The 57,019-nt window shown below is 66.2% G+C and carries 44 protein-coding genes, 2 tRNA genes and 8 pseudogenes; 28 read left to right on the top strand and 26 right to left on the bottom strand.

Going from position 1 to position 57,019, the window contains the following annotated elements; all coding sequences use genetic code 11:
* Positions 1-158: 158 nt before the first annotated feature.
* From metZ to MBELCI_RS00235, 4 genes and pseudogenes are all read left to right on the top strand, one after another.
* Positions 159-1,333: pseudogene (gene metZ / locus MBELCI_RS00250) on the top strand (O-succinylhomoserine sulfhydrylase).
* 95 nt (positions 1,334-1,428) lie between these two features.
* The gene (gene folE2 / locus MBELCI_RS00245) at positions 1,429-2,547 is read left to right on the top strand and encodes a GTP cyclohydrolase FolE2 (RefSeq protein ID WP_021692105.1); all 1,119 of its coding nucleotides are present in this window, start codon (positions 1,429-1,431) and stop codon (positions 2,545-2,547) included.
* Positions 2,548-2,645: 98 nt separating this feature from the next.
* The gene (locus MBELCI_RS00240) at positions 2,646-4,094 is read left to right on the top strand and encodes a TrkH family potassium uptake protein (protein ID WP_021692104.1); all 1,449 of its coding nucleotides are present in this window, start codon (positions 2,646-2,648) and stop codon (positions 4,092-4,094) included.
* On the top strand, positions 4,094-5,689 hold the full coding sequence (locus MBELCI_RS00235) for a thiamine pyrophosphate-binding protein (protein ID WP_045319502.1): 1,596 nt from the start codon (positions 4,094-4,096) through the stop codon (positions 5,687-5,689). The genes MBELCI_RS00240 and MBELCI_RS00235 overlap by 1 nt, the downstream gene beginning before the upstream one ends.
* 63 nt (positions 5,690-5,752) lie before the next feature.
* On the opposite strand, the gene MBELCI_RS00230 is transcribed toward MBELCI_RS00235, so the two are convergent.
* Positions 5,753-7,525 (bottom strand): trypsin-like peptidase domain-containing protein, encoded by a 1,773-nt coding sequence (locus tag MBELCI_RS00230; protein WP_021692102.1) that lies wholly within the window; start codon positions 7,523-7,525, stop codon positions 5,753-5,755.
* Positions 7,526-7,703: 178 nt separating this feature from the next.
* Here MBELCI_RS00230 and MBELCI_RS00225 point away from each other — a divergent pair, with 178 nt between their 5' ends.
* From MBELCI_RS00225 to glmM, 8 genes and pseudogenes are all read left to right on the top strand, one after another.
* Positions 7,704-8,621 carry a glycine--tRNA ligase subunit alpha gene (locus tag MBELCI_RS00225; protein ID WP_021692101.1) on the top strand — a complete coding sequence of 306 codons (918 nt, stop codon included), beginning with the start codon at positions 7,704-7,706 and terminating at the stop codon, positions 8,619-8,621.
* A pseudogene (locus tag MBELCI_RS19695) lies at positions 8,618-9,103 on the top strand (DUF6446 family protein); the annotation flags it as partial. The gene MBELCI_RS00225 and the pseudogene MBELCI_RS19695, both read left to right, overlap by 4 nt.
* 34 nt (positions 9,104-9,137) lie before the next feature.
* Entirely contained in the window at positions 9,138-11,198 is a 2,061-nt protein-coding gene (gene glyS / locus MBELCI_RS00220; RefSeq protein WP_045319501.1) for a glycine--tRNA ligase subunit beta, read from the top strand.
* A gap of 126 nt (positions 11,199-11,324) precedes the next feature.
* Positions 11,325-13,840 (top strand): annotated as a pseudogene (locus MBELCI_RS00215) (putative PEP-binding protein).
* A 157-nt stretch (positions 13,841-13,997) separates the two neighbouring features.
* Positions 13,998-14,723, top strand: coding sequence for a cell wall hydrolase (locus MBELCI_RS00210; RefSeq protein WP_021692097.1), 726 nt, complete (start codon positions 13,998-14,000; stop codon positions 14,721-14,723).
* A 67-nt stretch (positions 14,724-14,790) separates the two neighbouring features.
* On the top strand, positions 14,791-15,693 hold the full coding sequence (locus tag MBELCI_RS00205; RefSeq protein ID WP_021692096.1) for a dihydroneopterin aldolase: 903 nt from the start codon (positions 14,791-14,793) through the stop codon (positions 15,691-15,693).
* Positions 15,690-16,685 carry a dihydropteroate synthase gene (folP, locus tag MBELCI_RS00200; protein WP_021692095.1) on the top strand — a complete coding sequence of 332 codons (996 nt, stop codon included), beginning with the start codon at positions 15,690-15,692 and terminating at the stop codon, positions 16,683-16,685. Before MBELCI_RS00205 ends, folP begins: the two co-directional genes overlap by 4 nt.
* Positions 16,682-18,024, top strand: a pseudogene (gene glmM / locus MBELCI_RS00195) (phosphoglucosamine mutase). Before folP ends, glmM begins: the two are co-directional and overlap by 4 nt.
* Positions 18,025-18,026: 2 nt before the next feature.
* On the opposite strand, the gene MBELCI_RS00190 reads toward glmM, so the two are convergent.
* Positions 18,027-18,956, bottom strand: coding sequence for a DMT family transporter (locus MBELCI_RS00190; protein WP_021692093.1), 930 nt, complete (start codon positions 18,954-18,956; stop codon positions 18,027-18,029).
* A gap of 412 nt (positions 18,957-19,368) precedes the next feature.
* Between MBELCI_RS00190 and MBELCI_RS00185 the strand changes: the two genes are divergently transcribed.
* Positions 19,369-19,710, top strand: a complete 342-nt coding sequence (locus MBELCI_RS00185) for a hypothetical protein (protein ID WP_131505489.1) — start codon at positions 19,369-19,371, stop codon at positions 19,708-19,710.
* 66 nt (positions 19,711-19,776) lie between these two features.
* Here MBELCI_RS00185 and MBELCI_RS00180 read toward each other — a convergent pair whose 3' ends face one another.
* Together MBELCI_RS00180 and ilvC are read right to left on the bottom strand one after the other, a co-directional pair.
* Complete coding sequence (locus tag MBELCI_RS00180) at positions 19,777-20,295, bottom strand: hypothetical protein (protein WP_021692091.1); 519 nt, start codon at positions 20,293-20,295, stop codon at positions 19,777-19,779.
* A gap of 184 nt (positions 20,296-20,479) precedes the next feature.
* Positions 20,480-21,502, bottom strand: coding sequence for a ketol-acid reductoisomerase (ilvC, locus tag MBELCI_RS00175; RefSeq protein ID WP_021692090.1), 1,023 nt, complete (start codon positions 21,500-21,502; stop codon positions 20,480-20,482).
* A gap of 140 nt (positions 21,503-21,642) precedes the next feature.
* On the opposite strand from ilvC, the gene MBELCI_RS00170 reads away from it, so the two are divergent.
* Positions 21,643-22,098 carry an Lrp/AsnC family transcriptional regulator gene (locus MBELCI_RS00170; RefSeq protein WP_045319525.1) on the top strand — a complete coding sequence of 152 codons (456 nt, stop codon included), beginning with the start codon at positions 21,643-21,645 and terminating at the stop codon, positions 22,096-22,098.
* A complete protein-coding gene (locus MBELCI_RS00165) occupies positions 22,095-22,550 on the top strand; it encodes an Lrp/AsnC family transcriptional regulator (protein ID WP_021692088.1) in 456 nt (151 codons plus the stop codon). The genes MBELCI_RS00170 and MBELCI_RS00165 overlap by 4 nt, the downstream gene beginning before the upstream one ends.
* Here MBELCI_RS00165 and MBELCI_RS00160 read toward each other — a convergent pair.
* Both MBELCI_RS00160 and MBELCI_RS00155 read right to left on the bottom strand, forming a co-directional pair.
* Positions 22,547-23,743: an FAD-dependent monooxygenase gene (locus MBELCI_RS00160; protein ID WP_045319524.1), complete on the bottom strand. Its 1,197-nt coding sequence runs from the start codon at positions 23,741-23,743 to the stop codon at positions 22,547-22,549. The genes MBELCI_RS00165 and MBELCI_RS00160 overlap by 4 nt on opposite strands.
* 37 nt (positions 23,744-23,780) lie before the next feature.
* Positions 23,781-24,464, bottom strand: coding sequence for a pyrimidine 5'-nucleotidase (locus tag MBELCI_RS00155; protein WP_021692086.1), 684 nt, complete (start codon positions 24,462-24,464; stop codon positions 23,781-23,783).
* Between the two features lie 102 nt (positions 24,465-24,566).
* Between MBELCI_RS00155 and MBELCI_RS00150 the strand changes: the two genes are divergently transcribed.
* Positions 24,567-25,220 carry a GntR family transcriptional regulator gene (locus tag MBELCI_RS00150; protein ID WP_021692085.1) on the top strand — a complete coding sequence of 218 codons (654 nt, stop codon included), beginning with the start codon at positions 24,567-24,569 and terminating at the stop codon, positions 25,218-25,220.
* Here the strand turns inward: MBELCI_RS00150 and MBELCI_RS21395 are convergent.
* The 3 genes from MBELCI_RS21395 to carA all read right to left on the bottom strand — a co-directional run bounded on the left by MBELCI_RS21395 (position 25,174) and on the right by carA (position 28,149).
* Positions 25,174-25,467 carry a hypothetical protein gene (locus MBELCI_RS21395; RefSeq protein ID WP_052512660.1) on the bottom strand — a complete coding sequence of 98 codons (294 nt, stop codon included), beginning with the start codon at positions 25,465-25,467 and terminating at the stop codon, positions 25,174-25,176. The genes MBELCI_RS00150 and MBELCI_RS21395 overlap by 47 nt on opposite strands.
* Positions 25,407-26,921 carry a glycosyltransferase gene (locus tag MBELCI_RS00145; protein WP_021692083.1) on the bottom strand — a complete coding sequence of 505 codons (1,515 nt, stop codon included), beginning with the start codon at positions 26,919-26,921 and terminating at the stop codon, positions 25,407-25,409. The genes MBELCI_RS21395 and MBELCI_RS00145 overlap by 61 nt, the downstream gene beginning before the upstream one ends.
* A gap of 67 nt (positions 26,922-26,988) precedes the next feature.
* A complete protein-coding gene (carA, locus tag MBELCI_RS00140) occupies positions 26,989-28,149 on the bottom strand; it encodes a glutamine-hydrolyzing carbamoyl-phosphate synthase small subunit (RefSeq protein ID WP_021692082.1) in 1,161 nt (386 codons plus the stop codon).
* A 153-nt stretch (positions 28,150-28,302) separates the two neighbouring features.
* Here carA and MBELCI_RS00135 point away from each other — a divergent pair, with 153 nt between their 5' ends.
* Both MBELCI_RS00135 and MBELCI_RS00130 read left to right on the top strand, forming a co-directional pair.
* Complete coding sequence (locus MBELCI_RS00135; protein ID WP_021692081.1) at positions 28,303-28,761, top strand: GatB/YqeY domain-containing protein; 459 nt, start codon at positions 28,303-28,305, stop codon at positions 28,759-28,761.
* A 63-nt stretch (positions 28,762-28,824) separates the two neighbouring features.
* Positions 28,825-29,007 (top strand): DUF3008 family protein, encoded by a 183-nt coding sequence (locus MBELCI_RS00130; RefSeq protein ID WP_021692080.1) that lies wholly within the window; start codon positions 28,825-28,827, stop codon positions 29,005-29,007.
* A gap of 99 nt (positions 29,008-29,106) precedes the next feature.
* Here MBELCI_RS00130 and MBELCI_RS21185 read toward each other — a convergent pair whose 3' ends face one another.
* The 4 genes from MBELCI_RS21185 to lipB form a co-directional block, all read right to left on the bottom strand.
* Positions 29,107-29,259 carry a hypothetical protein gene (locus tag MBELCI_RS21185; protein ID WP_021692079.1) on the bottom strand — a complete coding sequence of 51 codons (153 nt, stop codon included), beginning with the start codon at positions 29,257-29,259 and terminating at the stop codon, positions 29,107-29,109.
* 85 nt (positions 29,260-29,344) lie between these two features.
* Positions 29,345-29,848, bottom strand: coding sequence for a DUF2244 domain-containing protein (locus MBELCI_RS00125; protein ID WP_045319523.1), 504 nt, complete (start codon positions 29,846-29,848; stop codon positions 29,345-29,347).
* An 87-nt stretch (positions 29,849-29,935) separates the two neighbouring features.
* Positions 29,936-31,639 (bottom strand): cytochrome c oxidase subunit I, encoded by a 1,704-nt coding sequence (ctaD, locus tag MBELCI_RS00120; RefSeq protein ID WP_021692077.1) that lies wholly within the window; start codon positions 31,637-31,639, stop codon positions 29,936-29,938.
* A gap of 143 nt (positions 31,640-31,782) precedes the next feature.
* Complete coding sequence (gene lipB, locus MBELCI_RS00115; RefSeq protein WP_268744169.1) at positions 31,783-32,538, bottom strand: lipoyl(octanoyl) transferase LipB; 756 nt, start codon at positions 32,536-32,538, stop codon at positions 31,783-31,785.
* A 99-nt stretch (positions 32,539-32,637) separates the two neighbouring features.
* Between lipB and MBELCI_RS00110 the strand changes: the two genes are divergently transcribed.
* The 5 genes and pseudogenes from MBELCI_RS00110 to MBELCI_RS20300 all read left to right on the top strand — a co-directional run bounded on the left by MBELCI_RS00110 (position 32,638) and on the right by MBELCI_RS20300 (position 38,042).
* Positions 32,638-32,724: transfer RNA gene (locus MBELCI_RS00110), tRNA-Leu, on the top strand.
* A gap of 458 nt (positions 32,725-33,182) precedes the next feature.
* Positions 33,183-34,283, top strand: a complete 1,101-nt coding sequence (locus tag MBELCI_RS00105) for an ABC transporter ATP-binding protein (RefSeq protein WP_021692075.1) — start codon at positions 33,183-33,185, stop codon at positions 34,281-34,283.
* A gap of 113 nt (positions 34,284-34,396) precedes the next feature.
* Positions 34,397-35,520: pseudogene (locus MBELCI_RS00100) on the top strand (extracellular solute-binding protein).
* A 107-nt stretch (positions 35,521-35,627) separates the two neighbouring features.
* Positions 35,628-37,184: an ABC transporter permease gene (locus MBELCI_RS20305; protein ID WP_045319522.1), complete on the top strand. Its 1,557-nt coding sequence runs from the start codon at positions 35,628-35,630 to the stop codon at positions 37,182-37,184.
* 3 nt (positions 37,185-37,187) lie between these two features.
* Positions 37,188-38,042 (top strand): ABC transporter permease, encoded by an 855-nt coding sequence (locus MBELCI_RS20300; protein ID WP_021692072.1) that lies wholly within the window; start codon positions 37,188-37,190, stop codon positions 38,040-38,042.
* A gap of 73 nt (positions 38,043-38,115) precedes the next feature.
* On the opposite strand, the gene MBELCI_RS00085 is transcribed toward MBELCI_RS20300, so the two are convergent.
* From MBELCI_RS00085 to MBELCI_RS00055, 7 genes and pseudogenes are all read right to left on the bottom strand, one after another.
* Positions 38,116-39,045, bottom strand: coding sequence for an AEC family transporter (locus tag MBELCI_RS00085; protein WP_021692071.1), 930 nt, complete (start codon positions 39,043-39,045; stop codon positions 38,116-38,118).
* A 71-nt stretch (positions 39,046-39,116) separates the two neighbouring features.
* A complete protein-coding gene (locus tag MBELCI_RS00080; RefSeq protein WP_021692070.1) occupies positions 39,117-39,917 on the bottom strand; it encodes an MBL fold metallo-hydrolase in 801 nt (266 codons plus the stop codon).
* The gene (locus tag MBELCI_RS00075) at positions 39,914-40,720 is read right to left on the bottom strand and encodes a TatD family hydrolase (RefSeq protein WP_021692069.1); all 807 of its coding nucleotides are present in this window, start codon (positions 40,718-40,720) and stop codon (positions 39,914-39,916) included. Before MBELCI_RS00075 ends, MBELCI_RS00080 begins: the two co-directional genes overlap by 4 nt.
* A gap of 6 nt (positions 40,721-40,726) precedes the next feature.
* The gene (locus tag MBELCI_RS00070; RefSeq protein ID WP_021692068.1) at positions 40,727-41,818 is read right to left on the bottom strand and encodes a DNA polymerase III subunit delta'; all 1,092 of its coding nucleotides are present in this window, start codon (positions 41,816-41,818) and stop codon (positions 40,727-40,729) included.
* Positions 41,815-42,444 (bottom strand): dTMP kinase, encoded by a 630-nt coding sequence (tmk, locus tag MBELCI_RS00065; RefSeq protein WP_021692067.1) that lies wholly within the window; start codon positions 42,442-42,444, stop codon positions 41,815-41,817. The genes MBELCI_RS00070 and tmk overlap by 4 nt, the downstream gene beginning before the upstream one ends.
* Positions 42,445-42,451: 7 nt before the next feature.
* Positions 42,452-43,707 (bottom strand): annotated as a pseudogene (locus tag MBELCI_RS00060) (D-alanyl-D-alanine carboxypeptidase family protein).
* Between the two features lie 88 nt (positions 43,708-43,795).
* Positions 43,796-44,620 carry an SPOR domain-containing protein gene (locus tag MBELCI_RS00055; RefSeq protein ID WP_021692065.1) on the bottom strand — a complete coding sequence of 275 codons (825 nt, stop codon included), beginning with the start codon at positions 44,618-44,620 and terminating at the stop codon, positions 43,796-43,798.
* Between the two features lie 205 nt (positions 44,621-44,825).
* Here MBELCI_RS00055 and MBELCI_RS00050 point away from each other — a divergent pair.
* The 4 genes and pseudogenes from MBELCI_RS00050 to MBELCI_RS20295 all read left to right on the top strand — a co-directional run.
* A tRNA-Ser gene (locus tag MBELCI_RS00050) sits at positions 44,826-44,915 on the top strand.
* A 136-nt stretch (positions 44,916-45,051) separates the two neighbouring features.
* Positions 45,052-45,231, top strand: a complete 180-nt coding sequence (locus tag MBELCI_RS22880; RefSeq protein ID WP_131505488.1) for a hypothetical protein — start codon at positions 45,052-45,054, stop codon at positions 45,229-45,231.
* A 94-nt stretch (positions 45,232-45,325) separates the two neighbouring features.
* A pseudogene (locus tag MBELCI_RS00045) lies at positions 45,326-46,556 on the top strand (IS256 family transposase).
* Positions 46,557-46,566: 10 nt separating this feature from the next.
* Positions 46,567-46,680: pseudogene (locus MBELCI_RS20295) on the top strand (IS5/IS1182 family transposase); the annotation flags it as partial.
* A gap of 160 nt (positions 46,681-46,840) precedes the next feature.
* Here MBELCI_RS20295 and MBELCI_RS19685 read toward each other — a convergent pair.
* From MBELCI_RS19685 to MBELCI_RS00020, 4 genes are all read right to left on the bottom strand, one after another.
* Positions 46,841-48,046 (bottom strand): McrC family protein, encoded by a 1,206-nt coding sequence (locus tag MBELCI_RS19685; protein WP_158497361.1) that lies wholly within the window; start codon positions 48,044-48,046, stop codon positions 46,841-46,843.
* 86 nt (positions 48,047-48,132) lie between these two features.
* Positions 48,133-49,740, bottom strand: a complete 1,608-nt coding sequence (locus MBELCI_RS19680; protein WP_021692062.1) for an McrB family protein — start codon at positions 49,738-49,740, stop codon at positions 48,133-48,135.
* Between the two features lie 3 nt (positions 49,741-49,743).
* Complete coding sequence (locus MBELCI_RS19675) at positions 49,744-50,622, bottom strand: DNA-methyltransferase (protein WP_158497360.1); 879 nt, start codon at positions 50,620-50,622, stop codon at positions 49,744-49,746.
* 509 nt (positions 50,623-51,131) lie between these two features.
* A complete protein-coding gene (locus MBELCI_RS00020; RefSeq protein WP_045319496.1) occupies positions 51,132-51,917 on the bottom strand; it encodes a hypothetical protein in 786 nt (261 codons plus the stop codon).
* 826 nt (positions 51,918-52,743) lie between these two features.
* Between MBELCI_RS00020 and MBELCI_RS00015 the strand changes: the two genes are divergently transcribed.
* Positions 52,744-53,430, top strand: coding sequence for a hypothetical protein (locus tag MBELCI_RS00015; protein ID WP_131505487.1), 687 nt, complete (start codon positions 52,744-52,746; stop codon positions 53,428-53,430).
* A 46-nt stretch (positions 53,431-53,476) separates the two neighbouring features.
* On the opposite strand, the gene MBELCI_RS00010 is transcribed toward MBELCI_RS00015, so the two are convergent.
* On the bottom strand, positions 53,477-55,192 hold the full coding sequence (locus MBELCI_RS00010) for a plasmid recombination protein (RefSeq protein ID WP_045319494.1): 1,716 nt from the start codon (positions 55,190-55,192) through the stop codon (positions 53,477-53,479).
* An 804-nt stretch (positions 55,193-55,996) separates the two neighbouring features.
* The gene (locus MBELCI_RS00005) at positions 55,997-56,734 is read right to left on the bottom strand and encodes a hypothetical protein (RefSeq protein ID WP_045319493.1); all 738 of its coding nucleotides are present in this window, start codon (positions 56,732-56,734) and stop codon (positions 55,997-55,999) included.
* Positions 56,735-57,019: the final 285 nt, after the last annotated feature.

Below are 57,019 nucleotides of genomic sequence, written 5' to 3'. Positions count from 1 at the left end.
ACCGGTCGGGGGCGGAACGGGCCGCGCCGGTGCCACGCTTGACCGGGACCGGGCCGGCAGCTATCGCGACGTCAGACAGCGGCGTCCGGACCGGGGCGCGGCCTCTGTGCCGCGACCGACCGTGCCGCCCCGGAACAACTCGGCCCGGAGGCCATCACATGACCGAATATCGCAAACGCACCCGCGCGGTTCACGCCGGCACCCGCCGCAGCCAGTATGGCGAGGTGAGCGAGGCGATCTTCATGACGCAGGGCTTCGTCTATGACAGTGCCGAGGCCGCCGAGCAGCGTTTCGTCAAGATCGAGGGCGACGAGTTCATCTATGCCCGCTACGGCAACCCGACGGTCAAGATGTTCGAGGACCGGCTGGCCTCGCTCGAAGGGGCCGAGGCCGCCTTCGCCTGCGCCTCCGGCATGGCCGCCGTCAACGGCGCTCTGACCTCCATGCTCAAGGCGGGCGACCATGTCGTGTCGAGCCGGGCGCTGTTCGGCTCGTGCCTCTACATCCTAGAGGAGATCCTGCCGCGCTACGGCGTCGAGGTGAGCTTCGTCGACGGCAAGAACCTCGACGAGTGGCGCGCCGCGATCCGCCCCGACACGGCGGCGGTGTTCTTCGAGAGCGTCTCGAACCCGGCGCTCGAGGTGGTCGACATCGCCGCGGTGTCCGAGCTGGCCCACGCCGTCGGCGCCAAGGTGGTCTGCGACAACGTCTTCGCCACGCCGGTCTATTCGGAGGCGATCGCCCAGGGCGCCGATGTCGTCGTCTATTCGGCCACCAAGCATATCGACGGTCAGGGCCGGGCGCTGGGCGGCGTGATCCTCGGCACCGAGGAGCACATCCGCGGCGTGGTCGAGCCCTACATGAAGCACACCGGCGGCTCGCTTTCGCCCTTCAGCGCATGGCTCATGCTCAAGGGGCTGGAGACCATCGAGCTTCGTGTGCGCGCGCAGACCGAAAGCGCCGGGCGCGTGGCTCAGGCCCTGTCGCAGGAAAGCAAACTGGCCCAGGTGATCTACCCCGGTCTGCCCACCCATCCGCAGCACGACCTCGTCGAGCGGCAGATGGCGCCGGCGGCACTGTCGTCGTTTTCGACGCAGGTTCGCGAGAAGCTGCATTCAAGCTTCTGAATTTTCTCGACATCGTGATCATTTCGAACAACCTTGGGGATGCCAAGTCAATCGCGACCCATCCGGCATCGACCACGCATCAAAGGTTGCCGGAGTCACAAAAAGCGGCACTTGGAATCACACCGGGCCTGATCCGGTTGTCTGTCGGGCTCGAGGATGCCGAGGATCTGATCGAGGATCTGAGACACGCAATCGCGGCCATCTGAGTTCGGAAAACCGGACCGGGCAGATCGCGGCAGGCCTGAACATCACTCGCAGACCTCCTATATGGTGGGGGTCGACCGACCGGAGGATATCCCTCGTGACGCAAGCCACCCGCGATCTGCATCGCTCCAATGATTCCCACCCTGTTCCGAACCGCGACGACGCGGCTGCGGCGCTGCGCCTGCTGCGCAGCTGGGCCACGCTCGCCACGCCCGAAGAGGTCGCCACGCTCGACCCGCTGATCGGTCGGCTGGTGCCGGGGCAGGAGCTGTCGAACTACCCGGCGCTGGCGCGCGCCTACCCGGAGGATTTCGTCGTCGACGACGCCTACCGCGCGATGCTGCCCGACCTGCAGAACGGTCCTTCCAGCCTAATCCGCGGCGCCGCGCGCGCGATCCAGCATGTCGGCATCTCGAACTTCCGCCTGCCGATCAAGTTCCACACCCGCGACGGCGACGACATCGCGCTCGAGGCCAGCGTGACCGGCACGGTCAGCCTCGAGGCCGAGAAGAAGGGCATCAACATGTCGCGCATCATGCGGTCCTTCTACCGCCATGCCGACAAAACTTTCTCCTTCGACGTGATCGAGGCGGCGCTCGCCGACTACATCGCCGATCTCAAGAGCTTCGACGCGCGCATCCAGATGCGCGTGCGGTTTCCGATGCTGCGCCCTTCGCTGCGCTCGGGGCTCTCGGGCTATCAATATTATGACCTCACGCTCGAATTGGTGGAACAGGCCGGTGTGGCCAAGAAGATCATCCATCTCGATTATGTCTATTCCTCGACCTGTCCGTGTTCTCTCGAACTTTCCGAGCATGCGCGCCAGTTCCGCGGCCAGCTCGCCACGCCGCATTCGCAGCGGTCCGTCGCGCGGCTCTCGGTCGTGGCCGAGCCCGGCCCGGTGCTGTGGTTCGAGGATCTGGTCGAGATGGCCCGCGCCGCCGTGCCGACCGAGACGCAGGTGATGGTCAAGCGCGAGGACGAGCAGGCCTTCGCCGAGCTCAACGCCGCCAACCCGATCTTCGTCGAGGACGCGGCCCGGCTCTTTGCCGAGCAGCTCATGGCCGATCCGCGCATCGGCGATTTTCGCGTGATGGCCAGCCATCAGGAAAGCCTGCACAGCCACGACGCGGTGAGCCTGCTGACCGAAGGGACGACCTTCGCCAATGAAAGCCTCGATCCGCAGCTCTTCGCGAGCCTGCTTCACGCCGGCTGAAGCCGCGCGCTGCCGCCGCCGCGGCAGGCGCGCCACGTTCCGCAGCGTGCCCGCGCCCTTCGCTTGACAGGGCAAGGGGGCTGGGACAACGCTCCGGCATGATCGACCTGCGCCCCGTCGGATATGTGAACGGCCTTCTGTTGTCGGTGCTGGGTCTGACCATGCTGGGTCCGATGCTGGCCGATATCGGGGCACGCAACGGCCATTGGCCGGTGTTTCTCCAAAGCGCCGTACTGACGCTGCTCACCGGCCTTCTGACGGCGCTGTCGTGCCACAACGGGGTGAAGCCCAAGCTCACCTTGCGCCAGACCTTTCTGGTGACCGCCTCGGTGTGGATCTCGCTGCCGAGCTTCGGGGCCTTGCCCTTCATCCTCGGCGCCACCGACAGCAGCGTCACCGACGCGGTGTTCGAGGCGATGTCGGGGATCACGACCACCGGCGGCACCGTGCTCACAGGTCTCGACGATCTGCCGCAAGGCATCCTGCTATGGCGCGGCATCCTGCAATGGCTGGGCGGCATCGGCATCATCGTCGTTGCCATGGTGTTCCTGCCCGAACTCAAGGTGGGCGGCATGCAGGTGTTCCGCTCCGAAGCCTTCGAGACCATGGGCAAGATCCTGCCCCGCGCCGCCGAGATCGCGAGCGGCATCTCGGTGATCTATGTCGGGCTGACGCTGGCCTGCATCCTCGCCTACATCACCACCGGCATGGAGCCCTTCGACGCGGTGGTGCACGCGATGACCACGATTTCGACGGGCGGCTTCGCCACCACCGACGCCTCCTTCGCGGCCTATGGCGCGGGCGCGCATTACGTCGGCACGGTCTTCATGTTTCTCGCGGCCCTCCCCTTCGTGCGCTACGTGCAGCTCGCCGCCGGTCAGGCGCGGCCCCTGCTGCGCGACACGCAGGTGCGCGACTTCTTCCTGACGATCCTCGTCTGCGTGCTGCTGATCGCGCTGTCGTTGGCCGACTATACCCATGGCTTCAGCGAGGTCGCGTTCCGCGAATCGCTGTTCAACGTGGTCTCGATCATGTCGGGCACCGGCTATGCCAGCGCCGACTACATGACATGGGGCCCGTTCCCAGTGGCGATGTTCTTCTTCATCGGGCTGATCGGCGGCTGCGCCGGCTCGACCGCCTGTTCGGTCAAGATCTTCCGCTACCAGATCCTCTTCGCCTCGATCGCGGCGCAGATCCGCAAGATCCACCAGCCGCACGGTGTCTTCATGCCGCGCTATGACGGGCGGCCGGTGCCGCCGGACGTGCTGTCCTCGGTGATGTCCTTCTTCGTGGTGTTCATCGTTTCGATCGGCATCACCTCGGTGCTGCTGTCGCTGACCGGTCTCGACTTCATCACCAGCGTGTCAGGGGCCGCGACCTCCATCGCCAATGTGGGGCCGGGGCTGGGGCCGATCATCGGCCCGGCGGGCAACTTCCAGCCGCTGCCGGATGTGTCCAAGTGGATCCTCACCATCGCCATGTTCATCGGACGGCTCGAGCTTCTGGTGGTGCTGGTGGTCGTCACCCGCGAGTTCTGGAGATCGTGATGCCGCAAGACCGACGCCCTCTTGGAGTGCAGCTGGCCCATGCGCTGGCCGCGCGCGGCGTCGAGGTGGTGTTCGGCATCCCCGGCGTCCACAACCAGGAGATCTATCGCGGTCTCGATGAGGCGGGGCTGCGCCATGTGCTGGCGCGCCACGAACAGGGCGCGGGCTTCATGGCCGACGGCTATGCGCGCGCGACCGGGTGGCCCGGCGTGGCCTGCGTGATCTCGGGGCCGGGGCTGTGCAACCTGATGACGCCGCTGGGCCAGAGTTGGTCCGACAGCGTCGCGGTGTTGGCGCTCTCCTCCTGTCTTCCGAATGGCGGCCCGCCCGATCACCGCCTGCACGAGATGCGCGACCAGCGCGCCGCTGCCGCCGCCGTCACCGCGTGGTCCGAGGAGGCGCGCGACGCCGATCACGCCTATGCGCTGCTCGATCGCGCCTTCGCTGGCTTTGCCGAGCGCCGCCCGCGGCCTGCGCATATGCAGGTTCCGATCCCACTGCTCGAGGCGGCCGCGCCCGCCGCCCCTCCCGCCGTGCGGCCCCAGCCGCCCGGCCGCCCCGATCCCGGTATCGTCACCCGTGCGGCGCGGCTTCTGGCCGAGGCGCGCCGGCCGCTGCTGATCCTCGGGGGCGGCACCAGGGGGGCTGCGCCCGAGGCGCGCGCTCTGGCGGCCCGGCTCGGGGCCGCGAGCTTCGTGACCAGCGCCGGGCGCGGCGTCATCGCACCGGGCGATCCGCTACATTTCGGCAGTTTTCTTGCCCGGCCCGACAGCGCCCGCGAGATCGCCCGCGCCGATGTGGTGCTGGTGGCGGGCTGCGCGCTGTCCGAGACGGATCTGTGGCGCGAGACGCCCGGCTTCGACGACCATGCGCGGGTGATCCGGCTCGACATTGATCCCGCGATCCTCGCCGCCGACACCCGGTCCGAGCTGCGGCTTGCCGGTGATGCAGCGGCGGGGCTGGCGATGATCGGCGCGGCGCTGGGGCAGGGGGCCGCCGCTTCGGACTGGCAGCCCGACCGGATCGACGCCGCGCGGCGACGCTGGTTCGCCGAGATCGACGCCGACAGGCCGGGGCTGCTGGCGGTGATCGGCGCGCTGCGCGAGGCGCTGCCGCCGGAGGCGATGGTGTTCTCGGACATGACCCAGATCGCCTATGCGGCGGTCGAAGCTTGGCCCGCATCCGCGCCGGGGCTGTGGCATCACCCTTCTGGCTTTGGCACGCTGGGCTACGCGCTGCCCGCCGCGATCGGCGCGGCGGTGGGCCGCCCTGAGGTGCCGGTGGTAGCGCTCGCCGGGGATTACGGCGTGCAATACACGATTCAGGAGCTGGGCACGGCGGTCGAGCTGGGCCTGTCGCTGCCGCTCGTGGTGTGGGACAATGAGCGGTTGGGCGAGATCGAGGCCAGCATGGTCGCAGCTCAGATCGCGCCGCGCGCGGTGCATCAGCGCAACCCCGATTTTTGCGCGCTGGCCCGGGCTTGGGGGGCGGAGGCAGAGACGCCCGAAAGCCTCGACGCGATCGCGCCGGCGCTCGAGCGCGCGCTTGCCGCCGACGGGCCGACGCTGATCCGGCTCACGCCGGGCCTGACCTGAATCCTGGCCTGATCTACGACCCGGGATGGCGGGCAGGGACCGCCTGCCATCCCGGCCTGCGCCTTACTCCCAGCAGCTCACCAGCGCCGTCATCTCGCCCGCGCGCCGGGCCACGGCCTGCACCGTCTCTTCGATACGCGCCTCGGTGCGCTTGGCCTCGACGCCTGCAGCTTCGAGCGCCGTGAGCACGACCTCGCTTTCAAGCGCCAGCGCCACGCCGGAGGGCAGCACCCGGCCCGATTGGCGGTCGCCCGGCAGCAATAGCCCCAGCACCGCGCCGCCCATGTCGAGCACCGGCCCGCCCGCATCGCCGGGCTGTGCGTTCAGGTCGAGTCGCTTGAGATCCTCCTCGCCGCCGAGCCCGCGAATATCGGCGAGGCGGCCGAAGGTCGTCGCCGCCACCGACAGCGCGCCGCCATAGGGGAACCCGGCCACGGCGATTTTGTCGTCGATGCGCGGCACGCCGGTCTGGAACGTGGCGACCCCCCGCGGGGCCAGCGGCGTGGCAGGACGCAGCAGCGCGAGACCCGAAGCCGCGTCCTGCATCATTAGCGTCGCACCGAGCTGCCCGTCGATCGCCACGTCGCCGCAGCCCGAGACCGCCTCCGTTGTCGTGGCGACGATGCCGCGCGCATCGACGAAGACGCCGGCCCGCTCGCGCAGCGGTGTACGGATCTGCAGCCCCGAGACCAGATCAATGGCCTGCGCCTCGTCAGCGGGTACCTTGCCGCGTTCGAGCACACCCGGCAGCGCCTTGAAGCTCGCCGTCATTTCCGACAGCACCCGCGCGCGGCGGCTGTCGTCATTCGCGGGCCAGACCAGAGCAAAGCCCTTGATCGCGCCGTCGATCAGCGCCGCCTCGACATGGGTGACGCGGCTGTCATCCGCCCCTTCGATCACGAAGCGGTTCGTGTCGAGCCCGCGCGCCCCCTCGGGCGGCACGAGCTCGAGCGTCTGCAATATCTCGTAGAGCCCGGCGAGACGCCGCGCGTCGCCGGGCTGGGAGATCAGCAGCACCCGCACCGCCTCCTCGCCGCTGGCGTCGTAGCGCACTAAGGGCGGCTGCGCCTCGCCGCGCGCGACGAGAGCGGTCGGCATCACGATCTCGATCCCCGCCTGATCATCAGTCACCACCGCGAGGTCAAGCCCGTCGAGCACCGCGTCATAGGCATTGATGAGCGCCGCGCGCTGCGTCGAGGTCAGCACGCCGGTTTCCTCATGGTCATTCTGCCGCTGCCAAGCGGCCATGGCGGCGCGGGTGCCCGTGCCAAAGGCCCCGTCGATGCCTGCGTCATAGACCCCGGCCCAGCGCAGCGCGACCTGCACCTCTTCGCGCGCGGCTTGATCGAGATCGCGCTCCGAGGCGCGCGCCTCGGCCAGCGTTTCGACACGAGGGGCGGGGGCAGGGGCCTCGGGCGAGGTCGCCCCCGGCCCAGCCCCCTCGGGCAAGGGCGTCGCCGGCGCGGTGGCCGTCTCGGCCACGACCGGCGCGCGGCCTGGCGCATCGCCGCGCGCGCCTACCGGCCAGAAGCGCGAGCGATACTGCGCCCCGTCGGCCACGAAGGCGTCGCCGGGCACCGCGCCCGCCGCCTTCAACTCACCTAGAAGACGCTGCGCCTCGGCGGGGTCGTAGGGACCCAGCGCAATGCCGTACCAGCCGCTGCCGAGCGCATAGCCCGAAACCGCGTCGAAACGCCCCGCATAGGCGCGCGCGCGGTTCTCTGCGCGGTTCAGCGTCGGCAACGCCTCGACCTGCAGCCAGACGCCGCCCTCCTGCGCCCATCCCGCGCCAGAGAAGAAACCGGTGGCGAGCAGGGCTGCAAGCAGTCGTTTCATGTGAATCGCGGGTCCCGTTGTTCTGGATCTGGCCTGCGAGCATAGCATTGCCCCGGGCAGGGGCCATGCCAAAGCGCCGCACCGGAACGGGGCTGTTGCGCGCCCGCGCCATGATTGACGCTATCAGCGCCGCGCCGTAAGCAGACCCGCGATCCGTGAACCCGCGAGAGGCCCCCAGATGACCGACGCTCCCCGCTCCTTTCAGGAAATCATCCTGCGGCTGCAGTCCTACTGGGCCTCGAAGGGCTGTGCGGTGCTGCAGCCCTACGACATGGAGGTCGGCGCGGGCACTTTCCACCCGGCGACGACCCTGCGCGCGCTGGGCTCGCACCCGTGGGCCGCGGCCTATGTGCAGCCCTCGCGCCGTCCCACCGACGGGCGCTACGGCGAGAACCCGAACCGGCTGCAGCACTACTACCAGTATCAGGTCATCATCAAACCCTCACCCAAGGATCTGCAGGACCTCTATCTCGGCTCGCTGCGCGCCATCGGCATCGACACCGGCCTGCACGACATCCGCTTCGTCGAGGACGACTGGGAAAGCCCGACGCTCGGGGCCTGGGGCCTGGGCTGGGAGGTCTGGTGCGACGGCATGGAGGTGTCGCAGTTCACCTATTTCCAACAGGTTGGCGGCCATGACTGCCGCCCCGTCTCGGGCGAACTGACCTACGGGCTGGAGCGTCTGGCGATGTATGTGCTCGGCGTCGATCACGTCATGGAGATGCCGTTCAACGTCCCCGACGCGCCGATCGCGCTCAAATACGGCGACGTGTTCCGCCAAACCGAGGAAGAGTATTCGCGCCACAACTTCGACACCGCCACGCCCGAGATGCTGCTGCGGCATTTCGAGGATGCCGAGGCCGAATGCGCGAAGATCCTGTCGGCCCCCGCCGAGGACCCGCGCACCGGCAAGCGCATCGTCATGGCGCATCCCGCCTATGATCAGGCGATCAAGGCGTCGCACCTGTTCAACCTGCTCGACGCGCGCGGCGTCATTTCGGTCACCGAGCGGCAGGCCTATATCGGCCGCGTCCGGGCGCTGGCCAAGGCCTGCGCCGACGCCTTCGTGACCACGCGCGCCGGTGGCGCCGCATGATCACCCGGATCGTCATCTCGGTGCTGCTGGCCTTCGCGCTCTTCTCGGGCGTGCTGATGTGGTACCTGCAGGTCTATGCCTATTACGACGAGCTGACGCCGGCCCAAGTGGGCGAGGTCGTGGTGCTTGACGACCGGGCCGCGCCGGTCCCCGTCGCCGTGTCGAACCTGCGCGCCATCGACAGCAACAGCTCGCCGATCCGCTTTCGCGCCTGCATGACCATCGAAGACGCCAGTGCCTTCGACAACGCCGTGATCCACGAGCGCGCCGAGCCGCTGGTCGCCCCCGGCTGGTTCGACTGCTTCGACGCGCGCGAGGTGGGCGAGGCGCTCGAGAGCGGTCAGGCGCGATCCTATGTCTGGAAGCTCAACGAACCCTATGGCATCGACCGCGTGCTCGCCGTCATGCCCGACGGGCGCGCGCTCGCCTGGAACCAGATCAACGTCTGCGGCGAAATCGTCTTCGACGGCGACCCGGCCCCGCCCGGATGCCCGACCCCACCCGAAGGACCTATTGATGCCCGACCTGCTGATCGAACTGTTTTCCGAGGAAATTCCCGCCCGCATGCAGGCGAAGGCTGCCGACGACCTGAAGCGCATGGTCACCGACGGCCTCATCGAAGCCGGCCTCACCTATGCCTCCGCCGGGGCGTTTCACACGCCGCGCCGCCTTGCCCTTTCGGTCGAGGGGCTGACCGCGGCCAGCCGCGACACCGTCGAGGAGCGCAAGGGCCCGCGCACCGACGCGCCGGAAAAGGCGCTCGAGGGCTTTTTGCGTTCGACCGGCCTCACCCGTGATCAACTTGAGATCCGCGACGAGAAGAAGGGTCAGGCCTATTTCGCCCGGATCACCCATGAGGGGCGGTCGGCGCAGGCGATCGTGGCCGAGGTGCTGGACGCGGCGATCCGCAACTTTCCATGGCCCAAATCGATGCGCTGGGGCGCGGGCGATCTGCGTTGGGTGCGGCCGCTGCATTCGATCCTGTGCATCCTGACGGATGAACAGGGCGCGCAGGTCGTGCCGATGCAGATCGAGGGCATCGAGGCCGGTGCCGCCACGCGCGGCCACCGCTTCATGGGGCCGGATGCGTTCACCGTGTCCTCCTTCGAGGATTACGAGACCAAGCTGAAGCGCGCTCGCGTGATGCTGCGCGCCGAGGAGCGGGCCGAGACGATCTGGTCCGAAGCCTCGTCCCAAGCCTTCGCCCAAGGGCTCGCTCTGGTCGAGGATCGCGGGCTTCTCGACGAGGTGTCGGGCCTCGTCGAATGGCCCGTCGTGCTGATGGGCGAGATCGGCGAGGAGTTCCTCGACCTGCCGCCCGAGGTGCTGCAGACCTCGATGAAGGAGCACCAGAAGTTCTTTTCGGTGCGCGACCCCAGATCGGGCAAGATCACCCGCTTCGTCACCGTCGCCAACATCGAGACGCCGGATCACGGCGCCACCATCCTCGCGGGCAACGGCAAGGTGCTCGCCGCGCGTCTGTCGGATGCCAAGTTCTTCTGGGAGAACGACCTGCGCATCGTCGAGGCGGGGGGGCTCGAAGCCATGGTCGAGGGGCTGTCCAACGTCACCTTCCACAACAAGCTCGGCTCCCAGTCCGACCGCATCGCCCGCATCGCGGCCCTCGCCCGCGAGATCGCGCCGCAGGTCTCGGCCGAGGCCGACGCCGCCGAGAAGGCCGCGCGGGTGGCCAAGGCCGACCTGCGCTCGGAGATGGTCGGCGAGTTTCCCGAGCTTCAGGGCCTGATGGGGCGGTATTACGCGCAAGCGCAGGGCCTCTCCCCCGAGATCGCCGCCGCCGCGCAGGAGCATTACCAGCCGCTCGGTCCCTCCGATGCCGTGCCCTCCGCGCCGGTCTCGGTCGCCGTGGCATTGGCGGACAAGCTCGACACGCTGGCGGGCTTCTGGGCGATTGACGAAAAGCCCACCGGCTCCAAGGACCCTTTCGCGCTGCGCCGCGCCGCGCTGGGGGTGATCCGTCTGGTATTGTCGAACGGGCTGCGGTTGAAGCTGCGCGACCTGCTCGCCGAGGCCGACGCGCGCGCCAGCGCCGACGACCTCATGTCGTTCTTCCACGACCGTCTCAAGGTGCACCTGCGCGCCGAGGGCATCCCGCATGACGTCATCGACGCCTGCATCGCCATGCCCGGCAATGACGACCTGACGCTTCTGGTGGCCCGGGCCGAGGCGCTGGCGGCCTTCCTCAAGACCGAGGACGGCACCAACCTCACCCAAGGCTTCAGGCGCGCCAACAACATCCTGACCCAGGCCGAGGAAAAGGACGGGGTCGAGTATTCCTATGGCGCCGACGCGAAATTCGCCGAGAGCGCCGAGGAAAAGGCGCTCTTCGCGGCGCTCGACGGGGCGCAGCCCAAGATCGACGCGGCGATGGCATCCGAGGATTTCGGCGCCGCGATGGCCGCGATGGCAAGCTTGCGCGCCCCGATCGACGCCTTCTTCGAGGCGGTGCAGGTCAACGCCGACAATCAGGTGCTGCGCCGCAACCGGCTCAACCTGCTGTCGCGCATCCGCGCGACCTGCGGCGCGGTGGCGGACCTGACGAAAATCGAAGGCTGAGCGCTTAATACCAAGGCCGTGCTTGGCGGATCGCCTCGCACGGCCTATCTTGCGGCGACAAGGAGTGCCGCAGTGCAGCAATTGCCACGAGATCCGAAGATCCTGCCGATCACGCCGGAGGCCGACATGTCGGCCGTGCGCCATGGCGGTCGGGCCAAGTGTCTGCAGCGCCTCGTGCGCATGGGGTTGCCGTTGCCGACCACGGTGGCGCTGTCGTTCTCCTGCGTGCATTCCATCGCGCAGGGACGGATGCCCGACCTGTCGCAGATCATGCGCCATTTCGACGAGGCACCTCTCCTTTCGGTACGCCCGTCGAGCCAGGACCCCGACTGGGGCGGGCCGGGGGCAATCCTCAACATCGGCATGACCGATCTGCGCCACGCGCGGCTGTGCGAGGAGGTCGGCGAAGAGGCCGCGACCTCGCTCTACCTGCGCTTCATCCAATCCTGGGCCGTGCATGTCGCGCGGCTCGACCCCGACAGCTTCGACCTCCCCGACCATCCCGGCCCCGACGCGCTGCGCACCGCGCTCGCCGCCTATGAGGCCGAGGCCGAGGAGCCGTTCCCCCAGGACATTACGGTGCAGCTTTGCGAGGTGCTGCGCTCCATGGCCCGCGCCTGGGAGGGGACGACGGCGCGGCTGTTGCGGCAGGCCAAGGGCGCGCCCGCCGATGCCGGTCTCGGCCTTGTGGTGCAGCAGATGGCGCTCGGCGTGGGGCAGGGGGAATGCGGCTCGGGCGTGATCCAGTTCGTCGACAGCCAGACCGGCCAGCCGCAGGTAACGGGCCGCTATCTCAGCCAGAGCCAGGGCCGCGACGCGCTCAAGGCCGGGGCCGGGGCGATCTATCTCACCCGGGACGACCGGGGCCCCTCCTTCGAGGATCTGTGCCCCGACGCCTTCGAGCGGCTGCTGCGCATGGGGCATCTGTGCCGCGAGCGCCTGCGCGAGGAGATGCAGATCGAGTTCACGCTGCAGGAGGGCCGCCTGCATGTACTCGACGCGGTGCGGGTGAGCCGGTCCTCGCGCGCCTCCGTGCGCATCGCCGTGGCGCTGGCCGAGGACGGGATGATCCCGCGCGAGGAGGCGGTGCTCCGGGTCGAGCCTCAGGCCCTGTCCGAGCTTCTGCACCGCCATGTCGACCCCTCGGCCCCGCGCGACCTGATCGTTTCCGGCATCGCTGCCTCGCCGGGGGCCGCCACGGGGCGCATCGTGTTCTCCGCCAACGCCGCGCAGGCCTCGGCGGCGCGCGGTGAGCCTTGCATACTCGTGCGCCGCGAGACCACGCCGGAGGATATCCGCGGCATGCATGCGGCCGAAGGGGTGTTGACGATTCGCGGCGGCATCACCAGCCATGCCGCCGTGATCGGCCGCGGCCTCGGCCTGCCTTGCGTGGTCGGCGCTTCGGACCTGATCATCGACGCCAAGCGCCGCCAGATGGTGGCGCCGGGGGGGCGCAAGCTCTCCGAGGGCGAGATCATCACGCTCGACGGCACCTCGGGCGAGGTTCTGGCGGGCGAGCCCGCGATGTTCGAGGCGGTGCTCGACGGGGCGTTCCGGACGCTGCTCGACTGGGCCGACGATTTCCGCGACATCGGCGTGCGCGCCAATGCCGACACCCCCGCCGATGCCCAGACCGCGCGCAATTTCCAGGCGCAGGGGATCGGCTTGTGCCGGACCGAGCACATGTTCTTCGAAGAAGGGCGCATCGGCATGATGCGTGAGATGATCTTCGCCAAGGACGAGGCGCGCGCCGCGCGGTGCTTGAGCGGCTCCTGCCGATGCAGCGCGCCGATTTCGCGCGGCTGTTCGAGATCATGCAGGGCCAGCCCGTCTGCATCCGCCTGTTCGACCCGCCCCTGCACGAATTCCTTCCCTCGGACCGTGCCGGCATGCGCGATCTGGCAGACGGGCTCGCGGTGACGCTTTCGGACGTGGAGGCGCGGGTGACGGCGCTCACCGAATACAACCCGATGCTGGGGATGCGCGGCGTGCGGCTCGGGATCACCGTGCCCGAGATCTACGAGATGCAGGCCCGCGCCATCTTCGAGGCGACCGTGCAGGCGAGCCGCGACGGCGATCCGGTGGTGCCTGAGGTGATGATCCCGCTGGTCTCGGCGATGAAGGAGGTCGAGCTGGTCAAGGCGCGGATCGACGCCGTGGCGGCGCAGGTGCGCGCGCATTCGGGGGCCGAGTTCGACTACCGTCTCGGGGTGATGGTGGAGACGCCGCGCGCCGCGCTGCGCGCCGCTGACATCGCCCAGCATGCGGCCTTCCTGTCGTTCGGCACCAACGACCTCACGCAGATGACTTACGGTCTGTCGCGCGACGATGCGGGACGGTTCATGTCGATCTACGTCAAGAACGGCGTCTACGAGGAGGACCCGTTCCACAGCCTCGACCTTGAAGGCGTGGGCGAGTTGTTGCAGATCGGGGCCGAGCGCGGTCGGGCTGGCCGACCGGACGTCACGCTCTCGATCTGCGGCGAGCATGGTGGATCGCGCAACGCGATCGAGTTCTGCCGCAGGCAGGGCTTCGACTACGTCTCCTGTTCGCCCTTCCGGGTGCCCGTCGCGCGCCTCGCGGCGGCACAGCTGGCGCTACTCGATGGGGCAAAGGCTGACAAAAACACCACTATCGTATAGCCGCATGTGGACAGAAGCGATTTTCAGCTTGCAACTGTGGCAAGGAATCGCCGGTTCCCGACGAGTCGGGTGACGCGAAGGTAGACACTCCCGACCTGTTCCCATACCCCGCCACCTGCCAGCGCGGGGCATACCGCGAGGAACCGGGGACACTGCAATGAAGCGACTGAACTTTCTGCGCCTGCCCAGCTTTGGCGCGATGGCTTGTCTTGCGACGGTGATAGCCGCAGCACCAGCCACCGCCAGCGAAGATGGCTCCGCTGCGGCGCAGAATGGCACGGTCTCGGCCCTCGCTGCGGAAGACCGGCTCGCTCTGCTTCTGGGGCAACAACGTGGCTCGGGCGAAATTGTTCCCTTCGCCGCCAGCGCCGAGGCTACCACGCTGCCCGCCCCCGCCGAGCGCGGGCTGAGCATCGCCTCCCAGACCACGCAGGATTACGACGTCCTGATGGCATCGCTGCCCGCCGCCAAGGGCGACGCGGAATGGGAATGCCTGACCGAGGCGCTCTATTTCGAGGCGCGCGGCGAGTCGCTCAAAGGCCAGTTCGCCGTGGCCGAGGTGATCCTCAACCGCGTCGACAGCCCCGACTACCCCCGCACGGTCTGTGGCGTGGTCAATCAGGGCACAGGGCGCAAATACGCCTGTCAGTTCTCCTATACCTGCGACGGCATCCCCGACACGGTCAATGACCGCGGCTCGTGGAGCAAGCTGGGCCGCATTGCCAAGATCATGATCGGCGACGGCCCGCGCGAGCTGACCGGCGGTGCCACGCATTACCACACCACTGCGGTGAACCCCTCCTGGGCCGGGCGCATCCCACAGACCGCCGCGATCGGCGCGCATCTGTTCTACCGCGAGGCCACCCGCACCGCCTCGAACTGAGGCCCGTGCTTGCCGGGAGGGCGGGGGACGGTTAGATGCCCCATGCCCGCAAGCCCGGAGTGGCCAGATGACCGATGAGACCCGCCACGCATTCGAGCATCCGCAGGCCCGCGCCGCGGCGACGGCCTCCGGCCTGCGCGACCGCATCCTGCTGCAAGATCACATCATCGAGGTCGAGATCGGCGCCTTTCGCGCCGAGCGCGGCGCCACGCAACGGCTGGCCTTCGACATCGTGGCCGAGCTGGCACCCGCGCCTTCCGCTGGCGACGATGTGGACCGCATCCTTTCCTATGACCGGCTGACCGAGGCAGTGGCGGATTCGCTGGCGACCGAGCGGCTCGACCTGCTCGAGACGCTGGCCGAGCGCATCGCCGAACGCATCCTCGCCGAGCCGCAGGCCGAACGGGTCTTCGTGCGTATCCGCAAGCTCGATCGCGGCCCCGGCGCGCTCGGGGTCGAGATCATGCGCGCCGGGCCCAGCACACGCCCGCCCTCGACTGCACCGCGCCCGGTCGTAGTGCTGATCTCGGCCAAAGCGGCGGCGGATCCGTCGCCGTGGCGCGAGGCGCTGCTCGACGGTCCCGGTCCGCTGATCCTGTGCGTAGAGACCGAACCTGCCGTCTCCGCCGTGGCCGACGACGCGGCGATCCAGGGCCGGATCGAGCTTCTGGCGCTCGATCAGGCGGCTTGGCGGCTGTCGTCCGAATTGCCCGAGGTCGAGGTGCGCGACAACCGCACCGAGATCGACTGGGCCCAGCGCAAGGGCGCGGCGACGCTCTGGGCCCCGGCGCGCATGGCAGTAAGCGCGCTCGATGGGCCCAAGGGCACGGGAGCTGGCGATCTGGCCTTCTGGCTGGCCGACACGCTCGACGCGCGCGAGATCGTGCTGGTCGGCGCGGCAAGGCTGGAACAGCCCGTAGCGACGACCCGGCCGCTGCGCCGCATCGCTCTGCCGGGGGTGGCGTCTTGAACCCGGCCGCGCCGCTGCCGCTCTGGCCCGCCTCGCCCGAGCCGGGCCTGCCGCTGGCCGGTCAGTCGGGCCCGCGCTTCGCCCATGCCAGCCATGATGGTGCCTCGGTCGAGGCCGCAGCGCTCGACGCCGCGCTGCGCGACCGGCTGAGCGCTGCGCGGCCGCCGCTCTGCGGCCTGCCGCTCGACCGACCCCGGATCATGGGCATCCTCAACGTGACGCCAGACAGCTTTTCGGATGGCGGTGACCACGCCACGCGCGAGGCGGCGGTGGCGCGGGCGCGGCTGCTCGTGGCCCAAGGGGCCGAGATCCTCGACATCGGCGGCGAATCGACCCGGCCCGGCGCGACGGAGGTGCCCGTGGCCGAGGAGATCGCCCGCGTGGTCCCGGTGGTGGCGGCGCTGCGCGCGGCCGGCATGACGGTGCCGATCTCGATCGACACCCGCAAATCCGCGGTCGCCCGCGCGGCGCTCGCCGAAGGCGCCGACATGATCAACGACGTCTCGGCGCTTTGCTTCGATCCCGATCTCGCGGGCGTGGTGGCCGAGGCGAATGCGCCCTTGTGCCTGATGCACGCCGTGGGCACCCCCGCCGACATGCAGCGTGCGCCGCGATACGACGACGTGGTGGCCGAGGTGCACGACGCGCTCGCCGCGCGGATCGAGGCGGCGCTGTCGATGGGCCTCGCCCGTGCGCGGCTTCTGGTGGACCCGGGCATCGGCTTCGGCAAGGATCTGCACCACAACCTCGCCCTGCTGCGCGCCCTGCCTCTGTTTCACGGCTTCGGCCTGCCGCTGCTGCTGGGGGTCTCGCGTAAGCGGTTCATCGGCACGATCTCGGGGGCCGAGGCCCCCAAGGCGCGGATGCCCGGCTCGGTCGCGGTGGCGCTGATCGCGGCGCAGCAGGGGGCGCATGTGCTTCGGGTGCACGACGTCGAGGAAACGAAGCAGGCGCTGAGCCTGCTCAGAGCAGTGATGGGATGGGACGAATGACACGCAAGCTCTTTGGCACCGACGGGGTGCGCGGCACCGCCAACACCTGGCCGATGACGGCCGAGATCGCGCTCCGGATTGGCGCGGCTGCCGGTCGTTACTTCCGCAATGACGGCTCGAACGGTCACCGCGTGGTGATCGGCAAGGACACGCGGCTGTCGGGCTACATGTTCGAGAACGCGCTGGTCGCGGGGCTCACCTCCACGGGGATGAACGCGCTGCTGCTCGGCCCGGTGCCGACGCCCGCCGTTGGCCTGCTAACCCATTCGATGCGCGCCGATGTCGGCATCATGATCTCGGCCAGCCACAACCCGCACCACGACAACGGCATCAAGTTCTTCGGTCCCGATGGCTTCAAGCTCTCTGACGAGGCCGAGGCCGAGATCGAGGCCATCGTCGCGGGCGAGATCGAGCCTGCCAAGCTGCCAATATAGGCCGGGCCAAGCGTGTCGATGACGGCCGCTTCCGCTATGCCGAGCGGGTCAAGGCGACGTTTCCGCAAGGCCGCCGCCTCGACGGGCTCAAGGTGGTGATCGATTGCGCCAACGGCGCGGCCTACAGGGTCGCCCCCGAGGTGCTGTGGGAGCTTGGCGCCACGGTGATCCCGGTGGGCGTCTCTCCGGATGGCACCAACATCAACCAGAACTGCGGCTCGACCGCGCCGCGCCACGCCGCGGCCCGCGTGCTCGAGGAGGGCGCGGATCTGGGGATCTGCCTCGACGGCGACGCCGATCGGGTGATGATCATCGACGAGACCGGCCAGATCGCCGATGGCGACCAATTGATGGCGCTGATGGCGGGCCGCTGGGCCGCGGAGGACCGGCTGCGCGGCGGCACGCTGGTCGCCACGGTGATGTCCAATCTCGGGCTGGAGCGGTTCATGACCGCGCGCGGCCTCACGCTGGAACGCACGCAGGTCGGCGACCGCTACGTGGTCGAGGCGATGCGGCGCGGTGGCTGGAATCTGGGCGGCGAACAGTCGGGCCATATCGTGATGACCGATTACGCCACCACCGGGGACGGGCTGCTGGCGGGCCTGCAGTTCCTCGCCGCGATGATCGAGACGGGCAAGCCCGCCAGCGCGCTGGTGCGCCAATTCGAGCGGGTACCACAGCTTCTTCAGAACGTCCGCTATGCCCCAGGGCAGGACCCGCTCGATGCGGCCTCGGTCAAGACCGCGATTTCGGAGGCCGAAGGGCTCCTGAACGGCAAGGGACGGTTGCTGATCCGCAGGTCCGGCACCGAGCCGCTGATCCGTGTCATGGCCGAATGCGAGGATGACGCGCTACTCGCGCAGGTGGTCGAGGGCATCGTCGCCGAGGTGCAGGCGGTCGCCTGAACCTAGCGGGCCCCGCCTTGCCGGGCCGGGGCCCCGTGGGCGAGCAACCCGCGCAGGTTTCGGCCCTGGCTGATCCCGAGGCCGGTCAGGATCAGCGCCAGCGCGATGAAGAACCGCCAAGGCAGCGCCTCGCCCAGACCCAAGGCGCCGATTGCCATGGACCAGACCGGCACCTGATAGTTCACCAGCGTCATGAAGACCGAGCCGGCCGAGCGGATCACCGTCACCCGGATCAGCGCCGCAAGCGCCGTGGGCAGCAGGCCGAGGAACACCAGCGCCGCGCCCGGCACCGCGCCTGTCCAGCCCGGCACCCCTTCGGTCAGAAGCATCGCCGGGACCAGCACCATCGCCCCGACCGTCAGGCTCAGCGCCGTCAGCACGATGCCGTCGATCGGCGGGCAGCGCCGGGTCAGGATCGACGCCACCGCGTAGGACAGGGCCGCGGCAAGGCACGCCATCTGGCCCCAAGCCGAGAGCCCAGCCCCCGGCGCCAGAACGCCCGGACCGATCAGCACCAGCGCCCCGAGAAAGCCGACGCCCACCCCTATGGCGCTGCGCCAGTGGAACGGCTCGTCCGAGAACAGCGCCGCCAGCGGCAGCACGAAGAGCGGCAGCGCCGCCATCGAGATCCCCGCGAAGGCCGATGGCACGTATTGCTGCCCCCATGAGAGCAGCAGGAAGGGCAGGGCCGTCGACAGCAGCCCGATCGCCACGAGGTAGCCCGCCAGTGCTCGGGTGAGCGGCGGCACGCGGCGCCGCATCAACTGCATCAGCCCAAGCATCGCCACCGCCCCCAGCGCAGTGCGCGCGCAGGCCACCGTGACCGGACCATAGCCGTCGAGCGCCAGCCGGACCACGGCGAAGGTTCCGCCCCAGATCAGGCCGAGCAGCAGGATGGAGAGCCAGTTGGCGGGTGTCGGTTGCGCGGTCATGCGCCCGCTTCAGCACGACGACGCGGCAAAGTCCATGACCCCGGCATGTATCCACAAGGGCATTCGGTCCGCTTCAATGCTGCGCTTCGGGTGTTGCACACCGACTGTTCACGCGCATCGGACCTCCGCGTGTGACACTTTCACGGAATATAACGGCTGATCACGCATCAATCACATATCCGCGATGACACTGGCCTGCCTTATGGTTGAAATCGGTGCGGAGGGGGCAATTGAGATGTTCACGACTGCGCGAGTGGGAGGACCGGTGCGCCGGAGCCGAATTTCAAGGGGTCAAATTCTTCAAATTTTCGGATCGATCTTGTGATGTTTCAGAGGTCGCCAGATGGTCGAACGGGGCGCAGCCTGTTCCCGTGGGTCGTATGACCCGACATGTTACGGAAGGGTTCAAACCATGTATGGAAAACTCTTAGCTCTGGCAATCTTCACTACTTCGGCCACGGGCGCGTTGGCGACGACCGGGGAGAATGCGTTCCCCTCTCTGAGCCGCATCCAGGAACAGACATCGGTGATCGACGTGGGCGTGGTGCGGTCCCAAAGCAACGGTATGGTCGAGATCTATACCAAGGGACCGGACGGCACGATGAAGCTGCTCGGCACCCAGCAGGTCCATGCCGGTGCCAACCAGAACGTGCGCGTTCACATCGGCCACCCGGTGCGGCGCGACATCGTCGCGGTGCTGCGGGTCGGCGGAGAGGTGCTGGCCACGCATCGCTTCGACGTGATCGAGCGCTAGACCGGTTCGCATGAGATGCGATGCGAATCGTGGCGGGGCCGGCCTTCTAAGCCGGCCCCAGCCCTGTCAGGCGCGCAGTTCGGCGAGCGCCTTGGCCGGTGCGGCCGGGGTGTTGGCGGCGGCATAGCGCGTCGCGGCGGCCTCGGTCGAAGCCGGCTTGTCCTCCACCAAAGCGATCTTCGGCGCGCTGGAGCCGCCGTCCGAGATGGTGGCGACCAGCGTGGTCTGACGCAGCCTGTCCTGCGTCGCCAGTGCCTCGGCGCGCGAGCGGGCGAGATCGTTCGCCTGGGCGGCGGTCTCGGCGGCCGCTTCTGCACTGACGGCACGTGCCGCGGTGGAACTGCGGGCGGCCGCGTCGTCGCGCCGGGCCGTGCTGCTCTGCGCTTCGGTGTTGCCGGTGGCGCGCGATGCCGAGACGACGGTGTCTTCGGTCGAGACGGCGGTCGTCGCGCTGGCGGTCGCGCCGCTCGTCGCGGCGGTTTCGGTCGAAGAGGTGGCGCTCGTCACGGAGTTGGTGGTCGACGTCTGGTTCGAAAAGGCCGACTGCAGGCCGGACGTGACGGCGGAGGTAAGGCCGGAAAGCATGGGTGATACTCCTGTTAAGTCATACAGGAATGACGTCGCGCCAAATTGCGGCGAGACTTCATGGAAAACATGGCCTTAACACGACTCTATACGAAAGACTCGGTTCGGACATGTCCAAATGGACAGGGCGCCCGGAGGCGCCCTGTCGATGTTGCCAATTGGCAACTCCGGGTTGTGGCGACGCTCAGTTGCGCGCCTTGTCGACCATCTTGCCCTTGGAGATCCACGGCATCATCGCGCGCAGCTTCTCGCCGACCTGCTCGATCTGGTGCTCGTCGTTGAGGCGGCGGGTCGCCTTGAACGAGGGCTGGCCCACGGCGTTTTCCTGCATGAAGTCGCGCACGAACTTGCCGTTCTGGATGTCGGTGAGCACGTCCTTCATGCGCTTCTTCGTCTCCTCATAGGGGAGGATGCGCGGGCCCGAGACGTATTCGCCGTATTCGGCGGTGTTCGAGATCGAGTAGTTCATGTTGGCGATGCCGCCTTCGTAGATCAGGTCCACGATGAGCTTCACCTCGTGCAGACACTCGAAATAGGCCATCTCGGGCTCGTAGCCCGCCTCGACCAGCGTCTCGAAGCCCATGCGGATCAGCTCGACCAGACCGCCGCAGAGCACGGCCTGCTCACCGAACAGGTCGGTTTCGCATTCCTGGCGGAAGTTGGTCTCGATGATGCCCGAGCGGCCGCCGCCGATGGCGGAGCAGTAGCTGAGGCCGATTTCCATGGCCTTGCCGGACGCGTCGTGATGAACCGCGACGAGGCAGGGCACGCCGCCGCCCTTGACGTATTCGCCGCGCACGGTGTGGCCCGGACCCTTGGGCGCCATCATGATGACGTCGACGCCGGCTTTGGGTTCGATCAGGCCGAAGTGCACGTTGAGGCCATGCGCGAAGGCGATGGCTGAGCCTTCCTTGAGGTGGTCATGCACGTGCTTGCGGTAGGTCTCGGCCTGCAGCTCGTCGGGCATGGTGAACATGATTACGTCGCACCAGGCGGCGGCTTCCTCGATGCCCATGACCTGCAGGCCTTCGCCTTCGGCCTTGGCGCGCGAGGGCGAGCCGTCGCGCAGCGCCACGACGAGATTCTTGGCGCCCGAATCGCGCAGGTTCAGCGCGTGGGCGTGGCCTTGGGAGCCATAGCCGAGGATCGCGACCTTCTTGTCCTTGATGAGGTTCACGTCGCAATCGCGGTCATAATAAACGCGCATGATCTGGTCCTTTCGAAGTCCCGTTATTCGTTCTGAAGGCACCATAGGGATCGGTGGCGGGGATGCGAGGAGGAAACCGCATAAAAATCATGCCCTCGTCATGATGGTCATTCTCCAATGCCCCGGATATCATGATTTTCATGCAAGATGACACCGACCGCCGCCTCTTGCGCCTCCTGCAGGAGGCGCCCGACCTCTCCACCGCCGAGCTGGCCGACCGCGCCGGTCTCACCGCCATGCGCTGCGCGCGGCGTCTCGCGCGGCTCGAGGAGGCCGGCGTGCTGCGCGGGGTGCGCGGGGTGATCGACTGGAAGGCGCTGGGATTCGCGGTGGCGGTCAGCCTGCGGGTGACGCTCGACAAGACGCAGCCGCGCGCCTTCGACGAGTTTCTTGCCCGCGCCCGCGAGGTGGCCGAGGTGATCGAGATCCAGACATTTCTCGGCCGCGTCGACGTGCGGTTGCAGATCGTGGCGCGCGATCTGGGCCATTACCGCGACCTCTACCGCGAGAAGATCCTCGTGCTGCCGCACATCGCCGACATCGAAAGCCTGATGACGTTGAGCGTGGTGAAGTCCGACGAGGCGCTGCCGCTGTGACCGATCTCGACGCCCTCGACCGCCTCCTGCTGCGCGCCCTCGCGCAGGACGCGACCCGTCCCGCCGCCGATCTGGGGCGCGAGCTTGGCCTGTCGCAGCCCGCCACGTGGCGGCGCATCCGGCGGTTGCGCGATCTGGGCGCGCTCAAGGGGCGGCGTCTCGATCTCGATGCGGCGGCGCTGGGATTCGGCGTCACGGTGTTTCTGGGCATCAAGCTCGCCAGCCGGGGCCGCGCCAGCCTCGAGGATTTCGAACGCGCGGTCTGCGCCATCCGCGAGGTGCAGACGGTCGAGCATGTGCTGGGGCTCTATGACTACCGCCTGCGGGTCGTGGCGCGCGATCTGGAGGATTTCGAGCGGGTGCTGCGGCGCCGGATCATGACGTTGCCGGGGATCGGTCCGGTCGAGGCCAACGTTCTGTTGTCCGAGGAACGGCTGCCCGGCCCGCTCTAGCGGGACTTGCCCGCGCCGAGCCCCAGCCGCATCAACCCGAGCCGCAGCGCCGGCAGGTCGTGCATCACGCCCAAGCCAGCCCCACGCACCGCCTGCGCCAGCGGTCCGCCCGCCATGGCGATGCGGTTCAGCGCGTCGATCCCGTGTTCGCGCAGCGTGATGTCGCCCGCGCGCCTTCGGGCATAGGTCGCCAGCATCGCCGCATCTCCAAGGCCCTCTGGGCGCGCGGCCGCCAGATCGGCGAGGCAGGCGATGTCGGCCAGCGAGGTGTTGAGCCCCTGCGCGCCGATGGGCGGCATCACATGCGCGGCCTCGGCCACCAGTGCCACCCGCTGCGCGGTAAGCGCGCGCGCCGTCTGCAGGATGATCGGCCAGCTCTGCCGCCGGGTCACGAGGTGCAGCCGCCCCAGCGCCCTTTCGGAACGGGCCGTGGCCTCGATATCGAAATCGCTCACCGGCAGGGCGGAAAGACGATCGGCCTCGCGCCCCAGCTCCATCCAGATCACCGCCGAGGAGGGCGCGCCGTCGAGATCAGGGAGCGGCACCAGCGTGAAGGGCCCGCCGGAGCGGTGGATCTCGGTCGAGACGTTGTCATGCGGTCTTTCATGGGTCACGGCAAAGGCCAGCGCCTTCTGCCCGTAGCGCCGCGTGCGCACGCCGATGCCGCAGGCCTCGCGCACGGGGCTGGCGCGACCGTCGGCGGCGATCACCAGCCGGGCCGAGACGCGGCTGCCATCACTCAGCCGCACCAGCGCCCGGTCGTCGCGCGGTGTCAGCCCGGCAAAGCCGCAACCCGGCCGGAACTCGACTTGGGTCATACCTTCGATCCGCGCCGCCATCTCGCGGCGCAGGAGCCAGTTGGGCAGGTTCCAGCCAAAGGGCAGGGGGCCGAGATCGGCGGCGTCGAAATCGCGGCTCACCGCCGTGCCGCGCCCGGCCTCGACGATCCGCATCACCTGAAGCGGCGTGGCGTGTGGCGCGAGGCGGTCCCACAGGCCGGCGCTGTCGAGCAAGGCGCGCGCGGGTTGCAGGAAGGCGGTGGAGCGCAGATCGGCCCCGGCTTCGGCCATGTCCCTGACCGGGGGGGCCGGATCGACGCAGAGCACCGAGAAGCCCCGCGTGCCGAAGGCGGCGGCGGCGGAGAGGCCGGCGATGCCGCCGCCCGAGACGAGGATGTCGATGTTGCGCGTCATGCAGCAGAGATAGGCCGCCATACGGGTGCGGGAAAGCCTAACGCACCAGCTGCGACACAAAGCCCGCGAGATCGTCTGTGTGGTGATGGATGTGATCGGCGGCCAGCGCCCCGGGCGGCCCGACCAGCACCGTGCGCATGCCCATCGCGTGCGGCACCGCGAGGTTGCGCGGGTCGTCCTCGAACATCGCGCCCTGTTCAGGGGCCAGCCCGTCGAGCGCGAAGACCGCCTCGAAGGCGGCGCGCTGGGGTTTGGGTACGAGGCCCGCGTGTTCGACGCCGTAGACCGCGTCGAACACCTCCGACAGCCCGCGCGCCGCCAGCACCCGCAACGCGTAGGGCCGTGTGCCGTTGGTATAGACGATGCGGCGGCCCGGCAGCGCCGCGATGGCGCGGGCGAGGGCCGGATCGGGGTCGAGAGACCCCATGTCGATGTCGTGCACATCGAGCAGGAAATCATCGGCGGGCAGGCCGTGCTCGGCCATCAGCCCGGCCAGCGTGGTGCCATAGCGGCTCCAGTAATCGGCGCGCAGCCGGTCGGCCTCGGCGGCCTCGATGGCCAGCTCGCGCATCATCCATGCGCGCATCCGCCCCTCGATCTGGTCGAAGAGACGTGCCCGCGGCGGGTAGAGCGTGTGGTCGAGATCGAAGACCCATGCCCTGACATGCGCGAAATCGGTGGCATAGTGAGTGGCGGGATCGGAGCGGAGCGTGTCGGTCATGGCGCGACACTATGGTCGCGGGCAGGGCGCGGCAAGCCGGGCGCGGGTTGAACAGGGCCGCGCGCAGGGGCTATCGTCGTTCGACCCATGGGAAGGCCGCGCATGCAGGACACCAGACCCTCGCAGAAGGACGCCTACGGGCTGATCCTCGAATCGATCGACGGCGGCATCTACCACCCCGGCGACCGGCTCGTCGAAAGCGAGCTGGCGGATCGGTTCGGCGTGTCGCGCACCCCGGTGCGCGAGGCGCTGCAGCGGCTGGAGACCCAAGGCATGCTGACCCGCGATGGCCGCTCGCTGATCGTGGCCTCGCTCGATCACACGCAGTTGGCCGAGCTCTACGTGGTGCGCGGCGAGCTCGAGGGGTTGGCCGCGCGGCTGGCGGCGCGCCACGCCGCGCCAGAGGAGGTGCGGGTGCTGCGCGACATGCTCGATGCCGATCAGGCGCTGGTCAACGATCCCGCCGCGCTGTCGCGCGCCAACCGGCGCTTTCACAAGCAGATCCACCTCGCCAGCCACAACCGCTTTCTGGTGCGTCAGCTCGATCTCGTCCACCGCTCGATGGCGCTTCTGGCCTCGACCTCGCTCGCAGCCGAAGGGCGCGGGCGCGGCGCGCTCGAGGAGCACGCGGTGATCGTCGCGGCGATCGAGGCGGGCGATGGCGACGCCGCCGACCGGGCGCTGCGCGATCACATCAGCCACGCCTTCGTCACCCGTCTGAAGCTCGACGCGGCGAAGGTGGAGGCGGCGACCTGAGCGGCGTCGAGGGCGCGAAGATGCCGTGCCGGGTCTTTTCCCAGTGGAACGGGCGGTGCAGCACCTGCCACAGCGCACGCCAGACCGCGATGGTGGCGAGCGGGAAGTAGATCTGCAACAGCGGTGCCCAGAGCGCCAGCCGGGGCCGCCCGGCCCGATGGGCCGCCAGCGCCGCGACCGCATAGGTTACACATTCGGAGAGCAAGAAGACCACGGCCAGCGCCGTGAGGTTCTCGGGGCGCAGCATGGCGACATCGGATGCGGCATCCCGAAGATCACCAGCCAGAACGACCACAGCACCGGGGCCAGCGCGAACTGCGCCAACGTGCCGAGAAACAGCACCTGCACCCCCAGAAAGCGCCACGGCCCAAGCTCGCGCCAGAGCCGTTCGGGGTCGTGCATCGCGACGCCCCAGCTCATCGCGTAGCCTTTGAGCCAGCGCGAGCGCTGCTTGATCCAGGGCCAGATGCGGGCGTTGGCCTCTTCGAGCGTGACGCTGTCGATCAGTTCGGTGCGAAACCCGCGCCGTGCCAGACGCACGCCGAGATCGGCGTCCTCGGTGACGTTGTGCGCGTCCCAGCCGCCCACCGCCTCGATCGCGTGTCGGCGCAGGAACAGCGTCGTGCCCCCCAGCGGCACCACGAGGCCGAGCCGGTCGAGCCCCGGCAGAACGACGCGGAACCAGCTTGCGTATTCGAGGGTGAAGCATCGCGCGATCCAGTTGGAGCGGGCGTTGTAGTAGTCGAGCACACCTTGCAGGCAGCCGGTCTGCGGCCCGCAGGCCGCAAAGCGCGCCACCACGCGCAAAAGCTGGTCCGGGGCGGGGGCGTCCTCGGCATCGTAGATGCCGATGATGCTGCCACGCGTGAAGAACAACGCGTAGTTCAGCGCGCGCGGCTTGGTGCGGATGCGCCCTTCGGGCACCACCACCACCTGCGCCCAGGGGGGGAGCGCCATGCGGGCCAGCGTCTCGCGGGTTTCGGTGTCGCAGGCCTCGACGATCAGGCACAGGTCGAGCCGGTCACGCGGATAGTCGAGCCGCCCCAGCCGCTCCAGCAGCGGCGCCGCCATCGCCCCTTCGCGAAACAGCGGCACCAGAAGGGTGACGACGGGCAGCCTGTCGGCGGCGGACGAGGCGGGAGGCGGTCGTGCCGGGGCGCGGCCCAGCGTGGCGATCATGGCGGCGAGCTTGAGCGCGGTGTTGGCGCAGGAGGTCAGCGCGCAAAGGGCGCAGAGCAGCGCCAACGCCGCCCAGGGAGCAAATGCGGCCGACAGGGTGGCCGTGAGCGCGGCAGTGACGGCGAGCAGGCATAACGGCCTGCGTCCGACGCCCCGACAGCTCTGGTCGAGCGGCACCCGCGCCTCGGCCCGCATCAGGAGCACCGGCGCGACATGCGGCTCGAGCGCGGCGCGCAGGGCCTCGGACGTGCAGGTGGCGCAGCGCAGCCGGCCCAGCCCGGCGCGGGCCATCGCGTCGCGTGCCTCCTGCGAGGGCGGGACGGCGCAGAGCACGACCGTGCGCCCGCCGATCCGGCGCCACGGCATCACCCCGAACCGTAGCGCACGCGTCGCGCCGAGCCGGTGCAACAGCCGCAGGTCCGGCGGTTGCCGGAACGGATCGAAGCGGCCGGGCGTGACGGGCGGGGCGGCCTCAGGGCCAGTCACGACCTCCGCCGCGCGGGGCGGAGGAAAGGCGTTCATCGGGCGGCTTTCCTTGCGAAAGACTGCCCGATGCTCGGTGGTTTCGGGTTAACGCGTGGTTAACGCGTCAGCCGCGACGCGCTTCCATGGCCTCGGCAAAGCGTTCGAACAGGTAGTAGCTGTCCTGCGGGCCGGGGCTGGCCTCGGGGTGGTACTGCACCGAGAACACGGGCCGGTCGGTCATGCGGATGCCGCAGTTCGAGCCGTCGAACAGCGACACATGCGTCTCAATCACCCCTTCGGGGAGCGACTGGCTGTCCACGGTGAAGCCATGGTTCATCGAGGTGATCTCGACCTTGCCGGTCTCGCGGTCCTTCACGGGGTGGTTGGCGCCGTGGTGGCCATGGCTCATCTTCACTGTCTGCGCGCCGAGCGCGCGGGCCAGCATCTGGTGGCCGAGGCAGATGCCGAAGACCGGGATCTGCGACTGCTCCAGCACCGATTTGATCGCCGGGACCGCGTATTCGCCGGTGGCCGCCGGATCGCCGGGGCCGTTCGACAGGAACAGACCGTCGGGGTTCAGCGCGAGGATCTCCTCGGCGGTGGCGGTGGCGGGCAGCACCGTGACCTCGCAGCCGGTCGAGGCGAGGCTGCGCAGGATGTTGCGCTTGGCGCCGTAATCGATGGCCACGACCTTGTGACGCGGGTTCTCCTGCGTTTTGAAGCCGTCGGGCCAGGCCCAGCGCATCTCGTCCCAGCGGTAGGATTGCACGCAGCTGACCTCGCGCGCGAGATCGAGCCCCACGAGGCCCTTGAAGTCGCGCGCTGCGGCGACCAGCGCCTCGAGGTCGAAATTGCCCTCGGGGTTGTGCTCGATCGCGACATGCGGCGCACCCTGCTGGCGGATCGCGCGGGTCAGGCGGCGGGTGTCGATGCCGCCCATGCCGATGCGGCCGCGCTTGGCGAGCCATGCCGACAGGGTCTCGGTGGCGCGCCAGTTCGAAGGCTCGGTCGGGCTCCACTTGACGATCATCGCCGCGGCGACCGGATCGGCGGCCTCGTCATCCTCGTCGGTGGTGCCGGTGTTGCCGATATGCGGAAAGGTGAAGGTGACGGCCTGACCCGCATAGGAGGGATCGGTCATGATCTCCTGGTAGCCGGTCATCGCGGTGTTGAAGCACAGCTCGGCCACGGTGCGGCCCGGAGCGCCGAAGCCCTGCCCGTAGAACACGGTCCCATCCGCGAGCGCGAGGCAGGCGGTCGGCTTGCCGGAAACATTAATCGGCATGGCGTCATTGCTCCTGTAGTGAAACCCGCCGCTACCTAGGGGCAGGGCGCGGAAGAATCAAGACGCGGCGGCACCCGGCGCGGCTTGTTGTCAGGCCCCGCCGAAACGGGTAGCTTGCCCGCTTGTGTCTGCAACAATCCGGAACGGGACCAGATGACCCTGCGCGACAAGCTCAACGCTTCCCTCAAGGATGCGATGAAGGCCAAGGAGGCCGAGCGCCTCTCCACGCTGCGCCTGATCAATGCCGCCATCAAGGACCGCGACATCGCCGCGCGGGGCGAAGGTGAGGAGGGGCTGGTTTCGGACGAGGTCGTGCTCGCCATTCTGGGAAAGATGGTCAAGCAGCGCCAGGAAAGCGCGCGCGCCTATGACGAGGCCGGTCGGCTCGAGTTGGCCGAGAAGGAGCGCGCCGAGATCACGGTGATCGAGGAGTTCCTGCCGCGCCAGTTGACCGAAGTCGAGACCGAGGCCGCCGTGACCCAGGCCATCGCCGAAACCGATGCCGGGTCGATCCGCGACATGGGCAAGGTGATGGCGGCGCTCAAGGCGCGTTACATGGGGCGGATGGATTTCGGCCGGGTCGGCCCGCTGGTGCGCGATCGTCTGAGTTGAACTGACGGGAACGCGGGGCGGGCTCTTCGCGTTTTGCGGGCATCCAGTGAATGGAGGACCGACATGCCGGCACAATCCAAGGCACAGCAGAAGGCGGCGGGAGCGGCGCTTTCGGCGAAGCGGGGCGACACCAAGGTCAAGGATCTGAAAGGCGCCTCGAAAGAGATGTATGACGACATGAGCGAGAACAAGCTCGAAGACATGGCCCATACCAAGCGCAAGGACCTGCCCGACAAGAAGGGCTGAGACGGGGCTTGCGCCGTCGGGCAAGAAAGAGGCGGCTCCCCAAGCGGGGGCCGCCTTTGTCGTTCAAGGATTTCGGTGTCGCCGTCGCGAGGCAGGCCGTCAGCGGCGGCGGGGCGGCGTGACGGGAATCGGGATGGGCCGATGCTGGGGACGAGGCTGAGGCAGCAGTGCGCCGACCAGACCTTCGAGAATGGCGCGCCCGGTCTGGGCCAGCCTGCGGATCGTTTCTTTCGGCGCGGTGTGCTTGGGCATGACGAATCCTCCGTTGCCATGAAAATGCCCATATCGGGGCCGGAGTTCCATGGCGACGTAACGACGCGGCGGTATATTGCGCGGTTCAATGCCGGGAGAGGCGGGTCAGAAGCCGCCGCAACTTCTCGGCCAGCTCCCGGCGCTCATCCTCCGGTAGAAACGCGCCGAGTTCGACCTCGCGGCCCGCGCCGCGCAGCGTGAGATAGGCCGGCACCGGTCGGTCGCCCTCGTGCAGCCGCAACTCGACCCAGTAGGGATCGGCCTCCCAGACCCGGTCGGCGCGGCCTCTCTCGCGACGGGTCAGGCGAATCCGCCGCTCGTCGATCTCGAGCGTCTCGAGTACCTCGCTGTCGCGGTAGCTGCGCGACAGCGCCCACCAGACCCCGGCCACGGCAGCGGCGAGGAACGGCAGCAGGGCCCACAGCACCGGCGTTCCCAGCACCGTGACGAGCGGCAGCGCGATCAGCGCGGCGGTGCCGCCGATGAAGCCCGCAAAGCCGCGCTTGGGCAGCGACCGGTAGGGCCAGAGCTGCAGCCGGGCCCGCGTGGGGGCGTCGTCGGTAGGGCGCAGAGTCCATTCGATGGGCATCATGTGTCTCGGGCCGGTTCGGGAGGGGGGATGCGAAAAGGGCCCGGCGTTTCCGCCGGGCCCCGATCTCGTCTCGCGGGCCGTGCCTCAGTGGGCGTGGCTGCGGTCCCAGTCGCTCTGCTTGGGGAGCGTCTCGAAGGTGTGCTCCGGCGGCGGCGAGGGCAGGGTCCACTCGAGCGTGTCGGCGTATTCGTTCCACGGGTTGGCGAGGCCATGCACCTTGCCGCGGGCCAGCGTGTAGAACAGTACCACGATGAAGAACACGAAGCTCGCGAAGGCCAGGAACGCACCGAGCGACGATACGAGGTTCCAGGTGGCGAAGGCCTCCGGGTAGTCGATGTAGCGGCGCGGCATGCCCTGACGGCCCAAGAAGTGCTGCGGGAAGAAGGTGATGTTCGCACCGATGAACATCATCCAGAAGTGGATCTTGCCCGCGAGCTCGGGGAGCATCTTGCCGGTCATCTTGGGGAAGTAGAAGTAGATCCCCGCGAAGATGCCGAACACGGCGCCCAAGGACATCACGTAGTGGAAGTGCGCCACGACGTAGTAGGTGTCGTGATAGGCGCGGTCGATGCCGGCCTGGCTCAGCACGATGCCGGTGACGCCGCCCACGGTGAACAGGAACAGGAAGCCGAAGGCCCAGAGCATCGGCGTCTTGAACTCGACCGAGCCGCCCCACATCGTCGCGATCCACGAGAAGATCTTAACGCCGGTGGGCACCGCGATGACCATGGTGGCCATCATGAAGTAGGACTGCTGCGTCAGCGACATGCCCACGGTGTACATGTGGTGCGCCCAGACGACGAAACCGAGCACGCCGATCGCCACCATCGCGTAGACCATCGGCAGGTATCCGAAGATCGGCTTGCGCGAGAAGGTCGCGATGACGTGGCTGATGATGCCGAAGGCGGGGATGATGATGATGTAGACCTCGGGATGACCGAAGAACCACAGGATGTGCTGGTACAGGATCGGGTCGCCGCCGCCCGCGGGCTGGAAGAACGAGGTCCCGAAGTTGCGGTCGGTCAGCAGCATGGTGATCGCGCCGGCCAGCACCGGCAGAGCCAGAAGGATCAGCCAGGCGGTGACGAAGATCGACCACGCAAAGAGCGGCACCTTGTGCAGGGTCATGCCCGGCGCGCGCATGTTGAGGAACGTGGTGATGATGTTGATCGCGCCCAAGATCGAGCTGGCGCCCGAGACGTGGACCGCGAAGATCGCGAGGTCCATCGACATGCCCGGCTCGGAGGTCGAGAGCGGCGGGTAGAGCACCCAGCCCACGCCCGAGCCCGACTGGCCGTTGCCGCCCGGCGAGAACAGCGAGGCGACGCCCAGTGCCACACCGGCGATGAACATCCAGAAGCTGAGGTTGTTCAGCCGCGGAAAGGCCATGTCCGGCGCGCCGATCTGCAGCGGCATGAAGTAATTGCCGAAGCCGCCGAACAGCGCCGGGATGACGACGAAGAACATCATCAGCACGCCGTGATAGGTGATCGCGACGTTCCACATGTGGCCGTTGGGGGTGCAGGCCTCGGTGGCGGTGGGCACCCAGGAGCGCAGCACCGTCATGATCGGGTTGCCGCTGACGTTCTCGGTGCACATGAACTGCACGCCCGGCTGCATCAGCTCGAGTCGCATGTGAATGGTCAGCATCACCGACAGCAGGCCCACGAAGCCCGCCGCGAAGAGATACAGTATCCCGATGTCCTTGTGGTTGGTGGACATGAACCAGCGGGTGAAGAAGCCCCGCTTGTCCTCGTGTCCGTGGCCGTGGATGGCGGCGTCTGCCATGTGGCTCTCCCGAGTTTGGTTGCCTGACGGGCCCGCACGCAGCGACGCGCAGGCAATTGGCGTCCTTCTAGAAGGAGAAGCGGGGCAGGGCAACGGTCACGGTGCCGCAGGAGGCCGTCTCGTGCCGGGGTTGCCCGATGGCCTCAGAGCGACGCGGCGCGGCGCGGCGTTCCCGCGAAATGATCGGTGAAGCTGCGCTCCAGCGCCGTATCGAGATCGGCCATGGTGACCGGCAGGCCCAGATCGACGAGGCTGGTGACGCCGTGCTCGGCGATGCCGCAGGGCACGATGCCGCCGAAATGCGACAGGTCCGGCTCCACGTTGATCGCGAGGCCATGGTAGCTGACCCACTTGTGCAGGCGGATGCCCAAGGCCGCGATCTTGTCCTCGGCCACCGCCCCCGTGGCGGTGAGGGGGCGGTCGGGTCGCTGCACCCAGACGCCGACGCGGCCCTCGCGTAGCTCGCCCGTGACGTTGAACTCGGCAAGGGTGCCGATGATCCAGCCTTCGAGCGACTTGACGAAGGCGCGCACGTCGCGGCCGCGCGCGCCGACGTCGAGCATCACGTAGACCACGCGCTGTCCGGGGCCATGATAGGTGTATTGGCCGCCGCGCTTGCTGAGGTGCACGGGAAACCGGTCGGGCTCGGTCAGGTCGGTGGGCCGCGCGGAGGTGCCGGCGGTGTAGAGCGGCGGATGCTCGACCAGCCAGACCGCCTCGCGGGCCGCGCCCGCCGCGATCGCGCGGGCGCGGGTTTCCATGGCGGCGACCGCGTCCTCATAGGGCGTCAGCCCGTCGCTCACGATCCAGTCGACCATTCTTCGCGCTCCGCTTTCCGCTTCGTTCCTCGTCGCAGATGGGGTGGCGCGGGGGGGCGGAAAAGTCAAAGCCCGGGCCACCGCCCGACTTTCTTGCGCTTGACGCCGGGTCTGGCGAAATTCGCTCTTGCGCTCCCCCGAAGCCCGAGGCTATGAGGCCGCCATCCTACCTGATTACGTGCGGTCGTGGCGGAATTGGTAGACGCGCAGCGTTGAGGTCGCTGTGGGGTAACACCCGTGGAAGTTCGAGTCTTCTCGACCGCACCATTCAGGCAGGCCCGCCGGCAAGGCGGGCCGCCGGATCTCCCAAAGCAGACGAGCATCGGATCGCAGGGCCGCGGAAACGCTGGCCCTTTTTCGTTCGTCATGCAGCTGGAAGGGGCGGCTTTTAAGGGCGCGGTGGAGGCCCGTTCGGGCAACCGGGCGGAGGCAAAATCCGACAGGAGATTGTCCATCAGCGACAGCCGAGACTCGCAAAAAGTGAAAATTCTATAAAAATACATCTCATGGTTGTTCCGTTTTGGTCCCACATCGACTGCGGCATCGCGCCGCGTTGAACTCCGCCACTGCCTGCGTGGCAGGCACTTCGACGCAGCCCCTTTGAGATGTGACCCGGCGTCATGGTCACGGGTCGGCTATTCGGTTGCAATGCGGGGGGCAGCTTGTTTTAGTCTTGCTCGACAAGTGCGGAAAAAATCCGCCGGCATTACAACAGGGAGCAAGGCTTGGCCCAAGGCTCGAGTTCAGAGGCGTTCGTCGAGTTCGAACGCGTGCAGAAAAGCTATGACGGCGAGAAGCTCGTCGTGAAGGATCTCAATCTTTCGCTGCCCAAGGGCGAGTTCCTGACCATGCTCGGGCCGTCGGGCTCGGGCAAGACCACCTGCCTGATGATGCTCGCGGGCTTCGAGACCGCCACCCATGGCGAGATCCGGCTCGATGGCAAGTCGATCAACAACATCCCGCCGCACAAGCGCGGCATCGGCATGGTGTTCCAGAACTATGCGCTGTTTCCGCACATGACAGTGGGCGAAAACCTGTCCTTCCCGCTCGAGGTGCGCAAGCTGGGCAAGTCCGAGCGCGAGAAGAAGATCGCCCGCGCCCTCGACATGGTGCAGATGGGCGAGTTCAAGAACCGCCGTCCGACCCAGCTTTCGGGTGGTCAGCAGCAGCGGATCGCCCTGGCGCGCGCGCTGGTGTTCGAGCCTGAGCTGGTGCTGATGGACGAGCCTCTGGGTGCGCTCGACAAGCAGCTGCGCGAGACGCTGCAGTTCGAGATCACCGATCTGGCGCATCGCCTGGGCATCACGGTGGTCTATGTCACGCACGACCAGACCGAGGCGCTGACCATGTCGGATCGCGTCGCGGTGTTCGATGACGGGCGGATCCAGCAGCTCGCGCCGCCGGACGAGCTTTACGAAAAGCCGCAGAACAGCTTCGTCGCGCAGTTCATCGGCGAGAACAACACGCTCGAGGGCGTGGTCGAGAGGATCGACGCGACCTCCTGCCTCGTGCGGCTCGATGATGGCGAGCTGATCGACGCGCTGCCGGTCAACGTCTCGAAGGTGGGCGAACGCACCCGCGTCTCGATCCGCCCCGAACGGGTCGAATCCAACCTCGAACGTCTGCACGCGGATGCACACACGCTGCCCGCCACGGTGCAGGAGTTCATCTACATGGGCGACACCTTCCGGACGCGGCTCAAGGTCGCCGGGCGCGATGACTTCATCATGAAGACGCGCAACGCCCCCGACCAGCCGCGCCTGAAGCCGGGCGAACAGATCCGCATCGGCTGGCTCGCCGAGGATTGCCGCGCGCTCGACGCCTGAGCGTGCGTCTCCGCGCCCCCCGGCAACGGAAACGGGCGCGGCCAAGCGGGGTGCCGCCGCCCGGACAGCGCCCCCTGTGACACCAAGAACCGGGTATACAACGGGAGTTCTGAATGAACATCACTCGTCTACTGACAGCGACCACCGCGCTCGTGGCCACCGCCACCATGGCGGGCGCCGAGGCGCATACCGAGATGGCCAACGAGATGACCATCGTCAGCTGGGGCGGCGCCTATCAGGAAAGCCAGCTCAAGGCCTATGTCGAGCCCTATCTCGAGGCCAACCCTGACGTCACCGTCACCTGGGACGAAAGCTCGGCCGAGGCCGTGGCCAAGCTGCGCGCCCAGAACGAGGCGGGCAACGTCACCTGGGATCTGGTCGACGCCACCGCCGCCGACGCGATGCGCCTGTGCGACGAAGGTCTCGCGATGGAGATCGACGCGGACGAGGACCTCGCACCCGCGCCCGACGGCACCCCGGCCTCCGAGGATTTCGGCGAGGAGATGCTGGTCTCCGACTGCTTTGTCCCGCAGATCGCCTATTCCTACACCTTCGGCTATCGCAACGACGTGGCCGAATGGGACGGCAAGCAGCCCGAGAGCGTCTGCGACGTGTTCGACCTGGAGACCTTCCCGGGTCAGCGCAGCCTCGAGAAGCGCCCGCACAACAACCTCGAATGGGCGTTGATCTGTGACGGCGTCGCCTATGAGGACTCTACGACGTGCTTGAGACAGAGGAAGGCCAGGACCGCGCCTTCGCCAAGCTCGACACCATCAAGGACGAGACCATCTGGTGGTCCTCGGGCGCCGACACGCCGCAGCTTCTCGCCGATGGCGAGGTGGTCTTCGGCTCGACCTACAACGGTCGCCTGTTCAGCCTGATCGTCGAGCAGGACCAGCCGGTCAACATGATGTGGGACACCCAGTCCTACGATCTCGACGGCTGGATCATCCCCGAGGGCCTCGACGAGCCGCAGCTCGCGCGGGTCAAGGATTTCCTCTACTTCGCGACCGACACCCAGCGTCTCGCGGATCAGGCCAAGTACATCTCCTACGGCCCGGCCCGCAAATCCTCGGCGCCGCTGGTCGGCGAGCACGCCACGCTCGGCATCGACATGGCGCCGCACATGCCGACCAACCCCGAGAACTCGGAAGGCGCCTTCGTGCAGAACTACGAGTGGTGGGCCGACTACCGCGACGATCTGGACGCCAAGTTCCAAGCCTGGCTCGCGCAGTAAGGCCTCCGGCCTGACCGCATGACGGGGCGGGGCCGCCATGGCCCCGTCCCACCCCCAATCCCGGAGGCATGATGACCGACAGCGCGACGACACCCCCGAGCCAGCCGATGGCGGTGCTTCCGGGCGGCGAGGTGACCGAAAACGGCCCGATGCTGGCCGCCGACGGCCGACCTCTCAAGCACAGCCTGAACCGGGCGCTGCGGCGCGAGAAGCTGCGCGCCTTTCTGCTGATCTCGCCGCTGCTGGTCTTCATCCTCGTGGCCTTCGTGGCCCCGATCGCCGAAATGCTGTTCCGCTCAGTCGAGAACCAGATCGTCTCGGAGACGCTGCCGCGCACCGTGGCGGCGCTGCGCGAGGACCAGAACCTGCCCGAGGCGGCCCCCGGCGAGCCGGTCTACGAGGCGCTTTACACCGATCTTTTCATCGCTGCGGAATACAAGTCGCACACCCGTCTGGGCAGCCGATTGAACTACGAATCGACCGGCCTGAGTTCGCTGTTCCGCGGCACCGGCCGCGATGTCGGCCGCTTTGACACCGATATCTATACCGACCAGTTCGTCGAGGCCGCACCTGCACTCGAGGACCCCGTCGCGTGGTCGAACTGGATGGCCGACGACGAAATCCGCGAGGCGCTGCCCTTTACCGCCGACGCGTGGGACGCGTGGGTCACGCTGACCGTCGAGGCCAACGAGGACGACCCGCTCGAGGAGGATGTCGAGGATTTCGTCTATACCGCGCTCTACCGCGACTTCGCGAACGGCGCGTCGCCCTCCGGCTTTCCCGATGTCGATGTCTCGAACTTCGAAAGCGTCTCGATCAAGGCGCTGTTCGAGGAGTCGGATGAGGACTGGGTCGACCCCGACGTCTGGCAGGTCATCAAGACCTACAGCCCGAACTACACCGACGGCTATTTTCTCAACTCGGTCGACATGATGAACGGCCCCGGCGGCGAGGCCGAATGGCGCCCGGAGAGCGAGCAGATCTATCTCAAGCTGTTCTGGCGCACCATGTGGATGTCGATGGCGATCACCTTCTCCTGCATCCTGCTGGGCTACCCGATCGCCTTCCTGCTCTCGACGCTGCCGCTGCGCACGGCGAACGTGCTGATGATCCTCGTGCTGTTGCCGTTCTGGACCTCGCTTCTGGTGCGGACGAGCGCCTGGAAGGTGCTGCTGCAACAGCAGGGCGTGATCAACGACACGCTGGTCTGGCTCGGGCTGGTGGACGATCTCAACCGGCTGCAGCTGATCAACAACGCCACCGGCACGGTGATCGCGATGACGCATATCCTGCTGCCCTTCATGATCCTGCCGCTCTACTCGGTGATGAAGACGATCCCGCCCTCCTACATGCGGGCCGCCAAATCCATGGGGGCGAACGACTGGACCGCCTTCTGGCGGGTGTGGTTCCCGCTCTCGGTGCCGGGCATCGGCGCGGGCTCCATCCTCGCCTTCATCCTGTCGATCGGCTACTACATCACGCCCGAGATCGTCGGCGGCACCTCCGGCGTCTTCATCTCGAACCGGATCGCCTACCACATCTCGTCGTCGCTGAACTGGGGCCTCGCGGCCGCGCTGGGCACCATCCTGCTGGCGCTCGTGCTCACGCTCTACTGGGTCTACGACCGCATCGTCGGCATCGACAACGTCAAGCTGGGAGGCTGAGACATGGCTGGACTTCCCCCCTATGCCTCGACCGGCCAGAAGGTCTGGCATTATTCCTACCTCGTGATCTGCGCGGCGATCTTCTTCTTTCTGATCGCGCCGATCCTCATCATCATCCCACTGTCGTTCAACGCCGAGAACTTCTTCACCTTCACGCCCGAGATGCTGGCGCTCGACCCCGAGGGTTATTCGACCAAGCATTACCGCGACTTCTTCACCAACCCCGACTGGCAGGTGCCCTTGTGGAACTCGCTGAAGATCGCGCCGGTCGCGACCTTCCTGTCGGTGGCGCTCGGCACGCTCGCGGCGATCGGTCTGAGCCAGCCGCACGTGCCGTTCCGCCGGGCGATCATGGCGATCCTGATCTCGCCGATGATCGTGCCGCTGATCATCTCGGCGGCGGGCATGTATTTCTTCTACAGCCGGATCGGCCTGCAGGGGACCTATTGGGGCGTGGTGCTCGCCCACGCCGCTCTGGGCATCCCCTTCGTGATCATCACCGTCACCGCGACGCTGGTGGGCTTTGATCGTTCGCTGACGCGGGCGGCGGCGAACCTCGGGGCGGGGCCGGTGCGCACCTTCTTCAAGGTGCAGATGCCGCTGATCCTGCCGGGCGTGGTCTCGGGCGGGCTGTTCGCCTTCATCACCTCCTTCGACGAGGTGGTGGTGGTGCTCTTTGTGGGCTCCGCGGGGCAGAAGACGCTGCCTTGGCAGATGTTCACCGGCCTGCGTGAGCAGATCTCGCCCACCATCCTCGCTGCCGCGACGGTGCTGATCTCGATCTCGGTGGTGCTTCTGGTCACGCTCGAGGTGCTGCGGCGCCGCTCCGAGCGGCTGCGCGGCATGTCGCCGGGCTGAGGCCGGGCCCACCCGTGACACGGCATCGAACGCCCCGCAGGTCACCTGCGGGGCGTTTCGCGTCCGATGCGGATCAGGGCAACAGCGCCAGCCAGAGCGTCGCGGTCAGAATCGAGGCCACCGTGCCGATCAGCACCGCCGAGGCGGCCACCCGCTTGGCCGAGCCGTAGATCGAGGCGAAGAGATAGGCGTTCACCCCCGGCGCCATGGCCGCGGTGATCACTGCCGAGCGGAACGCCTCGACGCGTAGCCCTGCCAGAGAGCCCACGCCCCAGACCACCGCCGGGTGCAGCACCAGCGACACTGCGACGACATAGAGGATCACCCGCATGTCCCCCTCGGGGCGGTAGCGGTAGAGGATGCCGCCCAGCCCGAACAGCGCGGTCGGCAACCCCGCCCGCGCCATCATCTCGAGCGCCTCGATCCCCACCTCGGGCAGCCCCAGCCCCGACAGGTTGACCAGCGCCCCGAGGCCGATGCCGAGGATCAGCGCGTTGCGCCCCATGCCGCGCAGCACCTTGAGCGGCAGCTGCCGCAGGCTCTTGCCCTGCGCCCGGGCCAGCTCCATCGCGGTGATCCCCACCGCGTAGCAGAACGGCGAATGCAGCGCGATGATCGCGAAATTGGCCTGCAGCGCGTCGGCTCCGTAGGCGCGCTCGGTGATCGGCAGACCCAGCAGCAGCGAGTTCGAGAACAGCCCGACGAAGCCGATCGCCACCGCGTCCTCCCAGCTGCGACCGAAGATCAGCCGCGCTCCGAACAGCCCCGCGAAGAACCCCGCCAGCGCGCCCGCATAGAAGCTGCCCAAGAGGGTGAGATCGAATTCCTGCCCCAGATCGAGCCGGGCGATGGCCAGAAACAACAGGCAGGGGATCGCGAAGCTCTGGCTGAACTTCATCACCCCGTCGATCGCGTTTTCGCCGATCCAGCCGCGCCACGCGGCGAGATAGCCGAAGCCCAGCACCAGAAAGACCGGCAGCGTGACGGTCAGCAGCAGCAGCATGTTCGGGCCTCCGCGCGGGACGGAGCCGCGGATTTGCGTGAGGTCGGATCGAAAGGGGCGGGACCCCTTGCCTAGAGCTCGAAGACCAGCGTCATCCCGTCATGGGCAGGTGTCACGTAGTCGGGGGTTTCGGCCGCGACGGTGGCATGGTCGAGGTCGTAATGCATGTTGGTCAGCACCGCGCGCCCCGGGGCGGCGCGCTCGATCCAGTCCAGCGTCAGGGCGAGATGCGCGTGGCTCGGATGCGGGCTGCGGCGCAGCGCGTCGACGATCAGGCAGTCGAGGCCCTGCAGGTGCCGCCATGCCGCCTCTGGGATCTCGTTGACGTCCGGGAGATAGGCCAGCCCGCAGCAGCGCAGGCCCAGCGCGGTGATGTTGCCATGCACGAGGTCAAAGGGCGCGAGGCGGATCTCGCCGCCGGCACCGGTCACGACCACGTCGCCGTCGATCGGGTGCAGGTCGCAGATCGGTGGGTAGGCCGAGCCCGCGGGCGTCTCGAAGGCATAGCCGAAGCGCAGCATCAGCGCCTCTGTGGTGGGCGCGTCGGCCCAGCATTGCAGCCTACTGCGCATGTTGAAGGCGATCATCCGCAGATCATCGATGCCATGCACGTGGTCGGCATGGGCATGGGTCCAGACCACACCGTCGAGTTCGCCCACCTGGGCGTCGAGCATCTGCGCGCGCAGGTCCGGCGAGGTATCGATCAGCACCCGCGTGACGCCGCCCGGCCCGTGCCGCGTCAGCAGGAGCGAGCAGCGGGTGCGGGTGTTGCGCGGATCGGCGGGGTCGCAATCGCCCCAGAGATTGCCAAGGCGTGGCACGCCCCCCGAGGAGCCGCAGCCGAGGATGCGCGCCTCCAACCGGTCGCTCATGCGCGACTCCAGCCGGCGGCTCTGGAGAACAGCCGGTCGAAATTGGCCGAGGTACGGGCGGCGAACTCGGGCAGGGAGAGGCCGAAGACCTCGGCACCGACCTTGGCCGTATAGGCGGTATAGGCGGGTTCGTTGCGGCGGCCCCGATGGGGGGGCGGCGCGAGATAGGGGCTGTCGGTCTCGACCAGGATGCGGTCGAGCGGGGCGCTCTTGAAGATCTCGCGCAGCTCGCCCGAGCGCGGAAAGGCCGCGATGCCCGACATCGACAGGTAGAAGCCGAGATCCAGCGCCGCCCGCCCCAGCGCGGCGGAGGAGGAGAAGCAGTGCATCATGCAGGCGTATTCGCCCGCCGCGTGCTCCTCGGCGAGGATGCGCGCCATGTCGTCATCGGCGTCGCGGGCGTGAATGATGAGCGGCAGGCCGGTGCGGCGCGCCGCCTCGATGTGGATGCGCAGGCTCTCCTGCTGCACCGCGCGGCTCTCGGCGGTGTAGTGGTAGTCGAGCCCGGTCTCGCCGATGCCGACCATCTTGGGGTGCCGAGCGAGCTCCACGAGATCCTCGACCGAGGCGAGCGGCTCGTCCGCGGCGCTCATCGGATGGGTGCCCACGGCCCAGAACACCGGGTCGTGCGCCTCCGAGATGGCACGCACGGCACTCGCGTTCTTCAGCTTGGTGCAGATCGTGACCATCCGGGTCACGCCGGCCTGCAAGGCACGGGCGATCACCGCCTCGCGTTCCTCGGCGAAGTCGGGAAAGTCGAGGTGGCAATGCGCGTCGACGAGTTGGAAATCTGGAGAAGTCATCTGGCCTCAGGCTGCGGCGACACCGGTCGCCATCGCTTCGATCCTCAACAGCATATCTAGAAGCAGCGCCGAAGGGTCAAGGTTGACCGCCCGCCCATGCCGCGCCCGCGCCGACAACTCCTGTTGAAGCTCGGCCACGCGCCGCGCCGCCCGCGCATCAGGCGCCAGCGCCGTCAGAAGCCGCGCCTCGCCCGGTGCCCCCTCCAGATCCGGCGCGCCCATCAACCCGGCGCGCGCCGCGCGGGTCAGCAGGAGGTCGATCAGATCGAGCATCAGCGGAAACCGGGTTTCGGCCCCCTTGCCGGCGCAGGCATCGGCCATGGCGATGGCGCGGGGCCGGTCGATATGCGGCAGCCCCGAGAGCAGCGCCACCAGATCGGCGTAGAGCGCGCGCCCGTCGGCCTGCGCGATCCGGGCCGCCCCGCCGACCGACCCAGCCGCCAGCACCGAGAGCGCCTCGGGCGCCTCGCTCGCGACACCGGCCTGCGCCAGTGCCTCGGCCAGCGGGGCGGGTTCGAGCGGGCGTAGCCGCAGCACCCGGCAGCGCGAGCGGATCGTCGGCAGCAGGGCCGAGGGCTGGTGCGAGATCAGCATCAAGGTGGTGTTGGCGGGCGGCTCCTCGAGCTCCTTGAGAAGCGCGTTGGCTGCCGAGAGGTTCATCTCGTCGGCGGCGTCGACGATCACCGCGCGGTGGCCGCCATCGGTGGAACTGAGATGGAAAAAGCTCTTGAGCTTGCGCATCTCCTCGACCCGGATCTGCGCCGAGATCCGGTCGCCCTTGTCGTTGGGGCCGCGCTTGAGCACGAAGAGACGCGGATGCGACCCGGCGCGGATACGCCGCAGGTCGGGGTGATCGGCGGCCATCTCCAGCCCTTCGGAGGCGTCGCGCCCGGCGAGAAGATGCGCCGCGATGCGGTAAGCCAGCGTCGCCTTGCCCACCCCCATCGGCCCGGTGACGAGCCAGCCCGAATGCATCCGCCCCCCGGCCTGCGTGGCGAGGAACTCGGCCACCGCCGCGTCCTGCCCGATCAGCCGCGCCGTCTCGCGCGGGTGCGGCAGGCCGGGCAGGCCGGTCGGATCGGGCAGATCCTCGCTCATGGCGCGATCCCGGCGCGGGGCAGGGCGATGGCCGCGATCTCGGCGGCCACCTCGTCGGGCGCGCGGTCGCCGTCGATCACGCGAAACCGCTCCGGGGCCTTGGCGGCAAGATCGAGAAAGCCCGCGCGCAGCGTTTCCTGGAACCCCAGCCCCATATCCTCGAACCGGTCCTCGCCCGAACGCCGCGCGAGGCCGCGTTCGAGCGCGGTGGCGGGGTCCATGTCGATCAGGAAGGTGAGGTCCGGCTCGGTGCCGATCATCAGCGCGTGCAGCCGGTCCACCGTGTCGCGCAGGTCGCCGCGCGTGGCGCCCTGATAGACGCGGGTGCTGTCGGCGAAGCGGTCGGTGATGACGATCCTGTCGGCCTCGAGCGCCGGGCGGATGGTCCGCTCCAGATGGTCGCGCCGCGCGGCGGTGAAGAGCAGAAGCTCGGTCTCGGCGGACCAGCGCGCAGGATCGCCGGTGAGCACGAGCCGCCGGATCTCCTCGGCGCCGGGGCTGCCGCCCGGTTCGCGCGTCAGCACCGCCTCGCGCCCGGCGGCGCGCAGCGTCTCGGCCAGACGCTGCCCTTGGGTGGACTTGCCCGAGCCGTCGATGCCTTCGAAGCTTATGAAGAGGCCGGACACCGGTGGATCAGGTTTCGTCTTCGGTGGCGGGGGTGGCGGGCTCCGCCTCGGGGGTCGCGTCGGTTTCCGGGGCAGGGTCCTCGGCCAAGGGATCGAGGCCGGGCAGCGTGAGCCCCTCGGGACCGAAGCGATCGAACAGCACCGAGGCCGCGACCTTGACCCGCGGCACGAAGCCGCCCCGCGCCACGCCCGTCTCGGCCACCAGCGGTACTCGCGTCGCGGGCATCCCCTCGCGCGCGATCACCAACTCGGCCAATGCCTGGCCTTTTCGATCGGGGCCTCGACGGGGCCTTGATAGACCACCTCGGCGGCGAGATCGTCGCCCGACATGACGGGCAGCAGCACCGACACGTCCTCGGCCAGCGTCAGGCCGACCCGGTTCCGCTCACCCATCCAGACCTCGGCCTCCGAAATCCGGGTGCCGGCGGCGCCGATGTCGCGCTGCGCGAACTGGCGGAATGACCAGTTGACGATCCGCTCGGCCTCGACGCGGCGCGATTCCGTGCTGTCGAGGCCGGTGATCACAAAAATCACCCGCCGCTCGCCCTGCTTGGCCGAGCCGACGAGGCCGTAGCCCGCCTCGGAAGTATGACCGGTCTTGAGCCCGTCGGCGCCGATGCCGAGGCCGAGGATCGGGTTGCGGTTCTGGCTGTTCGACGGCACGCGGCCATCGAACTCGAATTCCTGCTCGGCGAACATCGGGTAAAAGGTCGGGAAATCCGAGATCAGGTGACTGGCGAGGATGCCCAGATCGCGCATCGACATGCGCTGACGCGGATCGGGCCAGCCGTTGGAGTTCGCGAAGGTGGAGTTCATCATGCCCATCTCGCGGGCGCGTTCGGTCATCAGCCGCGCAAAGCCCGCCTCGGTTCCGTCCGGCGACAGCGCCTCGGCCAGCACGGCGGAGGCGTCGTTGCCCGACAGCACGACCACCCCGCGCAGCAGATCCTCGACCCGCACACGGTCGGTGGTGTCGAGAAACATCGAAGAGCCGCCATAGGAGGCGGCATGTTCGGAGACGGGCAGACGCTGATCGGCCGACAGCCGCCCCGAGGCGATCGCCTCGAAGGCCATGTAGAGCGTCATCAGCTTGGACATGGAGGCGGGCGGCAGCGCCTCGTCGGCGTTCTTGGCCAGAAGCTCGGTGCCCGTGGTGTGGTCGAGCACATAGGCCGCGCGGGCCGGTGTCTCGAAGCCCTGCGCATGGGCGAGGGGCGTGAGAGCGACGAGGGTCGCGGCGGCGAGGAAGACGGCACGGATCATCAAGGTCGCTCCGGTCGGTTGGCGGGCCACGCGGCGGCGGCCGGGAAGAAGAGGTCGAGACCGGGCCATGCGTCGGCCCGGTCCCGGATCAGTTTCGCACGAAATAGGCATCCGTGAAGCCCAAAGCCTTGACGCGCACCAGCGCCGCGTCGCGGGCCTCCGCCGCCGCGGCGGGGCCGACGACGACGCGCCAGTAGCTCGAACCCTGGATCTCGGAGGTGACGACGCGCGCGGCCAGCCCCTCGACCTCCATCGCCGTGGCGGTGTCGCGGGCGTTGGCCTCGACCGAGAAGATGCCGATCTGGATGAAGGGCCGATCGAGATCGCCGCTCGGGGCGGGCGTCTCGAGGGCGGGCGTCGCAGGCGCGGGGGCGAGGGTCTCGGGTGCCGCCGCCGGAGCCCCGGCGGCGCCGTCGGTGGGCGGCAGCGGCACGGCGGCGATCGGCATGGGGTCGTCGAAATCGGTGGTGGCGCCGGGGGCCTCGGGGGCGGCGCTTTCGTCGCGGCGCAGCGCCGTGACATTGAGCCGGGCGGGCGCACCGGCGAGCATTCCCAGTGCTTCGGCGGCCTCGGAGCTGACCTGCAGCGCCGGTCCCGGCGTTTCGCGCTCGCGCCGGAACAGCGCGCCGATCACGAAGCGGCCATTGGCCTCGTTGCGGATGACGACCTGACCGATCTGTTCGACGTCGACCTCCGGATAGGCGACCCAGACGCCGCCCAGCGAGGGGCGCCCGTCCCACAGGCCGGAATCGGTGACCTGGAACACGCCCGGGGCCTCCACGTCGCGCGAGACGATCTCGGTGCGGTCGGCGCCGCCGGGGCCGGTGGCGGAGCCGGTCTCGCCGCAGGCACCGAGGGCGAGCAGCGTGCCCAGCAGCATCGCGACCGGCCGCGCAGTAATGGTGGCTGGCATGTGTCGTCCCTCGATTGCCCGCTCGGACCGTTGCCCGGTCCGCTCTTGTCTGTTCACCGCCGCCCGCGATCGGGTGGTCGGCGATGCGTGGCGAACATATCGGGGGGGCGTGCGGCTTTGAAAGCCGGTAGCGCGTCAGCTCGCGGAAAATCGCGTGATCGGACCTCTTTCCGAATCGCGCCGCAGTGCTTAGGGCGAGTGCGCCGGAGGAGTGGCAGAGTGGTCGATTGCAGCGGTCTTGAAAACCGCCGTGCGTGAGAGCGTACCGTGGGTTCGAATCCCACCTCCTCCGCCACCCGACAATCGATCTCAGTCTGCGGGTGGCGGGTAAGTCTCTGTTATATAGCTAAATTTGCGCCAAGTGGCAGTTAAGCGCCTGCGCCGAGTCACTATTTTGGGACGCAATTTGGGACACAATGTGGGGCACGCGAATGGGCGATGTTGCGCAAATCCGTCTCGAGCATGACTGCCTCTTTTTCTGCCTTTCTTCAGTGGACGGCTTCGACCTCGGCCCTGCCAAAGGTCGAGAAGCGGTTCATGATGGCGATGCAGATCTGGATTTCGGCAGTTTAGCGGTCGGGATTTCGTTACATGATCCTCTCGCCGAGTAGCTTTAGGCGGTCGTGTCGCGGAGTATGGTGTAGCTGAAGCAGCCATCGGTTTTCTCGATAGGGTCGGAGGGCGAAAGCCAACCTGAACAATGGGATGACCCCGATGACCAAACCCCTGATGGACCTGAGAGAGCTTGTGGAGAAGAGCGGTGACGCGGATCTTCTGCGCGAGATGATCGGTTTTACCGCCGAGCGCCGGATGGAGCTCGAGGTCGGCGGCCAGACCGGCGCCGCCTATGGCGAGATGAGCCTTGAGCGGCGGGCGCAGCGCAACGGCTACCGGGACTGGCAGGCGCGGTCCGGGAACGTAGAGCTGGGCACTCCCAAGCTGCGGACGGGCAGCTACTTTTCCTCGTTCCTGGAGCCCCGGCGGGACGTTGAATAGGCAGTGATGGCGGTAATCCAGAAGGCCTGCGTCCACGGTGTTGTGACGCGTGTCATGGCCGATCTGGTGCAGGCCACGGGCGGCATCGGCATCGCCAAGAGCCAGGTCAGTCGGTTGTGCGAAGAGATCGACGATCGGGTCGATGCTTTCCTGACCGGTCGATCGAGAGCGAGCGGCCCTATCTCTGGATCGATGCGACCTATCTCAAGGTCCGCCAAGGCGGCCGCATCGTGTCCGTCGCCGTCACCATCGCCGTGGGTGGGAACACCGATGGCCGTCGCGAGGTGCTTGGCATGGCCATCGGCCCTTCCGAGGCGGAGACGTTCTGGACCGATTTCCTGCGCGACCTCGTGCGCCGAGGGATGTCCGGCGTGAAGCTTGTGATCGGCGATGCTCACGAAGGCATCAAGGCTGCTACCGCCCGCGTGCTGTCCACGACCTGGCAGCGTTGCCGAGTGCATTTCCAGCGAAACGCCTTGGCCCATGCCGGCAAGAGCAGCCGCAGGGTCGTGTCAGCGTTCATTGCCACGGCCCTCGCCCAGCCCGACCACGGCGCCGCCAGAACGCAATGGCCCTCATGGCCGACCAGATGCGAGGCAAGCTGCCGAAGCTTGCTGCCCTCCTGGACGGGGCCAAGGAGGATGCCCTTGCCTACATGACCTTTCCCCAGCAATACGGGACAGAGCTGCATTCGACAAATCCGACTGAGCGCCTGAACGGTGAGATCAAACGGCGCACCGATGTTGTTGGCATCTTCCCCAATGAGGTCGCCATTCGACGCCTGGTAGGAGCGATCCTGATGGAGCAGACCGAGGAGGGACGGTGCAGCGCTCTATTACATGACGCTGGAAGTGCTCGTGCCTGCCCCGCAGACGGACTGATCAACTCGGCCCGCCGAAACCCATCAGGCCAGCCAGGAGCTACACTACCTCATGGGTGACGATCCGCTCGGGGAGCGCATCGCCGCGAGAAACCCCGACCGCCAGTCCGCTGAAGTCCACATCCGCAATGCCCTCATGAACCGCTTCTCAACCCTCGGCGCTGCCGAGAACGTTCGCGCGGCAAGACCTCGTTGGGGAAACGGAAAACTAAGGCTCAAGCTTGAGCTCTACAACAGCGCCAACTTGAGGCGCGACGGGAACGAAAAAGATCCGGCCTCCATGGGATTAGCGAAACATCGCCGTTCGCCGAAGAGGCCGTCAACGCTTGTGCGAAACAAAAGTGCTATACCGAAATGGCATCGGCATTTATACCTGCTGGTAGCAATGCAGAGATATCTTTCACCATCTGAGCCCGGGCGGAGTGGATATCGCCGCGGATATCTACACGGTAGTGATAAAATTTTGCGCCTGTTGACATGCGGCCGATGCGCTTAAGGCCCTGACTCTCACCTTCGTTGGCTGGAGAGAATAGAACCCCGAATTGCGCGCTGGCAGCTGTGACATGGCTAATAATCTGGTAGCGATCAACTTCCTTGATTTTTGGCTTGTACTTCACTTCGCCGAGGCCAAGAACTTCCTTCTTGCCTCGCCGATAAATCAAGTCGGGCTTTGTTGGGTAGGTACTGTTGTCCTCGAAAAGCCTGCCTTGATGCTTGTTACCATCGAGAACAGAAATCCGCTGGGGGCGAAGAGCCTCTACGAAGGTCTGACGGATAAATCTCTCAAACACATCTTCGAGGTTGAAGAGGAACGAGGGGAGCTCTTTTCCTCTTGGTTCGAACGTAAAGGCGATTCCGCCGCCTGTCAGTAAAAGATGATAGACGCGGAGCAAGGCCTCATAATTGCTGCGGAGCCTCAGCGAGACGCTCTCGTCGAGGGAAAAGTCATGCCCGGTCGGTTCACGCTCATTGACGCGACGCAACGTATCGAGTGCGATCTGAATGAGGCGGCGTTCCTCATCCCAGTCTTTCGTGGGTGGAATAATTCGAGCGAAGCGGAGGCACGCGGCCTTTACCACCCGATTTATTGGACTATCGAGTCCGAATTCAAATACGCTTGAAACAGTATTAATGGGGTTTCCGCGTGAAAGGTAGCGGCTTATAGTTTGGCCAAACTCGACACGTGGCTGGTAGAAGCCGTTCACGGCGCGCGGGTAATAGCTGCGCTCAAATCCTGCTGAAAGCGCCTTACGCAAATAGTGGCAAAAGCTCCGCGCAAGAAGGTGTATAGGTGTAGATTTTTCTGTGACTTGATAGCGCCTAATTGTCGGAAGAATCCGGGCGTATGTTTCGCCGCCAATCTCCAGCATTGCCCACAAATTTTCGATTGGAAATTTTGGGACAATGTTAAGAGTGATCGAGCTGGTGAGCGGCAAGAATCCAATTAATCCGAGCGCCACGAGATCTATGCCATCGGAAACGTCTTTAAGTTCAATCGCTTTTAGTTCGCGAGTTTCGGGAAGGATGAGCGAGCGCCCATGGTGGTCCACGAGTTCGCTTCGCGGAAAATAGTGTCTTCCACGTTCTGCGATTTCGATAACTCGTGCTTCAGGAGGTGGCATTGACGTCGCTCGACTCAACCTTCTATCGCCACATCGATTGCCGCGGCCGCTTCATCGCTTCCAGCCGCTTCCGCTTCTTCATCAACTTCAAGCAGTTGATCTACCTCCTCCTTTATGCTGTTGAACCTTTGGCGGTCATGGAAAAGCGTGCGCTGCAAGCCGAGCTTTACTCGTCCTTCCCATACATGAGCCAAATCTTCGACGCTGCGAACATGCAGAAAATTGGTGTGGCCAAAGCCTGCCGGAAAGGATTCGTTCAATATATCGAACAGACGCACAACGCGTGTAAGCACACGTTCTTCAACTCCCTTGTCCTTCAGGTACTTCTGAAGAAATACTTTGTCCGGCTCCATTGAGATGACAATAAAGCGACGCAGAAGTGCATCATCGAGATCAGTAACTGAGCGATCAAACGGGTTCGCAGTAGCCAAGACAATCAGATTGCGAGGTAGCTTGGTTTTCGTACCAGAAATAGCGAGCGTGAACTCCTTGTCACGGTAGTCAAGCTCCAGATACGTCAGGAGCTCACCAAAAATACGCGCCACATCACCGCGGTTCAGTTCGTCAATTACAAGAACATAATGATTGTTAGGGTCGGATTTTGCCTGATTTGCAAAGTTTAGGAAATGCCGCGAGTCAAGCCTGTAAGTGACCCCTATGTCACCTCCGTTTGCGTCCTTGGCTTCGACTGGTCTGAAACCTTCGACGAAATCATCATAGCCGAAGGCTGGATGAAACTGAAGAAAGAGGATGCGGCTCTCATCTGCGTCAGTCAGATAGTCAGCGATATCATGCGCATATTTAGTCTTTCCCGTACCTGGCGGCCCAGCAAGAAGAAACGAATGGCTGGTTTTCTTGTTGATGGCATTGAGAATAATTGCCAATACTGCATCGTCGGCGCTAATAGGATTCTTTATGGCAGCATCGGTTTCAGTCGCGGGCGGCTCAGCGAGATATGCTGCTAAGCGAGGCGCAAGTTCGTTAATAAAGTCTTCATCCGAAGGTCGAACATTCGATGTCGCAGGCCAATCGCGATCTTGCGTCAATCTGAACCTGCCCTGGTAAGGGGGCTGGAAGCTTGGGATTTCGAGTTCATTCTGCAAAAGGTAATCATATAGAGCCTGCCAGCTCATAATGTCGTCTGGAAAGCCTTTGAAGGCAAAAAGCCAGACCATGAAATCTTCAAACTCGAACGCGTCAGGAATTTCTTCTTCAAAGGCGGACTGAAAGTCTGTTGTAAGGCGAATGGTGGTTTTCTCGCCTTCAATCTGGCCTTGCATCCGCATTTCACGGTAGCCACGGCTGGAAAAGAGATTGCCCCACATCTTCGTATCTTGGCGGATCATGTAGTCGCCAGCGAAGTTGCCACTCTTCCATTTAATGCCTTTGAGGCGAGGGCGAAGCAGATTGTTCCCAGACGGGAAAGCGTCGATTCCTACCAAGTCAGCGTTGAAATATTGGTCAAGGAAGCGATCGGTGCCAGCTTGCTGGGACATGTCCACAAAGGCACTTGTGCCGATATCGTTTGCGGCGAAAACAAAAGCGGGGATCAGCCAATTTGCACTGACCTCTTGAAGCGCTTCTATCGACTGCTTAATTGTCGGAATATCGAAGTACTGCACGATTTACTCTTTCTTCGATTTTCCCGGCTTGCGGAAGTTCTGTCGGTTACCTGTCCAGTCATCCCAAAGCGGGGACGGCTTCTGAAGGCGTTCTACGAGTTCACCCCAAGACGAAGATTGGTATTCTTCAGCCTCGACTGCGCCTTGAACGTAATCGATATAGTCATCGCTCATATCGATGCCGACAACATTACGGTGATTGGCCATAGAAGTCAGGATGGATGTTCCGCTTCCAACAAAGGGATCGAGAACATGGCCGTTCGGTGGACTGGCGACCTCAATACAACGACGCACAAGCTCCGAAGGGAACGCGGCGTTGTGACTGGCGCGTCGGTTGCGTTCTATTGGGATGTTCCAGACATCTTCCTCGACCAGCTTCGAGCGGTCGAAGCTGTAAAAACGGCTTTTGGAAAACATAAAGACAAATTCGTACTGCCGATATGGCCGATCCCGCGCAGTTGGTTCGACGAAAGCGTTGCAGCGGTTCCAGATGATCGAACTACGAAGCGTCCAGCCACGCTGCTGCATTTCGAAGGCAACTTTCCACGGTATGCCAATCATGCTTTTCTTCGGAATATCCCACCCGCTCATATCGACAGGACGGACCTTCGTGCGGAGGAAGTTTCGGGAGGAACATTTCGGGTCGCTGCCGTGCGGTTGCCCATTTCCTGAATAGTAGGTATCACCGATATTCAGAAAGAAGACACCTTCAGGGTGGAGCGTCCGTTTTACTTCATCGAAAACTCCCATTAGAGCTTCGACGTAGGCGTCCACAGATTCTTCGTGGCCGAGCTGGTCGTCATAGCCATAATCTCGCACCCAAAAGTAAGGGGGTGACGTGACAGCTACATTAAAGACATTACTCGGCAGTGACTTCAGCATTGTAGCTGAGTCACCATGCATGAGGCCTGCGAAGTGTCCAGATTTCGACGTATAGGCGTACTTCGACGCAGCGGCGGAAACCGGAACTGACTGAGCGGATTTCTCGCTATCGACAGTGAGGGTGTTTGGAAAAGACGAAGAATCCATATCGTTCTTGCTTCCTTATACTGTGCGCTTGCGTGCAGTCTTGCTACACTGGATCTGAGAACATAACAAGAACGAATGGCGTTGGGGCTGAGGCTTCCTGTGGATCGGCCACCTATGCCCTACTGCTACTGCTCCGCTTCTTGGTACTTCGTGCGATGGCGGATGGCCCAACGTGTAGAGGCTGTAACTTGGACACGCAACAAGCGGTGGCGATCCGCCGATGCTTACGAACCTGGATACATAGACCCTGGTGCCAAGGTTGTATGGCAAGGATATTCCCCATGGAGTTCTCGTCAGGCCGAACCCGAGGCAAGTCTAAGTTGGCTACTCCTCGACTTGTCTCGTTTTCTTAATGGTTTGGATCATGAACCCGTCGCGCGGGTCCAGTTCCGACGAGCTATGAGTTCTGCCTTCCTCAAACTGGAGAAGCCGCTGTCATGAACCACGCTGACGGGGGGGCATGGCGGCCGTGGGAAGAGCGCTCCAGGTGACCAAAGGGAGGACGAGGTCACGACCTTGACCACGACTGCCACGACGAGGCGGTTCAGAGGGTCACGCTTGGGAATGAAGACGTAATCCTGTCCGAGCTTCTGTCCTACCCGGACGGCGATCCGTAGCCACGTCTTCTTGGTGTCATCGTTCCAAGGCTGCGAGATCGGACAGATGAAGGGCAGATTGAACATCGGCTGTTCCGCCCGATGCACCATCGCCGCCTGTGTGTAGAAGAGTACTTCGTTGGCCGAACTTATCTTCCGGACCTCCTCGCTGTCGAGCATCGCGAACGGGTCCGCTTTTTGCCGAAGCCACGCATTCCCTACCTTGGGAGCGAACTTGAAGGTCAGGTCGCGCCCAGTCGTATCCAGGCTCAGGTGAGAGAACAGGTGGCGCCAATCACCGGCGTCGATGGCGGCTTCGACCCAGGCATTGCTCTTTCCACCGGGGGAGCCGGCAATCGCCGCAATGTCCGAGCATGCAACGCTACAACCCCGAAGGCCGGTTGTCGCAATGACGCCGACCGAGAGGTGCTTCTGAGAATCGACAAAGGCATAGCAGCCGTGAAACAGCCGGAGCAGGTGCAGTGATGGTTTGGCCTTCTCCACCAGGGCGACTAATTCTTTGGGCATGAGGTATTCTGTGGGTTTGGACATGAGGTCCCTCCTGTTGTTCAGAGGGGATCTGGGTCCGAAGCGAACCGCTCGGAAAAAGAACCCGTGACAACCACCCGCAAAATTGTCTGACCCAGCCGGAAAACTGCCTGAGCCGTGCCGACGGTGGTCTGAACGGGGCCCGTTCCTGCCGAAATACTCCGTCAGCTTGTCCGCGCACTCCGAAGTTCTGCCCCGAAAGTCCGAATTTCTGCCCGGGAATGCCGGATCTCTGCCGGCCGATCCTCGTCATGTCATTGAGGCAAAAAGAAAAAGTCGGGGTGAGAACCTGCGGAACCTATGGAAGCTCAAGAACCCCCAGAAGTGCGTGAGGACGGATGCATTGAACGGGAAAAGCCAAAATTTCCTGGTCGGAAACAGCGGCCAACTTTAGCCGAATTTCGGTGGTCGGAACGTCCGCAGCGCGTCGGACCGCCGGCTTCGGCCAAGCTGCCGAAGCCCGTCGCTGCTCCGAGCGCCACCGCCATGATACAGGCCCGGCCTTCAGGTGCCGGAATTACCAGCCGTAGCGACTGATAGGTTTGGCCACCGTTGAGGGGCCAATACCTGGCAGCCATGCCTGGAGGCCCAGCACTCGAAAAAACAAGGCTCGGGCTGATGTGCTGCGAGCCAGCAATCTTTCCATACAGATGCACATCCGGGTCAGGTGATGCTGTGTCAAAGCCCCGAAATCGTGAGCTTTTCGAAAATCGTGCTTGGATCGTTTTGGGCTGGCCCATATGGACCAATGTTCTCTGTGCCACCCCCTTCGGGGCGGTAATACCCGGTAATACCGCTACCGGACGTTACATCTTACACGGAGTTCGCCATGACCGCGCCAGAGCCTTCCCCATCCCAAGACCCCAGGTCGATCAACCCGGAGCTGTTGCGACGCGTCGAAGAAGCGTATCTCGCTTTTCGCGCCGAGCACGACGGCAAGAATCCCACCCGGGTCCAGCTCAACGCGGTCATCAAAACTTCCTTCTCGCGTCTGTGCGAGGCAGCCCGCCTGGTGGAGGCACGGCTCGGTGCGATCGAGACGCGCCTTGCGTCCATGCCCGATATTCCCGAGGAACTGCGCCTCGCGAATGATCAGGGTCTCAAGGCGATTTGGGCGAAAGCCCGCGAGCTTCTGAATGGTGAACTCGTCGACACGAAGCGCATTCTGGCGATTGAGCGCGGCAACCACCGAACCGATCTGGCGCAGATGCAGGAAGTCGTCACTGTCGTCGAAGCCGATCGCGATGCCGAGCGCGACCGGGCCGATGCGGCGGAGAAGCAGGCGGAAACATTGCGTTTGCAGCTTGAGACCATTCAGGCTGAACTGGCCGCCGCGGAGTCGCGCTTGGCAGAACGTGCCGACATCCTTGCCGCCCTGCGCCAGTCCGGCGGCGCCTTGGAGGAGGGCAATGACATGAATGCGACCAAACGCGCTCGGGGGAGCCGGAAAATCGTCGGCCCCGAAACCGGGGATCTACCGATGATTTTCTCCGCTCTGCCGAGCACGGATCAGTAGCCTTGCTCGCATCGGCGGTGAGAAGGGCAGGGAGGCCTCGGAAGCCTCAGCTGCCCCGCCGCCTCTCGCGGGCGTGATTTGTCCGGATCACGTGAAGGGCCCGGGGCGGAGAGTCGGTGTGCAGAAGCGCGCGCCCGGCGTCAGTGGCTTGGCCGGGGTGGTGCTCGCGCAACTCGATGACCAAGCCACGACGTGCTGCTTCCTCGGCAAGATGATGCTGGCCAGCCCGGTAACGAACCTGGATGTCATCATGCTCTGCGAAGTCCGCTGCGTCTCGCGTCGGAGCGTAGGCGTCGCAGATATCAGTGTTAGTAAGACCTCGAAGATGTTCGTCGAGGCGCTCGACCGTAAAGTCGGTGGGCACCGCCCATGCCCCCGGGATCGGTCGCAGCTCGTCGTCGGGTCCTGCCTCGTTCAGGTTTACGATGTCGAGCATCGACTTCGGAGGCGTCTGGTTCTGGGCTTTTTCGAAGTCGATGATGGCGGCTGCGCGAGCTTGCTGCTTTGCCAGCTTGGCAGCGATGCGCTTGTGGAGGCCGAACGTAGTCCGGGCGAAGCCCACGATCCAGTCCCGCGCCGGCTGGATCTTTTCCATGAGCCATTCGCGCCGCTTCTTGCTCTTCGGCTTGTTGCGCCCCCAAGTCAGGCCCTCGGGCCGTTCTGCTGAAGGCGGCGAGTAGGTGAGCTCTTCGGCTATGACAGCTTGCGTCCCTATGCGCAGGGACTGCTCTCTGGCTGCCAGAGCCGCACTGGCAGTGGCGGCCTCTCGCCGGGCCTGTTCAGCCGCTTGTTGCTTGGCTCGGACCCCGACGAGCGTTTCCTTTGCCTCGGCTCGCTCCTGTGCAGCAGCCTTCCTGTCCTCAACCGCCGCGGCCCTTTCCTTCACTGCTTCCTTCCGGTCCTCGACGGCAGCCTCGGCCTCCATCGCGGCCAACTCACGGCCGCGAGCCGGCGAAATGTTCCTGCGCTTGCATACCGCCTCGCCACGTATCCGCTTGGCTCGTTCCTTGGCGGCACGGCGTTCGCCGCGCTGGAGGTCGAGACCCTGACGCTGGGCGAAGTCGGCAATACGATCTTGGAGGAGCTCGTAGCTCCGGCGAGTGAGCTTCGGGTCGGGCTCGTCGCCCTCGAAGAGCGGCTGCACCTCCTTCATGCCGAACAGTCGATGTCGATGATGACTCAGCTCCCGCCGCTTGGTCCTCTTGTTCTCGTGCTCGGGTGCAACGATGAACGAGATGTGCGGGGTCTTCTCGTCGCGGTCGAAGCGGGCGTAGAGCACCTCATCGCCGAACTCCTCCTCCAGATAGCCCATGACGAAGTCGCGGAAGACATCGATCTTGGCGGGGTCTTCGCTGCCCTCGCAGTCGAGGAACCATTCGTGCGAGACGGAGATCAGGCCCTCAGTGAACGGAGCGACATTCTTGAGGTCCCACGGCCAGCCGACGAGCTCCGCCAGCGCGTGCGGATCGTCCCCGGCCCCCTCGATGGCGTCTTCGAGTTCTCTGGCTTGGGAAGTATGTCGGCTGCGGCGCAGTCCCGCTGCCTTACGTACGCCGTTGTCCTTCTGCATGCGCGCAATGTGCTCGTTGGCGATGTCACGAAGATGCTCGTGCCCTACGAGATACTCGTTCAGGTGCGTGCGAGTGGGATCGACATGTTCGAGATCGTCTCCGAGGCGTTTCCCATGGGCTTCGACCCCGCCGAGGCTGTAACAGGTCACGCGCTGATATCGCTGGACGATGAGGTTCTCTGGCTCTTCCATTCCGGGGAATTGCGTCCCGGCCAAGGCCGTCGCTACCGATCGGGATCAGGACCGCCTCGGGCGGCCCTGCGGGCGCCTCCCGGGATGCGCGCAGCTCTGTACTCTGTACTCACTACTGAGCTGCGCGCACCGGCCTTCGTCTCGTTGCGCGCAGCTCTCCCGTTCGCCGAGGCGCTGCCCCGGACCCCGCGCCTCCGGCGGGGCGCCTGCGCGGCGGGCGGTCCTGCGCGGACGGCGGCAGGGCGCTCGCCACCCCTGCACTCCGGCGCCTCCTGGCGGGCCAAGGGTCATCGTTCGCCACTCCCCCTTTGGAAACCCCCTGGCGTCTCCGACGGGGTGGGGAGGTCGTTCCGCACTCCTTCCCCACCGCCCCGCCTGCTCGGGCCTCCCCGGCCCCGGCAAGGAGAGGGGGTCCTCTCCTCGACCTCTCCCCTCAAGACGCCGAACAGGTCGGCGAGTGCATCGCCGGCGGGTCGCCGGTGAGCTAATGCTCGTCGGCATACCTGTTTTCCCGCTCAACCCGGCACTTTGGGCAAGTGCCTGGTGGAGCGGGGAAATCGAATGACCGGAGCAGGGTGAGCGCACTGGCGGAGCACGTGTCCTATCCCGACGCGCGAGGCGGCGCGATTGATCAACCCCCCCCCGGCGCTTGCATGTCGGACGAAATGCGCTCACCTGTCTGCTAACCGCTTGAGATTGGTGCGCGTCTCACAGGCCAAGCTCAGGGCGCGAAGAAAAGATGGGCTGGCCGAACCCATCGCGACGGGTCACGTGCCAGCCGATCTGCCTTTTGAAGGCTGAAGCTCAGGCCCTCCAACCTTTCCAGTTGCGATACTCGATGACCGACTGATCGAGGTGAGAACGGGCCTGGAAGTCGCTGGAAACGTAGAAGGACCCGTATCGACTTTGGTCGATCTGCTCGCGACGGAAGAGCGCTCGCTCTGTTTCTGTCTCGAGGGCCTTTCGGCACTGAGCCAGAAACTCAGAATTTGCCGCGATCGCAACGAGCCGCTGATGGTTGGCCTCGGTTTCACGCAATTTGATTTCTTGCTCGAGGAGCCGCAGACGAAGTCGTTCGCTCAGGCACCCGCATCGCCATGAGGAGGTGCCGAAGATACTCCTCAGAGGTGCCAACTCATCCCAAGCAGCGCTGAGCTCATCAGCCGTCAAGCAGACGAACTCCCGCAAGTCGTTTCGTGTACGCCGCTCGATCTCTCGGTCGAGCAGGTACCTGCCACACTCACCAACAATGCGTTCGGCACCGTACCTTGCATCCTCGATGATCGGAATGTCGGCAATAAACCCGTTCTTCGACTGGGTGTGGTCAGGTCTGACAAGCCGCTTGGCGACGAAAGCCTCGACCGCTCCCGTGGCGGTGAAATCCGTGCGGACGAAGTGCGAAATCGTCGGAGCGTACCGTTCCCGCGGCGCTTTCCGTAGTTCCGCAAGTGTCATCGTGGCAGTTTGCCGCTGCACCTCCGCCACCATCTTGGCGAGCTTCGTGAGCGTGGCGGCAGGTATGTGAAGTCCCGTGCTGATCATTTTTTTCCTCGTACTGGGGTGGGTCGTAGCCAGTATTTCGGTTCGACCGGGATCGGCCGGAAACGTTCAGCGTCACAAAGTCCCTGCATGCGGCCGCCCGGGCAAAGGAGCTTCTTCTACGCTGCGCGCACCCTTTGCCGAGGAGGCGAACCACCGGACCCGCCGAGCCCAAATGATCTGCGGCACTGCTTCGAAGTCGGGCTTCGGCGGCCATCACATCAGGTCAGGTTCCGAACGGCGGGAGATATGAAGCAGATTGTCCGCGCTCCTCTTTCTGTCCCGGTC

Source organism: Limimaricola cinnabarinus LL-001, assembly GCF_000466965.1.
GTDB lineage: Bacteria > Pseudomonadota > Alphaproteobacteria > Rhodobacterales > Rhodobacteraceae > Limimaricola > Limimaricola cinnabarinus.
Note: the sequence above shows the minus strand (reverse complement) of the source record. Positions and strands in the feature narration are given on the sequence as shown.

Bases quoted from the DNA above. Each gene is read 5' to 3' on its own strand.
- MBELCI_RS21185 (WP_021692079.1), bottom strand. From the start codon at position 29,259: ATGCCCAAGCACACCGCGCCGAAAGAAACGATCCGCAGGCTGGCCCAG.
- MBELCI_RS19675 (WP_158497360.1), bottom strand. From the start codon at position 50,622: ATGCTGAAGTCACTGCCGAGTAATGTCTTTAATGTAGCTGTCACGTCA.
- MBELCI_RS00225 (WP_021692101.1), top strand. From the start codon at position 7,704: ATGACCGACGCTCCCCGCTCCTTTCAGGAAATCATCCTGCGGCTGCAG.
- MBELCI_RS00210 (WP_021692097.1), top strand. From the start codon at position 13,998: ATGAAGCGACTGAACTTTCTGCGCCTGCCCAGCTTTGGCGCGATGGCT.
- MBELCI_RS00130 (WP_021692080.1), top strand. From the start codon at position 28,825: ATGCCGGCACAATCCAAGGCACAGCAGAAGGCGGCGGGAGCGGCGCTT.
- MBELCI_RS20300 (WP_021692072.1), top strand. From the start codon at position 37,188: ATGGCTGGACTTCCCCCCTATGCCTCGACCGGCCAGAAGGTCTGGCAT.
- MBELCI_RS00075 (WP_021692069.1), bottom strand. From the start codon at position 40,720: ATGACTTCTCCAGATTTCCAACTCGTCGACGCGCATTGCCACCTCGAC.
- MBELCI_RS00005 (WP_045319493.1), bottom strand. From the start codon at position 56,734: ATGATCAGCACGGGACTTCACATACCTGCCGCCACGCTCACGAAGCTC.
- glyS (WP_045319501.1), top strand. From the start codon at position 9,138: ATGCCCGACCTGCTGATCGAACTGTTTTCCGAGGAAATTCCCGCCCGC.
- MBELCI_RS00205 (WP_021692096.1), top strand. From the start codon at position 14,791: ATGACCGATGAGACCCGCCACGCATTCGAGCATCCGCAGGCCCGCGCC.
- ctaD (WP_021692077.1), bottom strand. From the start codon at position 31,639: ATGGCAGACGCCGCCATCCACGGCCACGGACACGAGGACAAGCGGGGC.
- MBELCI_RS00230 (WP_021692102.1), bottom strand. From the start codon at position 7,525: ATGAAACGACTGCTTGCAGCCCTGCTCGCCACCGGTTTCTTCTCTGGC.
- MBELCI_RS00010 (WP_045319494.1), bottom strand. From the start codon at position 55,192: ATGGAAGAGCCAGAGAACCTCATCGTCCAGCGATATCAGCGCGTGACC.
- MBELCI_RS00170 (WP_045319525.1), top strand. From the start codon at position 21,643: ATGCAAGATGACACCGACCGCCGCCTCTTGCGCCTCCTGCAGGAGGCG.
- MBELCI_RS00070 (WP_021692068.1), bottom strand. From the start codon at position 41,818: ATGAGCGAGGATCTGCCCGATCCGACCGGCCTGCCCGGCCTGCCGCAC.
- MBELCI_RS00160 (WP_045319524.1), bottom strand. From the start codon at position 23,743: ATGACGCGCAACATCGACATCCTCGTCTCGGGCGGCGGCATCGCCGGC.
- ilvC (WP_021692090.1), bottom strand. From the start codon at position 21,502: ATGCGCGTTTATTATGACCGCGATTGCGACGTGAACCTCATCAAGGAC.
- MBELCI_RS00240 (WP_021692104.1), top strand. From the start codon at position 2,646: ATGATCGACCTGCGCCCCGTCGGATATGTGAACGGCCTTCTGTTGTCG.
- MBELCI_RS00185 (WP_131505489.1), top strand. From the start codon at position 19,369: ATGTATGGAAAACTCTTAGCTCTGGCAATCTTCACTACTTCGGCCACG.
- MBELCI_RS20305 (WP_045319522.1), top strand. From the start codon at position 35,628: ATGGCGGTGCTTCCGGGCGGCGAGGTGACCGAAAACGGCCCGATGCTG.
- MBELCI_RS22880 (WP_131505488.1), top strand. From the start codon at position 45,052: ATGGGCGATGTTGCGCAAATCCGTCTCGAGCATGACTGCCTCTTTTTC.
- MBELCI_RS00055 (WP_021692065.1), bottom strand. From the start codon at position 44,620: ATGCCAGCCACCATTACTGCGCGGCCGGTCGCGATGCTGCTGGGCACG.
- MBELCI_RS00080 (WP_021692070.1), bottom strand. From the start codon at position 39,917: ATGAGCGACCGGTTGGAGGCGCGCATCCTCGGCTGCGGCTCCTCGGGG.
- MBELCI_RS00190 (WP_021692093.1), bottom strand. From the start codon at position 18,956: ATGACCGCGCAACCGACACCCGCCAACTGGCTCTCCATCCTGCTGCTC.
- MBELCI_RS00020 (WP_045319496.1), bottom strand. From the start codon at position 51,917: ATGTCCAAACCCACAGAATACCTCATGCCCAAAGAATTAGTCGCCCTG.
- MBELCI_RS21395 (WP_052512660.1), bottom strand. From the start codon at position 25,467: ATGCTGCGCCCCGAGAACCTCACGGCGCTGGCCGTGGTCTTCTTGCTC.
- MBELCI_RS00135 (WP_021692081.1), top strand. From the start codon at position 28,303: ATGACCCTGCGCGACAAGCTCAACGCTTCCCTCAAGGATGCGATGAAG.
- MBELCI_RS00125 (WP_045319523.1), bottom strand. From the start codon at position 29,848: ATGCCCATCGAATGGACTCTGCGCCCTACCGACGACGCCCCCACGCGG.
- MBELCI_RS00015 (WP_131505487.1), top strand. From the start codon at position 52,744: ATGACCGCGCCAGAGCCTTCCCCATCCCAAGACCCCAGGTCGATCAAC.
- MBELCI_RS00150 (WP_021692085.1), top strand. From the start codon at position 24,567: ATGCAGGACACCAGACCCTCGCAGAAGGACGCCTACGGGCTGATCCTC.
- MBELCI_RS00235 (WP_045319502.1), top strand. From the start codon at position 4,094: ATGCCGCAAGACCGACGCCCTCTTGGAGTGCAGCTGGCCCATGCGCTG.
- MBELCI_RS00085 (WP_021692071.1), bottom strand. From the start codon at position 39,045: ATGCTGCTGCTGCTGACCGTCACGCTGCCGGTCTTTCTGGTGCTGGGC.
- MBELCI_RS00180 (WP_021692091.1), bottom strand. From the start codon at position 20,295: ATGCTTTCCGGCCTTACCTCCGCCGTCACGTCCGGCCTGCAGTCGGCC.
- carA (WP_021692082.1), bottom strand. From the start codon at position 28,149: ATGCCGATTAATGTTTCCGGCAAGCCGACCGCCTGCCTCGCGCTCGCG.
- MBELCI_RS00155 (WP_021692086.1), bottom strand. From the start codon at position 24,464: ATGACCGACACGCTCCGCTCCGATCCCGCCACTCACTATGCCACCGAT.
- MBELCI_RS00145 (WP_021692083.1), bottom strand. From the start codon at position 26,921: ATGAACGCCTTTCCTCCGCCCCGCGCGGCGGAGGTCGTGACTGGCCCT.